The organism is Algoriphagus aquimarinus (genome assembly GCF_007997215.1).
GTDB lineage: Bacteria > Bacteroidota > Bacteroidia > Cytophagales > Cyclobacteriaceae > Algoriphagus > Algoriphagus aquimarinus_A.
Genome location: NZ_VORW01000028.1, coordinates 1 through 41,172, shown reverse-complemented (window position 1 = coordinate 41,172; position 41,172 = coordinate 1). Strand labels below are relative to the sequence as shown.

General features: G+C 39.3%; 32 protein-coding genes. 10 read left to right on the top strand and 22 right to left on the bottom strand.

The genetic code is table 11. The features are described 5' to 3' along the window. Together ESV85_RS20945 and ESV85_RS20940 are read left to right on the top strand one after the other, a co-directional pair. The coding region (locus ESV85_RS20945; RefSeq protein WP_146921114.1) for a DUF1553 domain-containing protein at positions 1 to 1,193 on the top strand (1,193 nt) is incomplete at its 5' end. A 184-nt stretch (positions 1,194 to 1,377) separates the two neighbouring features. Continuing rightward, on the top strand, positions 1,378 to 2,808 hold the full coding sequence (locus ESV85_RS20940; RefSeq protein WP_146921112.1) for a DUF1501 domain-containing protein: 1,431 nt from the start codon (positions 1,378 to 1,380) through the stop codon (positions 2,806 to 2,808). Positions 2,809 to 4,165: 1,357 nt separating this feature from the next. Here ESV85_RS20940 and ESV85_RS20935 read toward each other — a convergent pair. The 21 genes from ESV85_RS20935 to ESV85_RS20835 all read right to left on the bottom strand — a co-directional run bounded on the left by ESV85_RS20935 (position 4,166) and on the right by ESV85_RS20835 (position 31,891). Then, complete coding sequence (locus tag ESV85_RS20935) at positions 4,166 to 6,190, bottom strand: OmpA family protein (protein WP_146921110.1); 2,025 nt, start codon at positions 6,188 to 6,190, stop codon at positions 4,166 to 4,168. Between the two features lie 9 nt (positions 6,191 to 6,199). After that, on the bottom strand, positions 6,200 to 9,202 hold the full coding sequence (locus tag ESV85_RS20930; RefSeq protein ID WP_146921108.1) for an Ig-like domain-containing protein: 3,003 nt from the start codon (positions 9,200 to 9,202) through the stop codon (positions 6,200 to 6,202). A 1,234-nt stretch (positions 9,203 to 10,436) separates the two neighbouring features. Beyond that, the gene (locus ESV85_RS20925; RefSeq protein ID WP_146921105.1) at positions 10,437 to 11,978 is read right to left on the bottom strand and encodes a Fic family protein; all 1,542 of its coding nucleotides are present in this window, start codon (positions 11,976 to 11,978) and stop codon (positions 10,437 to 10,439) included. 397 nt (positions 11,979 to 12,375) lie between these two features. Next, entirely contained in the window at positions 12,376 to 13,350 is a 975-nt protein-coding gene (gene rhuM / locus ESV85_RS20920) for a RhuM family protein (protein ID WP_146921103.1), read from the bottom strand. Positions 13,351 to 13,420: 70 nt separating this feature from the next. Next, entirely contained in the window at positions 13,421 to 13,627 is a 207-nt protein-coding gene (locus ESV85_RS20915; protein WP_146921101.1) for a helix-turn-helix transcriptional regulator, read from the bottom strand. Between the two features lie 413 nt (positions 13,628 to 14,040). After that, positions 14,041 to 14,754: a hypothetical protein gene (locus tag ESV85_RS20910; RefSeq protein ID WP_146921099.1), complete on the bottom strand. Its 714-nt coding sequence runs from the start codon at positions 14,752 to 14,754 to the stop codon at positions 14,041 to 14,043. 5 nt (positions 14,755 to 14,759) lie between these two features. Continuing rightward, positions 14,760 to 15,329 carry a hypothetical protein gene (locus ESV85_RS20905; RefSeq protein WP_146921097.1) on the bottom strand — a complete coding sequence of 190 codons (570 nt, stop codon included), beginning with the start codon at positions 15,327 to 15,329 and terminating at the stop codon, positions 14,760 to 14,762. Positions 15,330 to 15,345: 16 nt separating this feature from the next. After that, positions 15,346 to 17,856 (bottom strand): DUF4268 domain-containing protein, encoded by a 2,511-nt coding sequence (locus tag ESV85_RS20900; RefSeq protein ID WP_146921095.1) that lies wholly within the window; start codon positions 17,854 to 17,856, stop codon positions 15,346 to 15,348. Positions 17,857 to 17,959: 103 nt separating this feature from the next. After that, positions 17,960 to 18,295 (bottom strand): DUF6883 domain-containing protein, encoded by a 336-nt coding sequence (locus tag ESV85_RS20895; RefSeq protein WP_146921093.1) that lies wholly within the window; start codon positions 18,293 to 18,295, stop codon positions 17,960 to 17,962. 1 nt (position 18,296) lies between these two features. Continuing rightward, positions 18,297 to 21,038, bottom strand: a complete 2,742-nt coding sequence (locus tag ESV85_RS20890) for a GIY-YIG nuclease family protein (RefSeq protein WP_146921091.1) — start codon at positions 21,036 to 21,038, stop codon at positions 18,297 to 18,299. A gap of 8 nt (positions 21,039 to 21,046) precedes the next feature. After that, positions 21,047 to 21,421, bottom strand: coding sequence for a hypothetical protein (locus ESV85_RS20885; protein ID WP_146921089.1), 375 nt, complete (start codon positions 21,419 to 21,421; stop codon positions 21,047 to 21,049). Between the two features lie 20 nt (positions 21,422 to 21,441). Beyond that, on the bottom strand, positions 21,442 to 22,956 hold the full coding sequence (locus tag ESV85_RS20880) for an Eco57I restriction-modification methylase domain-containing protein (RefSeq protein ID WP_146921087.1): 1,515 nt from the start codon (positions 22,954 to 22,956) through the stop codon (positions 21,442 to 21,444). A 1-nt stretch (position 22,957) separates the two neighbouring features. Next, positions 22,958 to 23,587, bottom strand: a complete 630-nt coding sequence (locus ESV85_RS20875; protein ID WP_146921085.1) for an SAM-dependent DNA methyltransferase — start codon at positions 23,585 to 23,587, stop codon at positions 22,958 to 22,960. Between the two features lie 230 nt (positions 23,588 to 23,817). After that, positions 23,818 to 25,200 (bottom strand): tRNA uridine-5-carboxymethylaminomethyl(34) synthesis GTPase MnmE, encoded by a 1,383-nt coding sequence (gene mnmE / locus ESV85_RS20870; protein ID WP_146921083.1) that lies wholly within the window; start codon positions 25,198 to 25,200, stop codon positions 23,818 to 23,820. Continuing rightward, complete coding sequence (locus ESV85_RS20865) at positions 25,197 to 25,649, bottom strand: thioredoxin family protein (protein ID WP_146921081.1); 453 nt, start codon at positions 25,647 to 25,649, stop codon at positions 25,197 to 25,199. Before ESV85_RS20865 ends, mnmE begins: the two co-directional genes overlap by 4 nt. A 267-nt stretch (positions 25,650 to 25,916) precedes the next feature. Beyond that, positions 25,917 to 26,813 (bottom strand): metal ABC transporter permease, encoded by an 897-nt coding sequence (locus ESV85_RS20860; protein WP_146921079.1) that lies wholly within the window; start codon positions 26,811 to 26,813, stop codon positions 25,917 to 25,919. Beyond that, positions 26,803 to 28,095 (bottom strand): iron chelate uptake ABC transporter family permease subunit, encoded by a 1,293-nt coding sequence (locus ESV85_RS20855; RefSeq protein WP_146921078.1) that lies wholly within the window; start codon positions 28,093 to 28,095, stop codon positions 26,803 to 26,805. The genes ESV85_RS20860 and ESV85_RS20855 overlap by 11 nt, the downstream gene beginning before the upstream one ends. 1 nt (position 28,096) lies before the next feature. Further along, positions 28,097 to 28,885, bottom strand: a complete 789-nt coding sequence (locus tag ESV85_RS20850) for a metal ABC transporter ATP-binding protein (RefSeq protein WP_146921077.1) — start codon at positions 28,883 to 28,885, stop codon at positions 28,097 to 28,099. Then, positions 28,882 to 29,796, bottom strand: a complete 915-nt coding sequence (locus ESV85_RS20845; RefSeq protein WP_146921075.1) for a metal ABC transporter solute-binding protein, Zn/Mn family — start codon at positions 29,794 to 29,796, stop codon at positions 28,882 to 28,884. Before ESV85_RS20845 ends, ESV85_RS20850 begins: the two co-directional genes overlap by 4 nt. Then, positions 29,793 to 30,455, bottom strand: a complete 663-nt coding sequence (locus tag ESV85_RS20840) for a metal-dependent transcriptional regulator (RefSeq protein ID WP_146921073.1) — start codon at positions 30,453 to 30,455, stop codon at positions 29,793 to 29,795. The genes ESV85_RS20845 and ESV85_RS20840 overlap by 4 nt, the downstream gene beginning before the upstream one ends. A gap of 314 nt (positions 30,456 to 30,769) precedes the next feature. Continuing rightward, a complete protein-coding gene (locus tag ESV85_RS20835) occupies positions 30,770 to 31,891 on the bottom strand; it encodes a glycosyltransferase (RefSeq protein WP_146921071.1) in 1,122 nt (373 codons plus the stop codon). Positions 31,892 to 31,911: 20 nt separating this feature from the next. On the opposite strand from ESV85_RS20835, the gene ESV85_RS20830 reads away from it, so the two are divergent. Together ESV85_RS20830 and ESV85_RS20825 are read left to right on the top strand one after the other, a co-directional pair. Beyond that, positions 31,912 to 32,727 (top strand): 2,3,4,5-tetrahydropyridine-2,6-dicarboxylate N-succinyltransferase, encoded by an 816-nt coding sequence (locus ESV85_RS20830; protein WP_146921069.1) that lies wholly within the window; start codon positions 31,912 to 31,914, stop codon positions 32,725 to 32,727. 10 nt (positions 32,728 to 32,737) lie between these two features. Then, positions 32,738 to 33,340 carry a tetratricopeptide repeat protein gene (locus ESV85_RS20825; protein WP_146921068.1) on the top strand — a complete coding sequence of 201 codons (603 nt, stop codon included), beginning with the start codon at positions 32,738 to 32,740 and terminating at the stop codon, positions 33,338 to 33,340. A 264-nt stretch (positions 33,341 to 33,604) separates the two neighbouring features. On the opposite strand, the gene ESV85_RS20820 is transcribed toward ESV85_RS20825, so the two are convergent. After that, positions 33,605 to 34,198: a molecular chaperone DnaJ gene (locus tag ESV85_RS20820; RefSeq protein ID WP_223276076.1), complete on the bottom strand. Its 594-nt coding sequence runs from the start codon at positions 34,196 to 34,198 to the stop codon at positions 33,605 to 33,607. Positions 34,199 to 34,535: 337 nt separating this feature from the next. On the opposite strand from ESV85_RS20820, the gene ESV85_RS20815 reads away from it, so the two are divergent. The 6 genes from ESV85_RS20815 to ESV85_RS20790 all read left to right on the top strand — a co-directional run bounded on the left by ESV85_RS20815 (position 34,536) and on the right by ESV85_RS20790 (position 40,849). Further along, positions 34,536 to 34,943 carry a DUF4332 domain-containing protein gene (locus ESV85_RS20815; protein WP_146921067.1) on the top strand — a complete coding sequence of 136 codons (408 nt, stop codon included), beginning with the start codon at positions 34,536 to 34,538 and terminating at the stop codon, positions 34,941 to 34,943. 90 nt (positions 34,944 to 35,033) lie between these two features. After that, positions 35,034 to 36,572, top strand: coding sequence for a helicase HerA-like domain-containing protein (locus ESV85_RS20810; RefSeq protein WP_146921066.1), 1,539 nt, complete (start codon positions 35,034 to 35,036; stop codon positions 36,570 to 36,572). A 37-nt stretch (positions 36,573 to 36,609) separates the two neighbouring features. After that, entirely contained in the window at positions 36,610 to 37,815 is a 1,206-nt protein-coding gene (locus tag ESV85_RS20805) for an NAD(P)/FAD-dependent oxidoreductase (protein WP_146921064.1), read from the top strand. A gap of 5 nt (positions 37,816 to 37,820) precedes the next feature. Beyond that, positions 37,821 to 38,171 (top strand): hypothetical protein, encoded by a 351-nt coding sequence (locus ESV85_RS20800; protein WP_146921062.1) that lies wholly within the window; start codon positions 37,821 to 37,823, stop codon positions 38,169 to 38,171. Between the two features lie 146 nt (positions 38,172 to 38,317). Beyond that, a complete protein-coding gene (locus tag ESV85_RS20795; protein WP_146921060.1) occupies positions 38,318 to 39,283 on the top strand; it encodes a YheT family hydrolase in 966 nt (321 codons plus the stop codon). A gap of 48 nt (positions 39,284 to 39,331) precedes the next feature. Further along, complete coding sequence (locus ESV85_RS20790) at positions 39,332 to 40,849, top strand: FMN-binding glutamate synthase family protein (protein ID WP_146921058.1); 1,518 nt, start codon at positions 39,332 to 39,334, stop codon at positions 40,847 to 40,849. Positions 40,850 to 41,172: the final 323 nt, after the last annotated feature.

Sequence of the window (41,172 nt, the reverse complement as noted above, 5' to 3'; positions counted from 1 at the left end):
TCACGGGAGGTCGATACAATATTAGCGACTGGCTGTACACTTCTCTTCGAGACAATAAGGCATACGATCAGTTCGTGAAGGAATTGCTCAATCCAACTGAAAAGTCCAAGGGTTTCATCGAGGGAATCAAATGGCGAGGAACAGTTAATGCCAGTCAGCGGACAGAAATGCAAGCTGCGCAAAATGTGGGACAGGTGATTTTGGGTTTGAACCTGAAATGCGCTTCCTGCCACGATAGTTTTATCTCCGATTGGAAACTGGAAGAGTCTTATGCTTTCGCAAATATTTTCGCAGACTCCACCCTTGAAGTGAGTCGCTGCGAAGTGCCAACAGGCAAAATGGCTAAGACGGCAATCCTTTGGGAGGAATTGGGAGATATTGACAGCGCTGCTAACAAAGCTGAAAAGCTAAGACAACTCGCAGATCGATTGGTACAGCCGGCGAATGGCAGAATGTACCGCACAATTGTGAATCGGGTATGGAAGCAGCTAATGGGTCGCGGAATCGTGGAGCCAGTCGATGAAATGGACAATGCCCCTTGGAGTCAGGATTTGCTCGATTGGCTAGCCTCAGATTTTGTGGAAAATGGCTATGACCTGAAGGAGTTGATTTACCAGATTGCAAGTTCCAAGATCTACCAATCACAATCCATAGGTTACGAAACCTACGATGCTGTGATGGCAGATGATTACAAATTCAACGGGATGGTGCGGAGAAGAATGACAGCTGAGCAGTTTTCGGATGCGGTAAGCGAGATCGTTTATCCGCTTTTCCCTGAAGATGCGATCAAGTACAATCCTTTTGAATTGCAGAAACCAGAGCATGTCACTCCGACATTTGCGCGAGCATCTCTTGTCGCTAATAATCCTTTTCTCACTGCTTTGGGAAGACCAAATCGTGAGATTGTGTCGACAAGCAGAGAAGCTCAGGGAAGTTTGTTGCAGGCTCTCGAACTCACAAATGGAGAGAGATTAAATACTGCTTTGCAGAAAGGAGCGGAAAAATGGAAGACCCAACTCAGTGATCCTATTCAGATCACGGAGGAATTATACCTAAAAGCACTTAACCGAAAGCCAAACGAAAAAGAACTGGCGATCGCAAAGACTGCTCTAGGCGCAAAACCAGATGCTGCTAAAATCCAGGATCTATTCTGGGCGGTGATCTTGTTGCCTGAGTTTCAGATGGTGGAGTGAGGGTTGGATGTCTGGTGTCGGATGACCGGTGAAGCGCCAATAATTTCCCGCAGATCAGCGCAGACAACTATCGCTGATTTTCGCTGATCTTGTGTTGTAGTAAATAAATTTATGATAGTAAATCTGCGTTTATCTGCGGTTCTTTTCAGCGATAATCTGCGGGAAAAAGATAGTTAACCAAACCATGAAAACACCACTTAACCGACGAGACTTTATTAAAAAAACCTCTGCTGCTGCCATGGCAACCATGGGGATGGGCGCGCCTTTGGCAGGACTGTTATCTTCCTGCGGAACGGATAAAATTCCGGCAACGGCAGATTCGGTTATCTTACTTTTCATGGCAGGAGGAATGGCTCATACCGAAACCTTTGATCCAAAGAAATACACTCCATTTCGAAAAGGAATGGAATCCAAGGAAGTACTCAGCACCTTCCCTTCCATCCCTACGGCTTTAGATGGCATCAACTTTTCCGAAGGTCTGGAATCCATAGCCAAAATCATGGACAAGGGAACACTTATCCGCTCCTACGTGGCGGCAGATCTGGGACACATTCTTCATACACGTCACCAATACCATTTTCATACCTGCTACGAACCGCCACAATCCGTCGTCGTTCCGCATTTAGGTTCTTGGATATCTAAGGAACTTGGCCCTCTAAATCCAGTGATTCCTTCCTTCATCAATATAGGACAGCGATTCTCTGTAGGAGAAGGCGAGGAACTGAAGGCTTTTCACAGCGCTGGTTTTCTAGGATCTGAGCATGGGCCATTTTTGATTCCGGATCCTTCGTCTGGCTTGGAGAGCGTCCGCCCTCCTATAGGCATGTCCACGAGTAGGTTTGAGTCGAGAAATCAGCTCTATGAAAACCTGCTTTCTGCGGGTGCGATGGGCGAGTACGGTTCGGACTATCAAAAAGAATCTCTTAAACGATCCATGGAGCAGGCTTACATTCTGCTGAATTCTCCTGAAGCAAAAGCCTTTGATCTGAGCTTGGAACCTAAGGAAAGCTATGACAAGTACAATAATGGCAAGTTTGGGCTAGGTTGTCTTCTGGCAAAAAGACTCGTGGATCAAGGCGCTCGATACATCACAGTCACTTCCGAATACGAGCCATTTATGGGTTGGGATACACATGACAATGGGCATACCCGTCTGAAGGACATGAAGAAAATGATCGACTCTCCAATCGCCCAATTGATCTCTGATCTGGATGAAAGTGGAAAACTGGACAGAACGCTAGTCATCGTAGCCTCTGAGTTTAGCAGAGATATGCTGACAGAAGGAAGACCAGGGCTGAAAGTCTTGGATCAGGTGGAAGTGCCAGATATCATTGAAGACATGAAAAACTACGGAATGCACAGACATTTCACCGACGGCTGCTCCATGCTGATGTTTGGAGGGGGAATTAAGAATGGCCATGTCTATGGCAAAACAGCTGATGAGCGACCTTGCAAAAGCATAGAAAACCCCATCAAAATAGACAGCATTCACCAGACGGTTTATCATGCCTTAGGTATAGCTCCAGAGACCAACTACGAAATAGAACAGCGACCATTCTTTACTACACCTGATGGTCATGGGAAGGTAGAGTTTGATTTATTGCAAAAGTCATAAACTCTGATTCAGGATAAACTGCTAAACCATAGTGCTTATATTTTTTGATCGATATTTTATGATGTGATGCTTTTTATAACCCGACTTTGAATTAGGATAGTTAAAACTAAGAATAGCATAGTAGAAAGGGAAATACCCAGTCAATTGGCTGGGTTTTTTTACTTTAAAAATCAATATAGTAGATGTATTTTCATTTTAAATGCAGACAGTTTTTAACTGTTGTTCGAGCTTCCTTATACTTCTAGCTTTGAGAAAAATAAACGATTACTTTTAATAAGTAGCAGTTGGAAATGGGTAGTTTATTTTGTCAGTTAGTGTATAAAGGAATAATTTACTTTTATTATAGGTTTACTGCCATTTGAGTAGCATACAACTCATTTGTTCTTAGTTAAAATCAGAGTAATTATAGCTGAAGGGTCTTCTCGTGAATTAGGTTGGAAAGTGGAAGTAAGAAGAAGTACAGCTAAAAATAGTGAGATATGTATAGGATGATAAAGGTGAAGTGTGTAAAAACCGAATCAAATAAAATTGTGAAAGCTATTGATTACAGGAATAAGGCTTGTTAATTTTTTGGAGTTGTAACTGGTGTTTTGTTAATAAAGTTAATTGATAGTCAATTCAGGTGGTTTTGAAATTGTATTCCTCACAAAGTTAGCCCACTGGGCTCTGGGCGACCAGAAGCTTCCGGCATAAAGCCGCTTGCTTTGCTTTTTCTTCCTTTTCCTTCAGGTCTTTGTCAGTCAAGAATTGATGAATCTTCATAATTCATTGTTCCACAAAAACGAAAAACATTAGGAAGACTCAGGAAAGAAAAATTGATTTGTTTGAAGTAGACAAGATCAAATCGAGCTATAGTGCAAAAGTAAAGAACTCCCTTAGATCTTGAGTTGAAAGCTCAAGACAGGTGTATGAACTATTTACCCAAGTTTGGGATCAGGACAGAATTGAGTTTGTTGAGGATTTCAAAGTCATGCTGCTTTCCAGAGCAAATAGAGTCTTAGACTAATACCTTCAGCAGTATTCGGGGATGATAACTACCCGTACCCACCGCCATCCTACTGGGCATAGATACCTCTAAGCTCTATCGGTCAATACCATAACTTACAGTGCGGTAGGGTAGGTAGGTAATTAGGAGTTCTTACAGAGAGTGGGAAGAACTATTAGTTTGTTTAGATTGTAGTTTTTAAATACTTTTTTATCAGGGGTTTTTGAATACCTCTGTTTCCTCCTATGAGATAAAAACATAAAGGCTAGCCGGGTTACCCGGCTAGCCTTTATTTTGCTCTATTTACCAATCAACTTATGAGACTTTCACTTTTTAAATAAAAGTGATGCGATCATAAATGATTAGCAATCCTTACTTAGCCGGGATCACATCAATGATGACAGTCCGGTTATAAGCACGCTCTTCAGGAAATTTGTTTTTAAAAGGAGATACTTTTTCATCCTCTCCAAATTCATTGACCACAAATTTGACGTCAGTTATTCCTGCCTTCAACAAGCTTTGTTCAAGGATACTTTTAACATTGTTGGCCCTTGCCTGGGATAATCCCAGATTGTATGCTTCTTCTCCAATGCTATCGGTGTGACCGTAAATAATCACTGTACCACCATTAGGGATTTTCGCAGCAACTACATCTGTCAGGTATTTCTCATAAGTAGCAATTGCTTTAGCGTCATTAAATTCATAGATCACACTATATCTATTTCCTTCTTGATTTGTTGGAGGAGTCCAATGAACGACTTTTACAGGAGTCTCTTTTCGTACTGTTAGGCCATTTTTAGCTTGACCTACCATGGTTACGGTATATTCTCCTTCTGCTTTACTTCCTAAAATCTCTTCTCCTGACAAACTTACTTTGTCTGTAGTAAAAGGTCCGAAATGCTGTACTTTTCCTTGTGCATCTTTGACTTCCAAAGCCCATGAGTTAAAGGCATCTTCCGCTCCATCAACATCGAAAGTCACATAACTTTCCTCTTGTTCTGCCAGAGAAACTGGTTTTAAAGGAGCATCCAAACCACCTTTGAACTCCATCAATAACTCCGGTGAACTGCTCTCAATAGATACTCGTCGGTCATCAGCAAGTAGAAGATCAAGCTCGCGTGTTGCGCCTGCTTTTTTGGAAGGGATTTTGGGTTGAGTCAACCCTGCAGTAGCAATCCTAGATCCATCTATTCCCCAGTTGTTGACCAAATATGTTTTGACTGATTCTGCCATTTTTTCGCCTTCCTGAGAACCCTTCTCTGAAGAACCGGCTAATTTGATGGTTGTAGCAGGATGTTTCTCCATACGGTCGCCTAGGATATTGAGTACATTGTAATATACCATCAGCTGTCGGTTGGCCCTGCCGGAAGGTTCTTTTGGTGCAAAGACTTCCAATTGATCTGCTTTGAAATCTTTCACCTGATTTTTTTCAAGCGTCACATAACGATTTGGAATAGTAGATGAACCTGCATCAAAGTACACATAGTTACGGATCGGGAAAGTCTCTATGATGCTTGTTGCTCCCGGATTGTTTTTCGGAGAGTTAACAGCAAACTCAACGGCCGGTTCCACAAGTGGGGGAGCCGGTACCTGAGCTACCACTGGAATTTTACGGCCTTTGCCGAATTTCAAGGCTGCACCAACACGTAGGGTAGTCAAAGTCCATGTTTCCGAAGAGCGTGGATTCTGTCCAAAATAAGGCTGTATAGCTATGAAAGGAGAAAGTATCGTTTGTACTTTTCTGTTTTGGGATGAAAGCTGAATATCGTGTCCTGCTCCGATCTGCATTGAAACCAAGCTTTGACGAGTATTGCTGAATTCACCATTTACCGCAGGAGTTGGAGCCTGATCGGGGAAATTTGGGTTGATCCCCAATTGGTAGGTAAAGCCTTTCGTTTGGTTAAATGCAAAACGTGGACCTGCATACAGGTAAAAGTTGTTCTTAAAAGGAGCAAATCTTAGGCTTGGCTCAACAGTCAGGTAACTTAAATCTGTGGACAAATCCGCTGGGCAATTACAAGGTGTTGTGATCTGGTCAAAAGTACTTTTCCGACTATCATATCCTGCCTGAAGCATCATTCCCCATCTTGATTCAGGGCGGTGGTATTCTATTACAGGACCAAGGAATAACCCTACGCCATTACCATGATTGAAACCAGCAGGAACAGTTAAACTTGAATTTAACTGTTGGGTTAATCCTTGATTAAAATTAAAGTTTGCTCCAGCCGCTACTCCAAACCTCCAAGAAGGTCTTGTGAACTGATCCTGCTGTGCTTGAAGCGTGAATTGAGTTCCTGCTCCAAATATCAAAGCTCCGAAAAACAGGGCTTTAACAGAGAATGTATTAGGGGACCACGCATTGCGCGATCCCTTATTATTATATGTTGTTGATTTCATTTTTTTGAATTAAGGTTTCTCGATGATGTTAGTATTTGTCATAACCACTGCTCCATTGATGACCAACATTCTGCCTACAATTGTAGCATTGGAATTCATGGTGATAGAAGTTAAGGCCAATACATTCCCTTTGAATTTGGTGTTGTCTCCAATGGTCGCAGAACTTCCGACTTGCCAGAAAATGTTTTTGGCTTGAGCTCCTCCACTTAAGATAACACTTCCACCTGCTCCACCTACAGTGGTAAAACCTGAAGCAATTTGGAAGATCCAGACAGCGTTAGGATCACCCTGAGCATCCAATGTCAGATCACCTGACTGGATCAAAAGTGTAGAATTGGATTTGTAAATTCCCGGGGCAAGTGTTTTACCACCTTGATCACCTGCTACTGTAGCAGGAGCAGGAGAAGTTGCTCCTTCGGCAAACAAATAGGCTTCTGTCAGATCTTTTTTCGCTTGGACCAGCATTGCTGCTACACCGGCAGGAGAGAGGTCATCAGAAGCATAGATTGCTCCGTTGATAATCTTGGCCGGAGGAAATCCAGTCACAGAGGAACGAGCACCAGGCGTAATTCCTACATCCAAGTTTCGGATCTCACTGAATCCAGCATTATTGCTGATTCCTGTGGCAGCGAAAATTCCAAATCTTCCGGCAGTTTTAAGATCTACAAAGGATGCAGACTGCTGAGTCAGCGTTTTGAACGTCCAGACATAATCCTCAGCCAAACCTGTACCTGCCAGATTCTGTGCACCTGTAGTGATGGTTGCAGTGTAGGTAAGATTTGGAGAAAGCGGGTTGCTTGGACTGAACGAAGCTGTAGTTCCACTATAAGTTACAGATCCATTGATGGTGTTTGCTCCTTGTTTAAGCGTGAAGGTTGTACCAGAAATCGTGGCAGGATTCATCAGCTCACTGAAAGTCGCTTTAACCACTTTGTTAAGTTCGATGTTTGTCGCGTTGTTTTGCGGGTCGGTAGATAGCACTCTCGGAGCCACAACAGCAGCTGTAGTAAATGTCCATTGGTAATTACTCGCCAAGGCTGTGCCGGCAGGATTCTTTGCACCTGTGGTAATGGTAGCTGTGTAAACCAGACTAGGAGTTAGCGGACTGTTCGGCGTAAAGGAAGCCGTGGTGCCCGAATAGGTTACCGCTCCGGCAACTGCTGTATTCCCTTGTTTCAAGGTAAAAGTTGCTTCCGTCACTGTACTAGAATTCATTGCCTCACTGAAAGTAGCTTTGACCACTTTGTTAAGTGCTACGTTTGTTGCGTTGTTCACAGGGTCTGTAGAAGTTACGGTTGGCGCAACAGCTACGTTAGATGCGGCTGTGGTAAAATTCCAGACATAATTGCTTGCCAATGCTGTACCTGCCAGATTCTTTGCACCTGTAGTGATGGTTGCAGTGTAGGTAAGATTTGGAGAAAGCGGGTTGCTTGGACTGAACGAAGCTGTAGTTCCACTATAAGTTACAGATCCATTGATGGTGTTTGCTCCTTGTTTAAGCGTGAAGGTTGTACCTGAAATCGTGGCAGGATTCATCAGCTCACTGAAAGTCGCTTTAACCACTTTGTTAAGTCCGATGTTTGTCGCGTTGTTTACAGGATCTGTGGAAGTTACTGTAGGGGCAACAGCTACGTTAGATGCGGCTGTAGTGAATGCCCATTGGTAATTACTTGCCAAGGCTGTGCCTGCAGAATTTTTTGCGCCTGTGGTAATAGTAGCCGTGTAAACCAGACTTGGAGATAGCGGACTGTTCGGCGTAAAGGAAGCAGTGGTGCCTGAATAAGTTATTGTTCCGGCAACTGCTGTATTCCCTTGTTTCAGGGTAAAAGTAGCTCCCGTCACTGTACTAGAATTCATTGCCTCACTGAAAGTCGCTTTAACCACTTTGTTAAGTGCTACGTTTGTCGCGTTGTTCAAAGGGTCTGTAGAAGTTACTGTAGGAGCAACAGCCACATTTGATGCAGAAGTGGTAAAATTCCACACAAAGTCGTTGGTTATTGAGATACCCAACGGGTTTTTTGCTGTTTTTGAAATTGTTGCTGTATAAGTGGTATTTGATAATAACTGAGTAAGAGGTTTGAATACCGCTGTTAAATCAGAATAACTTACTGTACCGGCCACTGCAACTGTTCCGGTTTTCAATGTAAAGGAAGAAGCGTTTATCGAGGCTCCATCCATCATTTCACTGAAGATTGCACTGATTACCTTATTTCCAGCCACGTTTTTCTCCAGATCTTTAGGATCTACAGACACTACTGTTGGAGCATCACCTGTGTTAAAGGTCCATGTATATTCCTCTGCAAGAGGAATTCCATCTGTATTCGTAGCTTCAACACTGATTGTACCTGTATAAGTGGTTGCAGGCAATAGATCGATTGAAGGTGTGAATGTTGCTGTGCTGTCCATGTAGCTTACGACTCCTGCTATTGTAGTTGTGCCGGCTTTGATGGTAAAAGAAGAGGCCTTGATGGTCTCAGGATCCATCGAGGTACTGAATTTCGCAGTAATAGCCTTATTAAGCGCATTTCCGGTTGACAAATCCTCGGGATCTGTGGCGATCACTGCGGGTGATTCACCGGTGGTAAAGGTCCATATATAAGGGGTTTGCAAGACATTTCCTGTTAAATCCGTCACAATTGGCTCTACTTTACCGGTATAGGTTGTGTTTGGGGCAAGTGGAGCATCCGGGAGAAAACTCATGGTGTTGGTTGCTGCGTCATAAGACAATGCACCGGCAACAATATTTTCAGTTTCTCCGGATGAATTGATTACCCTTAAACTAAAGGAAGCATCCGTGATGCTTGTAGGATTCATGGTATCATTGAAGGTCACTGCAATGGTCTTATTCAACTGTACCCCAATAGCTTCATCGCTGGGATTTGTAGATTCCACTTCGGGACATATCCCAAGAAGTTGATCGAATTCATCTTGACAACTTCCTAAGAATACGGTAATCGAAAAGGCCACCAAAATGGTTCGCCATAATCTTTTTTTTGTGGTTTCTGTTTTCATAAAACATTAGTTTAATTTGTAATAATATTGATGGGTAATCATTTTATATACATTAAGACAACTCCAATAGGAAAATCATATGAAATGACTTAAAGGTTATATTCGCATTGGTATTGATAGTTTGTATAGATATATTTTATAAGCTTAGCAATAATTTATTATGCTAAACATATTCTGTAATTATAAAAGTATAAAATTTAGATTCAGTTCTGAATATTACCTTTTTCCAATCCTTTTTTGGAGCTGCTGCTTGAAGCAAATCTTTTTAATAAAGCTGCTTATAGTTAAAATTATATCGATACCCTAGCTGAAAAATAAAGTATATAAGTCACACATATTCAGAATTGCAAGTGACCTGCGGTGAAACTATATCTATTTCGTTCATCTTATTCCAATATTTATACCCAATAAAAAAATATGGATTATGATCGATGAGGGCATTATATTTGATTATTCTTCAAAAAATAAGAAGTAGTTGGGACATAATATGCCGATTAATTGGGGTAATAGTTACCGATTAATGAAATCACCTTATAATGCTCAATACATATAATCTAGCATAGCGATTTTAACTACATAGTATAAGAAATTTCCTGTGCAAGTCAGTAATGAAACAGTTCTGTAAATTATTAATATCTCTTTAGTCGATAAGTTTTTAAACTTTTTGATAGACCTGTTATTGATTTTGTTTCCTATGTCCGCAATTGTTTCATGGGAGATTTCATTTAGGTCAGTTTTTTTAGGTAGGAATGCCCTTATTAGTCCAATTCTGTTTTCCACCATTCCTTTATTTTGAGAAGTATAGGGTAAAGTGAAGTAGGTTTTGATTCCAACCTCTTGGGCAATTTTATGGTGTAGTGGAAAGGCCTGATAAAAAAGCAGCTATCAAAAAAATAAGGAAAAATAAAAATTTTACAAGTTTTGCTACTTACCTTAATAGAGTAAATATTGATATCCCGATCATCATACTAAGTAAGAAAGCAAAAACAGCCTAAAACAATAAAAAGAAGGGTTTAGCGCATCATCGGAAATGTAATTACTTCCCGATGCAGAAAGTGCAGCTATTTGTTAGTCAGTATGTTAAGGTTATTTCGGTACAAATTCGGTACAAAAATCTGTTATTATCGAATTTTGTAGGCTTATTTCAATAAAAAATTTAACTTTTAAAGGGTGGCTAATTTTCAAAGTTGACACCCAAATCTGGCTTATCTTGGTTATTGATTTACTTGAAGTTTCAATTCCCAAATATCAAACTATATTCTTTCTCAATCTCTAAGACCTCAGTAGAGGAGAGGTCTTTAAACTCTTTAGTTTTTGCCCTACTTGAAAGTTTTCCGTTGTTCTGCTCCAAAAACCTTAATAAGAGCGCAACCATATCGTCGGGCATTTCGAAAGTCTCGTCGATAAAATTTTTAAACTCCTCAAATTTTGTCAGATAGTCAACCTCCTCAGGCAAGATGTTTTCGATGGTATCTTTCACACATTTATATAGAAACTCCACCTGTCTTGTTGCGTCAAAGTAACGGTAATAGTCTATGGTTTCATTAAGTACTTCTAGATTATGATCTTTGGCTTCTTTCCACTCGATCAAATCCAATAGTGGAATAGAGTAGGATTCCAACACTGATCGATAATCTGATATGCTATCAAGAATAGCTGCAGAAATTGGAAAAATAAGACCTTGCTTAGAAAATTGTTTCTTTGCCAATACATGATGGATCAAGTATCGGTGGATACGACCATTTCCATCGACAAATGGGTGAATAAATACAAATCCAAAGGCGATAACTGCAGCTGCCATAATAGGGTCGGTATCATCCAATAGTAAAAGGCGGTTTGATTCCATGAGTCCAGTCATCAAAGATTCAATGTCTTGATGCTTTGCAGAAATGTGATCGGGTAGTGGAGAGAATGTATCCTTATCTCGTTCTCCCACAAATCCACCTTTTTTACGGTAGCCCATCTCAATAAACCGTGTATTCTCAATAACTAGTTGCTGTAATCGGCAAAGCTCTTCATGACTAAGGTCTTTTACTCCCGCCTGACCAATCGCCTGACTCCATCGTGCTGCCCTTTTACTTTTAGGGCTTTCACCCTCAATCGTGAAAGATGCCTTGGAATCCTTTAACAAAAGAAAGGCAGCAGCTCTTTGTAAGATACTTTTCCGGATTCCTTTTAAATACTGATCGTTTAATTTGACAAAATCCTGAGATGCATACTCATTAATTTTTGTGGTTTTACGCACCAAAGGACAAAAGTTGATTGTACCAGGCAGGTTATTGACAATACGATGTCTGGGTGACTTTTCTCCTTTTGACAAAGTGAATTGTAGCTTATCATCAAGAAGGGTCACATAGTTTTTAATGGTTAAGTCACGTATAGGGAGCTTTTTTTCCATTAACCATTCATATAGAAACCAAATTCTGCGGGAATATTGTCCGGTTACCTCTATGGAAAGTAGCTCGAGAATTTCTCTTTCACTTAGTTTTTCAAATAGTTTTTTGAGTACCAACAAATTGATTCCTTCATATTTTAAAGCAAATACGAGATGGTGGTAGCAGCTTTCCTCTGGTTGGTATCGGGGAGTGAAAACCATCCAGGCTTCAGTTTGATAAGTTTTATGTTTTATGTTTATCAGTGCGATCACTTCAGGAATCGGAGTCTCCAATCCATAGTGTTCAATGATAGCTGGATAGCCGACGATATATCCACTTTCAGGTAGATTGCGGCCATGAAATGTGGGTGTATTAATTGAAAAGGAGGTATTATGATTCATTCTGAAAAACAGGTTATTCAAAAATACTAGAAAAACAGGTTATTCACATGAAAAACGGGTAAAAAGATATACTTTTTATGAAAAACAGGTAGATTTTATTGTTGTAAAATTTTTTATGAACCAGATTCAGGTTATAACTGTCTACAAGTTTGTTTGAGCCAGTCTTTTGGCCTCTTCTAAAATCTCAGCCATGGATTTGTTGATAGTCCGCTTTCCTCACCTTTAATAAGCTCAGTTCGAACCAATTCTTTACCTGCATTTCTTTCACCTTTCCAAAATAGGTTGCTCTTACGCTTTCATAGATGTTTGGCCCATTCACCAGAAACTGTTATATGCCCTTTATTCTTATGTGCCATAATTTTGGGTTTTAAGATCCTTTTCTCTATTTCTTTCGCAATCAAGTGCGGTTTCTATTCAGTACACTAATCACCAATTTTTTTACCGTATCCATTTCTTCCGGCTTGCTAGACGCTATAAATAGGGTCAAACTGGCAAGGGCATCATTGCTGATGATCGAGATTCCCTCGCTATTATGAAGTAAATCATTCGATTGCAAAAAGAGAAGGAAGCAAGCTGCAGCAATTCGTTTGTTACCATCTACAAAACCATGATTCTTCACGATCAAGTATAAAAGGGTAGCTGCTTTTTCTTCCAGGGTAGGATAGAAGTCCTCTTCACCAAAGCCTTTGCTGATTTGTGCAACTGCACTTTCAAAGCTTCCATCTTTTTCTTTACCAAATACACCAGACTCAAATTCTGATCTCATTGATCTTATTACCTCTTGATATTCAGTTAATTCAGGATAATTAGCTTTTCTCTTGCTTAATCCCTTTTCATCTAAGTTTTCATGATCATAATCATCAAGCAACTCTAGCCCTTTTGCAAACTGGTTTAACCAATCCAAATTCTGATCTTGTGCTTTCTGCTCAATGGCACGGCTTAAAATCCGAATGCCATCTTTAAGGGTTTGGACTTCCTGTTGCTTCTGAGCGAGCCTATTTTCATTGATTGCATAGCCTTGTATAAGGTAGTCCTTTAAGCGTTTGGTTGCCCATTGACGGAATTGAATACCACGTTTGGAATTAACTCTGTAACCAACTGAAATAATTGCATCTAGGTTATAGAATTTCACATTCCGCTTAACATTTCGTTTGCCCTCCTGTTGAACTACCGAGGATTCCTCGGTAGTTGAAGTTTCATCCAACTCTTCATCCTTGTAAATATTCTTTAAGTGGAGACTAATAGTGTCTGTATCTTTATCGAAAAGAGCCCCCATTTGCTTTTGATTTAGCCACACCGTTTCCTGCTCAAACTTTACCTCAATCTGAGTCTGGCCGTCGCTTCCTTGATATATTTCGATTTGGTTATCCATTTTTAAACACTAGAATTTTCAACTAAACGTTGTGTCGGAATCCCGACTCACCATCTTCTTTTATATTTAATCAACTTACTATCTTTTCACTAATAGGTGTCAACACATGACCAAACATACTCAGTACCTGGTTTATCTTTGATAAGTTTAGATTTTCTTTGCCTTGCTCGATCTTTCTGATCACAGTAAGTGCAACTCCGGCTTTGTCCGCAAATTCTTCTTGGGTTAAGCCCAATTGTTTTCGTCTGGCTTTTACAAATTCAGCTATGTGATTCATTTTGTACGGATTTACCTATAAAAGTATATGTATATCCGCTTTTCTGCCAGTAAAGCGATTAAAGCATTACAGAATTTGGTAAACATTAGCATTTAGGCCACTTCGGTCACCGGTCACCGGTCTTCCGTCCTATAAAGCAAAGAAACTATGGCTACTGGCATCATTGCGGATAATCAGATAAAAGTATTAGAATTAGTTGGATTATATGCTTTTGAATATAAAATGTGTGATTATGTAGAATTTATATGCTTTTAGATATAGTTTTATGGGTAAATAAACATCCATTGTAGCTGGAAACGATTTTGCCTAAGATTGTGTCAGAATAGAATTGTGAGGAATAGAAAGTTGATCTATAACTCATTTAATTTCTATTATTGAGCTATAGAAATATGTTTAATTACTCATGAGATAGATTAATTGAGTGCCTTCGACTCTTGGTCAAAAAAGAAATCTTTATCAACATTCTTTCGATACTTTCCCAAAGCTGCTCGGTGAAGAACTGGCTTGTTAAGATCCTGCATAGGTAAAATGTATAATTCTGCTGGACTAGATGGCTTACCACCAATTCCTAATACAATGAAAACTGGATAGTTCTCTTGCTTCGCAAATATCTTGTAACGGTTCAATTGATCTTCTTCGGTGAATTGGATAAAATCACCTTTGGGTTCAGATCTCCATTTACATTCCACAGCAAAAGGGTAGGAGTTGGCTCCCAGTTTTAGAGATAGCTGAATATCTGGCTGCGTAGTGGTATCCGCATATCTACCTTCTACATATTTATCGCCAGCCCAATTGCGAATTTGAAAGTACTTCTTGTCAAACTTCTGTACCACAAATTTTTCAAAATCCAGCCCGGCTTTTTGATTGACATCAATCAGTTCCGATTCACTTTCTTCCTCAGATTCTTCCAATTCTTTTCGGATCTGTGCTATAGTGGCATCTGCATTCTTCCCTTCGCTCTGAGCCACCTCTCGGATTAGTTGCTCTTCCTTAGGTGTCAAAATCCCGTCTGCCTTGACAGCCTGAATGATCTGATTTAAAGATTCTGCTTTTGGAGTTCTTAGGAGCAAAGCAATTCCCGCTATTAAAAGAATTCCGCCGAGGATAATAAGTGAGATTGGGAGCATGCGGGTCATTCTTTTACATAAAATTTTTGTCCGTGGAAGGAACTTGGAACTCTTGTTGGCATTTCAATTTTAAACTTGTTTATAGCACTCTCACACGCTTCGTAAAAACCATTTAAATAAACAGTATACCTGCCTTTTCCTCGTATAGATTTGGATTCTATGAAAGGTGCTTTTTTTCCTGGATGTAAAAGTATTTCTCCTCCAATTAATGAATTATGAGATAACTTATTCCGGATAGCCGAAAAAATTTGTTCAAAATCAACTTCTGATAAGTTCAAATTGAATAAATGGCTGTTAAGTATGTAAAAATGTGATTTAACTTTATCAGGTTTAATTGTTATTCTTTTACCATCACAAGGAACTTCAAAGTTATCATAGTAGCTACCAATAGTGTCAACAATTGAGAAAAGAAGAAGTGTTGCAGGAAACCCTAAAGTTCCTCCAATTGCATGCGGATTTGGCCAAATTGAACTGTTGGTTTTTCTATAATCAAGACATTGTCTAGCACTAAATAAAATTTCATCTAAAGACTCAAGCAGCATTTCAGAAGGAGAGGAGTGACGGCCTTGATTCATAGTTTTTGTATAGTTTCTATTTCAAATCTTTCACGAACGGATCAAATGCCTTCTGAAATTTTGGCAGCATTTCAACAAAATATTCATTCCTCTTTTCCCATTCATTTTCTAGAGAAAAATCAAGTCCATTCAACTCAACTTTTATCATACTCATTTTATTATCTGGTAATTCCCTCCATTCAAGAGGTTGCCCAAAAGCTTCCTCAATAAAACTTTTTTTCGAATGAAGTCTTTTGAAGTACGACTTATTCATTTCTTTGCTAGAAGTAATTATACCAAGCTCTATTCTTGCACAAGATTTGGTGATTGATAATGTATACTGAATACCTGAAATTCCTGCACCTGAACTAATCCAGTGATCTTTAGTCGCGCTTATATTTTGGAAGAGATTAATTTTTTGCAGTAATGGCAAAAGTTGTTGCCAATATTTTTTTCTAAACATATACCTAGATGGTTCTCCGCTGTTTACAGGCCCCGTTTGGTATTTAATGATCAGCTCTTCTTCCATTTCAAAGAGAGAAAGCAATTTTTTCAGAACGCTGAATTTCGAATTACTATCAATATTGGATTCGAAAAACCAACCATTATCTAATTCCTTTGCGTCTCTAAAGTCAGTTTGATTTCGGGTTATTTTCAAAATATCCTGACCACTTACCATTACTTCTGAGTTTTTCTTGAAAAGGCTTCTCAACACATAGAAATACATCTGTGCAATGGCATCCTCTTCAACTTTATTGTTTTCAAAAATGAAGTATTCCAACTTCTTAAATGTTGGTTTTTCAGCGTCAAATATATTTTGCTCCTCATCGCTTTGATCTTCAAAGACTATAACTTCAGGCAGTTTCCAGATTTTCAGAAATCGTTCGTAGATGATTTCAAATCTTTGCTCCAAATGTGGAACCGTCCATTCCTCAAGCTTCTGAAGATAGGAGTTGAGCCATAGTCTGCTGTGAAAATAGCCTTGCTCGTTTCCATCCACATTCATGGTTTTCTTCTCCTGGAAAGTCTTATTGCTAAGCGCTCCATTGTTTCCGGAAAGCGTAAGATTGGCAATGGTGTTCAAATACTTGTCTTTGAATTCAGCAAATTGCTCCCTTGTGAGTTGTGCTTTCCAATCATCAGTGGGAGTTCTCGGGAAAATATGCTCTATTGTTATTGCTTCATTTGAAGTATCGACATATTCCTTGTTGTTGTAATTCTCCAATAGCTCAAAGAAATAGGATCTGTTTTTTGGTTGAATATTGTAAAGATCCTTGTCTTTCAAAGCCAATCTGACATCATCATTGGTTGGGAATTTTGAACTACCACCTTTGCGCATCAGGGCTTTCTCTATGGATTCCACATAGTCTTCTGTATCGATTTCTGAATACAAAGTCATAAAGACTTTATTGACACCACTTGTAGGAAGACCTACAATGAATCTTCTCCATGAAAAGCTTTGGATTAATTTAAGAATTGAAACAAGCTCTGGAATTTCGATCAATCCATTTTCCAAATCTTCAAACACCTGCAGCAAAAAAGGGTAGGCAACGTTAATTTCGAGCCTATTGATATATTCAAGCTCTTTTCGAACTTGTTTATCTGCAACTGTGGAAGGATTGACAAGCTTCTTGTAATGAACAGAAAGTGATTTGATGTCCTCTAGTTCTTGGTGAAATCCATCCTGATTTTTGTCACGGAACAGAATTTTGAATTCTTGGTAAACCTTATTCTTATTAGGAATCTTCTTATTCTTTAAGGTCAAATAATCCCTGATATAGTCCGAAACCAAGGAAGTCTTCTTAACCAAGTCCTTGGCGTTTTCTTCGATAGGATTCCAGATGGATTCAAAGATTCGATCTTGCTCAATAGGAGGTAAGTCCATTAAAATGAAGTTTCTTATCAAATCGGACTGAGAGAGATCTAAGCCTGTAGAATTCAAACTTTCAAATATCCGCTGTGGATCATCCTTCCCCCGTTCCAAGGAAACTTCCACAAAAATCAAGCGATTCAAGCCGTCTAGAATAGTTCTGAAATTTTCGGCTGAAATCTCTCCTCGGAAAAAATTATAATTCTCTATTACATTGGAGTACTCGCTGTAGGACTTTTCATTTCCATGCATGATTGCCTTGAAGGCTGCAGCATTGTGATCCGTCTGTTTTAGCTTCAGCTTACTAGTTTCCTTTTGCACATATTGATTGGTCAGGAACATATCATACACCATATTGGCATCATTGGCTATTCCGTTTTCCTTTGCAAATCGGTAAAGAGCTACATATAGAATATTGATAGTAGTCAACCGCTGCTGACCATCTATAATTACCAATTCCTTTACTTCATTACTGGAGCTATACACTCCATCATGAATAAAAACAATACTTCCAATAAAATGGGAAGCTCTATTCTCTTCAGCAACTTGAATTATATCTTTCAGTAATTCCCGACATTCAGAAATAGTCCAATCGTAATTCCTCTGATAAATAGGGATTACAAATTGTACTTTCGGTGCTTGTAAAAAATTGATTATTTGGAGTTCTGTTGCTTTCATAAACTATGATTAAATAAAAATATTTATTTCAAAAAAACATTAAGTATCTCGTCTCAAATGATTCTATGGTGTAAAAAAAAACGACATCAACAATGTCTGTTGATCATTTATTTGGGTATGCAGTAACAAGTCTAGGTTCTTCTTTCCCACTCTCTACTATCCAAACTGTTACTATACATGGGTTTCTCTGATCTGGTGTTATAATTTCGCACTTCAACTCATACTTAATTCCAAATTCTGACTCTATCGTTTGGTCTATATCTCTGTCAACAGAATGCTGAATAAGTGAATCTTTGAATGCGCCAATGTCTTCAATGTTAAAACCGAAAAGCTTGAAAAAGGCTGCTTTATGCTTTCCTATTTCATGTAAGTCATTTAATAAATAGTCAGTTATTTTGTTTTCTGCAACGAATGACTGAATGTTGTTAGGTATCTTCATTCTATCGCTTTTCTTCAATTTGACTACTTGATACTGTTTTAACTATACTTGAATCGTTTACCATAAATTCAACTTCATATGCGTCTTTATTTTCATACACGTGAACGACTGTTCCAATTGAACCTTTTGGTACTTTAGAAATTTTAGTGTTTGCGACCACAAGAGTATATTCATTTAACAATTTTGAAATATTTTCAAAACTCTCTTCGTAATCTTTTCGACTCAATACTGTATCAAACAATCCAATACCTTCTCCTTCATGCTTATTAATACCAATGTATTCTAGACTAGCATCTTCATAACGTTTAAATTTATAAACAGCATCATTCATCAATTCAGAATTAAAAACTCCAAGACTTACCAATAATTCAAAGTCTTTTACTGAGAGTGCAGTTACTTTTTTAAATAGTCCAGGTTCTAATTGTGTGATTACATCTTTTAGGCTATGCTCTCTATAGTCAGTCAGATACATAAACACAGGTACACGCGTTGCAAACTTGATTAGCTTATCTTGTATTTGCTTTCTTAGGCTTTTGTATTCTTTTTCTTCTGCAGTAAGTTCTTGCTTCTGTTTTTTAGACAGTTCCTTATCGTTTACTTCCTTTTTGGCTTTTTTAACAGCTTCAGATTTATTGATTATGGTTTCGATGTCTTGATTCAAATTTCGAAAGCCTTCAATGTTCATTAAAGCTTTCATTGCATCTTCGTTTGCCATCAATCGGGCAAGGGTGTTGTTGTCCACATTCACAAGCAAGGCACTTTCCCAACGTCTTGCTAAAAGAGTTGCGGTGGTGCCACTCATTGCCATATCCAAAATCCCTGCGGCATCAACTTGTTTCATTGAGCTGCCATCATAAGCCAATACAGGCAAGAAGTTGATAAACTCAGCAACTTTTGCTTCGGGGTTCGATTCGTTTACATTTAGTCGGCAACTGTAATCTGCAATTTGTCTTAATGCACGGTCAGGAGCAAAGTCAAAAACATAACATTCTTCTTTTAGAATTTCTTCTTTGTTGGGGGATTTGCTATCGGGGTTTTTGATTACCCAAGGCGTTTGCACACGGAAGGCTGCTTGAAAATAAGTTTCAGGACTGGAAGAATTCCGCAACATAAAAATTCCCGTCCAAGGTTTAACCGAAACACCTGTTGTGAGTTTACCACACGAAAGTGTAATTGTTTTTGATTCCAATGGATTATCAGTCATTGCATCTAAAACTGGCGGTAAAGCGTCTATGCCTATACCCGCTTGAGTTCCTGCGGCAACTACTACTCTATAGTCATTGTAAAAAGTATTTTGTCTCTTCTCTAATAAACTTGCCATTGCATTACATGCAGCAACGGTTGGCAAAAACCAAAAAGTGTGATTCAATACTTTTAGCAAGGGAGCGTGAGAAAATGGTAAAGGAGGTTTCTTCACACCCATTTTCAAATTATCAACGGTTGTTTCATTGAACGAACCGCGAATCAAGTCCAACCATTTTTGTACTTCATCCTCGTATTTGAAGCTGGCTTTTCTTCCTTCGCCTTCTGCTTTGAAGAATATGTTTAAATCAAAACCATCAAATTCGCCTTGCATGGCGATTTGGCGAATGGAATCGGGTAGCTGATACGTAAGCATCACCATTCTTGGCAATGCAGCATAAGGATTTTTTAATGGGTCACGAGATGGATCGAGGGACCAATTCTCTTTGGCTCTTTGTTCGTCTGAATACGTCCAGTTGAAAATTTGTTCTTCGATAAATTCGCCTGAACTAATTGCCCGAAACGGAGTGCCGGACAAATACAAATAATGATTGGTGCTGATGGGGATAATCTCTTCTAAATGTTCAACTTTATCTTCTTCGGCAAATCCATCCTTTTCTATTTTTTTGTAATCTTCAATTTCCTTCTCTGCTTCTAAGTCTTTACCAAATAAGTCTTTGGCATTTTCTCGCCAAGCTCCGTAATGATATTCATCAAAAAGGATACAATCCCAAACAGTAGCGTGTACCCATTCATTTTTGGCTTTTATGCCACCTGTATTTTTATTCGTTCCTAAATAATCTTGAAATGAGCCAAAACAAACTAATGGCTTTTTATAGTCGATATTTTTCTCTTCAAATTCACCTTCGTGCTTAGAATAAAACTGCCAACCTTCAAAATCTACATGTGTTAATAAATCTTCTTTCCAGGCATCTTCAACGGCTGGTTTAAAAGTTAGAACCAAAACCTTTTTCCATCCTAACTTCTTCGCCAATTGATAACTGGCAAATGTTTTTCCGAAACGCATTTTGGCGTTCCATAAAAAATGGGGCGCTCTGTCTTTGTTTTCTTTCTTGAAACTCTTAAAATAAGCGATTGACTTATTTACGGCTGCTTCTTGTTCGGGTCGCATACCGAAATTAAGTACACGATTTTCTTCTGTTTTCTCGCCTGTTTTTATTTGGTGAATGGCTCTCCGCAAATCATTTAAGGTGCATTTATACCATTCTCCACTTGCGTTTACTACTTTCCATTCTCTTAACAATCGGTGAACATCGTGGTCAGTAAAAGAACTGCCGTCACGCTTCATTGACGATTCCTCAAATACAATTTTGTATTGAATCGCAGCCGTACCTAACTGTTCTTTTATGCGTGTTTGGGCATTGCGGTCAGTGTAGCCGATTTTGAGCAAACCCTTGTGGGTATCCACCCCAACCAATTCATAAGCATAAATTGTTGGATTCGTTGAAGGTCGGGGTGGGAAGAATTCTTTATTTGCCATCTATTTTCTTAAAGTAGTAATCCTGAATCAAAATCAGCAGTAAATTGTTGTGGCACTGTTGCTCTGATACTTGAAATGTCTTGCTCCTCACCTAGAACAAAACTGTGGTCATTTCTAATATTTAAAATAAACTCGTTGCAGTTCACTCTTGAATTAATTTTACCAACACCTGCTGTATGTAATAGATTTGCTCTAAGCGTGACAGGTGGTGTTCCAAAGAACAATATTCTTCCCTCTTTCGCCCATGCTCCTTGAAGGTCATTGTCTTCCCAAACAAGGATAGTCGAACCATTACTTTTTGAAAGGAACCCAAGAAGCTCATAATATTCTGACTCTGAATTAAATGAGATTTGTTGCTTTCTTCCGAAATTTGCTTGATACATAATTTTTGATTATTTGATGTTTATAAATCACTATTATTTGAGTTCATAGGTCGTATTAATTGAGAAATGAAATTGATTTCATTTGCATTTAATTCATATTTCGAAAAGAGTTTTTCATCATCCCAACTTTCTTCCATTGAAAGATTTGGAACAAAAATGAATTTGCCTTTAGTGATATTTTGAGTTAGTAAAATGGTGGAGACTAAGAATCTGCAAAATTTGGTTCTTAGAAAATCTGCCATATTGTTAGCTTCTTTTTCACTATTATAATTCCCAACCACTAAGTACGATTCAGTACAAACTGTTTTTGGTGGCATAACTTCAATTCGTGAAAATATCCTTCTTTTACCTTCTTTATCAGGTTGACCACCGTGGTCATTTGAAGCTTTAGATAACATTACCTTCCATTTTTGAATCAAATCTTTACCGCTGGTAATTTTGTTAGAAGAAATCTTACCATTTCCTGCGCTAGTAATCAAATTAAGGTCACCATTCTTATCTGGTCTAACACTTGAAACTAAACCAAAAGGCATCCTGCTTGAGACTACAACATCTAAAAAAGAACTACTTTTTTGTTTGACCTTGTGAATAATGTCAATTGCTAAATTATCTCTAACAAATGTGTCAAATTCGTCAAGGAAACGACTTGATTTATTTATAACTTTTTTACGTTTAGTTTCTATCTCACAAATTCCTTTATTATCCCTATCCCATAAGAAGTAACAAACACCGCCAGCAATATCTACCCCTGGAAAACAATCTCTAGAATCAGCAAAATCAACAAGTTTTCTAATGCTTTTATCTTTTAGCATTTCGTTTCTAAATTCATCTAATCCTTTCCCACCAGAATACCATCTGGCCGGAATAATCATTGAAAGGTATCTTGGTTTTAATTTTTTTGCTTGGTCAATAAATAGGTTATAAATCGGCTTTGCACTTGAACCTGTGCCACCACCATCATTTAATTGATATGGCGGATTTCCTACGATTACGTCAAATTTCATATTGAATATGTTGTAAGGTTTGTCTGTGTGAATAAAATTGTAGGCGTAAGTTTCCAAGGTGTCTTCTCGGTCGTACACTTCTTGGCTTGCTCCACAAAAGGTACACTTTCCACTTTGCCAAGTGTGTTTCATTCGTTTGTAGCGAATGTTGCCTTGCTCATCATCAAAGGTTTCGCAAATGGAGTATTTGCCATTGGCAGTTTTGGAGCAATAAACACTTCTTCGTGAAAGCAAAGCAGTTAAATCTGTAATGGCAATGCCATACAATTGTTGGCTAAGAATATGGTTGATGCGTTCCTGTTTCTTAGGAATTTGAGTTTCTAAGCCTGTCATCAGTCGTTTAGCGATTTCACGAAGGAATACGCCACTTTTGCTTACAGGGTCTAAAAACTTTGCTTTGGGGTCACTCCACAATTCGGCAGGGAGCAAGTCTAAAATATCGTTCACCAAATTGGGAGGCGTAAAAACCTCATCGTTGCTTAGGTTGGCTAAACAAGAGAGTACATCAGGATTGTATTGGGTTTGTATCATGCTAGCCTAATTTCAAATAATGAATAGGAGGAAACTCTTTTACAGGTTCATCAATATCCGCAGCTCCACCTATATCATTGAAAAGAGAAGTCTGAAGAGACTTCTCAACCAAAAATTGAAATATATAATCTCTGCGTTTAATTTTTTCACCTAATACAATGCTCCATTCAGAGAATACGATAGGTTTTTTGTTTACTGGATTAGTAAAATCTAATGCGTCTCCCCAAAGAATATTTCGGTCTAAAATAAACTTAATCGATTGGAGGAAATCCTTTTTCATGTTTATTCCAAATGCAGTGTTGTAAGATTTATAAATGAGAGAAAATAACCTATCACGACATTCTATTGCATTGTCTTCTAAAATGTCTACACCATAAATTGAGGATATCGCAAGAATTCCATTTCGCTCCCATTCAATTTGACTCTTTGGATATCGAGTATTAACCACATCAAGTTTTCTCCGAAGTACTTCAGCTAAAAAATTCCCATTCCCGCAGGCAGGCTCTAGAAAACGAGAATCTATTCGTTCAGTTTCGTGTTTTACCAAGTCAAGCATGGCGTTTACCTCACGTTCATTTGTAAATACCTCACCATGGTCTGAAACTCTTTTTTTGGATTTTACTTGTGACATATTCTATAGTCTGGCATTTTTTTTAATAAGCTAAATTGATTAAAAAATTAATTAATACGGAAACGTAGCACTTCTCCTTTACGCTGACTTGCAATTAAACTAGCTCTACTTTTCCCAAATCAAGTTATTTATGCATTTGTGCATCACAAGATGCATTTTTTTTACCTAAAAAGACAATAGTAATAGAGGGAATGGTAGGAAAAATCAGACACTTTATGACACAGGAATGTTTACTTCCCGATACAAAAATTCCTAAAAATGTTCTCCAGAAGATCATCTGTGGTGATCTCACCTGTGATCTCGCCAAGGAAATGTAGGGAGCGGCGGATGTCCATGGCCACAAAGTCGTTGGTCACTTGGTTGTCCAAACCGGAAAGAATATCCAGCAAGGACTCGCGGGTTTTCACCAAGGAATCGTAGTGACGAACGTTGGTCACCACAGTATTTCCAGTTCTGAATTTATCAAGATTGACCAGTACAAGGATTCTGGCTTTGAGTTCTTCGAGGTTATCTTTCTGTCCTGCAGAGATAAAAATTGTGTCAGGATGCTTCTCTTTTAATTCATTAACAAGTAGTGAATTAGCTTTATCTATCTTATTGGCAACTTTAAGAAAAGGTACACCTTGGTTTTCCAGTTTATTGACATCTCGATTGATCTCTACCAAGTCTGTATCACCCAAATCAAAAAGATACAAAATCAAGGAAGCTGTCTTCATTTTCTCCTGAGTTCGACTGACTCCGATGGCTTCGATCACATCGGTTGTTTCGCGTAAACCAGCTGTATCTATGAAGCGGAAGATTACTCCTCCTATATTTATTTCGTCCTCGATGAAGTCACGTGTAGTTCCGGCGATCTCCGAAACGATTGCTTTTTCCTCGTTGAGTAAGGCGTTGAGTAGGGTAGACTTGCCTGCATTTGGCTTACCTGCAATGACGGTTGGGACACCATTTTTGATCACATTCCCCAGGTCAAAACTCAATATCAATTCTTCCACCACACGAAGGAGACGCTCAACAAGCACTCGCAATTCTTCGCGGCTTGCAAACTCCACATCCTCCTCGCCGAAGTCCAGTTCCAGTTCTATCATGGAAGCAAAATGGATCAATCGACTTCTAAGTTCTTGAATTTCAGAACTGAATCCACCACGCATTTGACTCAGTGCAGCCTGATGGGAAGTTTCAGAATCGGCATGGATCAGATCAGCAACGGCTTCTGCTTGCGCTAGATCAAACTGCCCGTTCAGGAATGCACGCTGAGTGAATTCTCCTGGCTTTGCGGGACGTGCACCTTTGCGAATAAATAGCTTGAGAACCTGATTGATGATATAAGAAGAACCGTGAGTGGAAATTTCCACTACATTTTCCTTAGTGAAGGACTTAGGAGCGATGAATATGGAAACCAAAACTTCATCGATGATTTTATCGCCGTCTCGTATGGTTCCGAAGTGAATAGTATGAGATTCTTGTTTTTCAAGATTTTTACCAAAAAAAGCCTCATTGGTAAGGCTAATAGCCTCTTTTCCTGAAAGTCGAATCACAGCAATGGCTCCAACACCCTGAGGTGTCGCCAATGCTATAATAGTGTCATTTTGATCGGAAAGAGAAAAACTCATTTTGCGCCAATTCCTTTATCTATAATCTGACTTAAACCATCCAAAAATTCTACAGGTTGTCTATAACCCGGTAGTTGGGTGATATTCATTAAGGTAGGATCGATAATCACGAAATTAGGATAAGACTGTACACGCATAGCGACGGCCATTTTTGCCTCTGTGTATTCTTTACCTTTAAAATCAAACGTTCGGTTATTGTCCTCAGCATTCATCTTAACTGCGTAGAATTTCTCATTGATGTATTTGATGACAGCAGGATCGGTAAATGTTTCCTTATCCATCTTCTTGCACCAACCACACCAATCGGTATACACATCCACCAAAAGCATTTTTGGATTTGCTTCGGTAGCAGCAACTGCCTCCTCAAATTTCAGCCATTCTATTTTATCCTGTGCTTGCGCAAAACTGGCAGCAAATAGAAGAAGACCTATGAATACTAATTTTTTCATGTATTAAGTGTATGTTTTTGATGCCATCATGCTAAGTATCCTAAGAACCTAGTAAAGGCTGAAATATTCCTAATGAGTGTATTTCTTTAACATTCAGACTTTATGCTTATCTGCTCGCAAAAGTGCTAAAAGCAATTGAAGAAATAGTAAACTTTTAAATTGATGTGACTTCTGTTACCGGTCTTCCGTCTTCGGTCTTCGGTCTAGTTAATCAAAGAAAATACGGCAACTGGCATTATATCGGATAATTAGGTAAAATTTTAAGTTTCAATTCTCCAACGGCTTGATGGAAGTGGAAGTTCCGAATATCCAATTCGGTTTGATACTTTTCACGAATGCGCTGCCGAGGAAAACAATTCCCCCAACTGCAACCATCATTCCGGCAATCGAGCTATCCACCAAATATGCCATGTAGTATCCCGTTATAGCAATAAAAATACCTAAAGCGCAGGTAAGTTTGATAAGAGATGTTAATTTTTTGGTCCAGAGGAAAGCAGTGGCAGGAGGGACGACGAGTAAAGCCACCACCAAAATAGCTCCCACAGCTTCGAAACTACTTACCGTAGTATAAGATACCATGCTCATCAATGCAAGGTTGATCGCACCGGCTGGAAGTCCTATCACTAAGCCAAAGTTTTCATCGAAACTTGTTAGGTTTAACTCCTTATATAACAGGAATATAAACACACTGACTAAAACCAAATTCAATACTGCTAGGTAGGTAATTCTTGGCCCCATACTAAAGCCTGCATCAGTTATCCAAAGGTCAATAGGCAGGTAGGCTATCTCCCCATAAAGCACACATTCTTGATCTAAATCTACTTTGTATGCAAGCATGTTTATAAGGATAATTCCTATAGCAAAAAGGAGAGTAAATGTGATCCCAATCGATGCATCCAGCTGCACTTTAGCTTTATTTTTCAGCCAATCAATAATGAGGGTAGCCAAAATCCCTAAAATACCAGCTCCTATAATTACTTCCAATCCGCGCTGACTACCTGAAACAAAGAAACCAATAACAATTCCTGGTAAGACTGCATGCGAGATGGCGTCGCCTGTCATAGACATTTTGCGAAGCATCATAAATACACCTAATAGCCCGCAAGAAATTGAAATCAAGGAGGCGGTGAAAATGATTAGAAATGCATTTTGGTCAAAGCTCATCGTTGTCGCGGGGGATAGCCTCTTGGTGAGGATCGAGTTTAGGATAATTTAATCTATTCTCTAGTAAAGCTTCAAGCTCAGGAGTAAGGATGTGTTCCAGTTTTTCGGCTGAATCATGCACGTGATCTGGAGCAATATTCATGTACTCATTCAGGTAGAGTTCCCAAAGTCTATGGAGTCTTACAATTCGTTTTGCTTCTGATTTACCTTTTGAGGTAAAGTCAATAAGCCCTTGATTTAGAGTCAATAAATCGGTTTTAAGTAATTCATCAATAGTATGCTTGGTTTGTCTCTTTCTGTAAGGAAAGGACTCATAGATTTCTTCTATAGGGAAGGAATTCTTTCCACTTTCCAATCCATGATAAATCAATTTCAGCAAGTGGTCTTGATGCGTTTTTTTCAAATAATACTTTCTAGCGATGAAGCGTGAAAGCACTCCTTTTTTTGGAGCAAAAAGAAAAGAAGCAAAGGCAAACAGTGAAAGGAATACAACCACCCATGGGCCTGTGGGCATCTGTGGAATCACGAATGAAACGTATGTTCCAAGGATCCCAGAAACAGCAGAAAATGCTCCGGCGATCAATAGGAGTTTACCGAGCTTGTCAGTCCAGAACCTAGCGGCAGCTCCAGGAGCAATCAGCAAAGCTGCCATCAGGACAACTCCTATAGCTTGTATTCCTATCACCACAGCCAATATCATCAGTACATTAAATACCAAGCGAATTGCTCCCATGGGATAGCCAATCGACTTTCCAAAGTCAGCATTGAATACCAGCATGGAGAATTCCTTTCGGAATGCCGTGAGCGTGATGATGATCAATATCGCCAGACCTCCATAGATATAAAGGTCTTCTTCTAAGATAGCTATGGCATTTCCGAAGATAAATTGGTTGAGGCCAGCCATCTCTGGATTTCCTGATTTCTGGATTACCGTCAAGAGGACTACACCAAAGCCAAAGAAGATAGATAGGATAGAGGCAATGATAGCATCATCGCTCAGTCTCGTATTGCTCTTCAACCAGGAGGTAAGAAATGTAGCCAGCGCCCCAGATAGAAATGCTCCTGTCACTATATAAATCGGATTTTTTTCTCCAGCGAGCATAAAGCCTAAGCAAATGCCGGGAAGTACTGCATGTGAGATCGCATCTCCGAGCAAAGCCTTTTTGTCGAGAAAACTGTAGGTCCCCACGTAGGCGGAACCTATGCCCAAGAGGGTAATCCCAATTACCACAAAGGCAATGGAAGAATCCTGAAATGTGAAGAAGTAGAGGAAGTCACTCATATCAGCTCTTCAATGGATTAAAGTCCTTTTGTCTAATAATATCAGTCACTTTGGTAAGTAGGTTCAGTTTTCCTCCGTAAGTTTTCCTTAGAAGTTCTTCCGTGACTACTTGTGCTTTTGGGCCGGATGCTACCAAGTGTAGGTTTAGCATGATGATCCAGTCAAAGTAATTCATTGCAGAGTGTATGTCATGATGCACTACAATTACTGTCTTGCCTGCTGCAGTCATTTCTTGCAATAGCTGAAAGATTGCCGTTTCGGTGGCCATGTCCACTCCAGCAAATGGCTCATCCATTAAATATAAGTCAGCTTCCTGTGCCAAAGCTCGAGCAATGAAAACCCGCTGCTGTTGTCCACCGGAAAGCTCAGAAATCTGTCGATCTACAAAAGCCTGCATGCCTACTTTCTCCAGACAATCCATTGCTATTTTCTTTTCCTTTTTTCCTGGCCTTCTGAAAAGACCTAGTTTTCCATAGGTGCCCATCATGACCACATCGAGGACGGAGGCAGGAAAATTCCAATCCACTGATTCACGCTGTGGGACATAACTGATCCGACTTCTTACTTCATTTAACTCTCGGTCAAAAAGTTTGACATATCCTCCAGTTATTGGAATCAAACCCATGACAGCTTTAATCAAAGTGGACTTTCCTGCACCATTTGGCCCAAGTATTCCGATCAGCTTTCCGGCAGGAAGGCTCAAATCCACATTCCATAAAACTGGACTTTGATCGTAACTGACAGTCAGATCGTGTATTTCTAAAACTGGGGAATCTACGTTTATGATCATTGTGTTAGGCTTTCAAAAATTACTTGAACATTGGTTCTTACCATTCCTATATACGTGCCGGCAGGAGAGTCTGGAGCACCAAGACTATCTGTGTAAAGTGGACCAGCTAATTCGATTTCATGGTTTTGATTGGCGCAGCCAGCTACTACTGCTTCGATGGCTTTGGGGGAAATAGTCTGTTCTGCAAAAACTGCATGAATATTTCGCTCGACGATGAAACTCACCAATCCTGTCAAATCCCGAAGTCCTGGTTCGCTCAACGTGGATAATCCTTGCAAGCCTAGTACTTCCAAATTATAAGCTTTTCCAAAATAGGAGAAGGCATCATGAGCAGTAATCAATGCTTGATTTGCTTTGCGAAGCTCAGCTACTTTGGTGATGTTGTCTTGATGAACTAGTGATAATTGGGCAAGATAGGATTCAGTGTTTGTGCTTACTGCTGACTTCCATTCAGGTTGCCATTTTATGATTTCATCGGAAGCATGCGCAAGAGCTAGGGACCAAAGCGAGACGTCAAACCAGATATGAGGATCTACGGAGTGAGCCTCGGGTCCGGAGCTCAGTAATAGTTCGTGAGGAATATTTTCAGATACATTAATCAAGTTTTGACTGAATGCCAGTTTCTCAAAAATCTCTGTCATTTTTCCTTCCAAGAAAAGTCCATGGTAGATAACCAAGTCTGCATTTTGGAGCAAGTCCAAATCCCGTACGGATGCCTTATATAAATGTGGATCCACACCGGCTGGCATAAGAGAAACCACGTCTGCATTATCGCCTACGATGTTCCTGATTCCATCTGCAAGAATGCTGGTCGTTGCGACTATTTTCGGCTTTAATCTCTCTTTCTTATTCTCAAATTTACAGGCGAAAGAAAGCAATAGTAGAGGCAGTATTACCAGGAATTTCCTCATGACTGAATTGCCAAAATATTCGCCGCGACATCCTTAGACATAAAGAGTGTTTTCTTCTGATCGACGAGAATTTCCATCGATCCGTCAAACTCTACTTTGTCCAAAACTTTGATTCTTGCTCCTATGTAGGCGCCTACTTTATCTAGGTATTTGAGGAAGGCTGCCGAGCTGTCTTTTACTGCTACTATTTGACCCGATTGATCTATGTCCATCTCGTTCAAAGCAAGTCTTGGTCGAGCCCTCACATCTCCATATTCATCAGGAATTGGATCACCGTGTGGATCAAATTTTGGGAAGTTCAGATACGAATCCAATCGCTGAATAAGTAGGGGAGATTGGATGTGCTCTAGCTCCTCGGCTACCTCATGAACTTCGTCCCAAGCGAACTGTAATTTTTCTACCAAAAACACTTCCCAGAGTCTGTGTTTTCGGATTGTTTGTAATGCTCTTTTTTTGCCTTCTTCCGTGATGTTGACACCGTAATACTTTCTGTATTCAATCACCTCTTTATCACCAAGCTTTCTGAGCATGTCCGAGACAGAAGCTGCTTTGGTTTTTATTTCTGCTGCCACATCATTGGTGGATACACTTTTAGTGCCCCCGTTTGAAAGGTGATAGATCGCTTTTAGGTAATTCTCCTCAGCTGTAGTTAAGGTCATGGTATTCCAATTTATACTAAGGCAAATATAAATATTAATTTAGATATAGCTAAAAATATATTCAATAGTGACTAAATCACCTGTGGATAACCCGTTTTCAAATGTTATTAGCATTTTAGTCTTACCTAAAAATAAGATTAGGCTTGGGTTAAAATGTATTCAAATATCTGATAAATAGATATTTGATAATTGTGTTTCCCTGACTTTGATAAGCTATATGTAGAAAACCCCCAGTTTCCATTTTGTCAAAATGGGTGTTAAAATTAAGGCATAGGTGGATAACTGTGGATAGTAATCCACATGCTGTTTAAAACTTACAGTGAGGAAATTGCTGTGATGAAATCTCTGTGTTGAGATTTCCACAGTATAGAGCTGCCAGGACTTTGAGTGAAATATTCCTGATTGAGTGCGGCATTGAATTGCTGGGGCGCCTGCTGCAAGTCAAAAAAGTCTATTGGAAAACCTCCTGAGAATGGCGCTAAAAAGTCTAACCAGTTTGGGTTGCCGCCTATCAATACAGGGATACCAAGTGCGGCTGCTTCAAAAAGTTTAGTGGGCATTTTGTCTTTAATAGACGCTCGATTTTGATAGGGTAAAATCGCAAAATCTACTCCCGAGTATGCTGCTATAATCTCTTCATGAGGGACGGGAGAATTGGATGATTTAAGCTGAATTTGGGTGATGTTTTCAGAGGCTTTTTGGAGCTCAATTTCATAGCTTGGCACTGTACAATGTCCAATAATTTTGAGCGTAGAATCAGGGAATTTCTGTAAGATTTCCTTGAACCACCTGATTGCTTCAACAGTCCCAAAAGCAGGAGTGAGGGTTCCCGAAATCAGAAAATCATATCCTTCTTTTTCTGGGATTTTGAAAGGTGAAACGGCCTTAATTTCTCCGGCAAATTTATTCTCCAAAATCAAAAAAGGAGTTTTCTCAGGCATCTCTTTAGCGTAGCATTTCTCAGCTAGCAAGAATAAATCTATTCCTTTTCCCTTTTCCATTCGGGTTATTAGGCTGCTTAATCTTGCCTTTTTTTCTATGCTTAAGGTAGGGTTTAGGTCTAAATTTTTGACATAGTTTTCCTGTACATCATAAACCAATTTGTAGCCCAAAATCCCTTTAAAAAATGAAGCGATTGGAAGGTATTCATAGGTGCAACAGATCAGGATTTTCGGACGAACTTTCAGTAGAATTCTCAAGAATCTGATTTGTGAGGAGATTCTTTCCCAGGTTGAGTGAACCTTTGAAAAAGAAGAATAAAAGATTTCATCTTCGCAATTTTCTATAGGTAATTGTGAAAATCCCATAAAACTTAAGCGATATAGACCTGTTTCTCGCAATGAAAGGCCAAGCTTTCCATAAGCTCTTGTATCTTTGACGGGCTTTAGACTTGATGCGATCAAGACTGGAATTCGAGAATCAAATTTTCCACTCATAAACGAAACTAACCAAAATAATGGAACTGAAAACAATCATTGAGCAGGCTTGGGACAACCGAGAACTATTAAAAGAAGAAACTACTCAACAAGCCATCAGAGCTGTAATCGCAGATCTTGATGCGGGTATTATCCGTGTTGCTGAGCCTACTGATGACGGTAATTGGAAAGTAAATGATTGGGTGAAGAAGGCCGTAATTCTTTATTTCCCTATCCAGAAAATGGAAACTATCGAAGTGGGACCATTTGAATTTCATGATAAAATGGCGCTTAAAACCAACTATGCAGAGAAAGGTGTACGCGTAGTACCTCACGCAGTGGCTCGCTACGGAGCATATCTAGCTAGTGGAGTAGTGATGATGCCAAGTTATGTTAATATAGGTGCTTATGTGGACGGTGGCACGATGGTTGACACTTGGGCTACTGTCGGTTCCTGTGCGCAGATCGGCAAAAATGTTCATTTAAGTGGTGGAGTAGGTATCGGCGGAGTATTGGAGCCTATACAAGCTGCCCCAGTAATTATCGAAGAAGGTGCATTTATAGGTTCTCGTGCTATCATAGTAGAAGGAGTGAGAATAGGTAAAGAAGCCGTGATAGGTGCTGGAGTTACCCTGACAGCAAGTTCTAAAATAATTGATGTCACTGGATCTGAGCCTATAGAATACAAGGGTTATGTACCTGCGCGTTCTGTAGTTATTCCTGGATCTATTGCCAAAATATTCCCAGCAGGCACTTTCCAGGTTCCTTGCGCTTTGATCATAGGTCAAAGAAAAGCATCTACCGATCTCAAAACCTCTTTAAATGATGCGCTTAGAGATAACAGTGTAGCAGTTTAAATCAACTATAATGAAAACGAGTACGCGAGCGATTCTAGCTCTATTTATTTCAGCAGCCCTTTGGTCTTGTTCAGAAAAGAAAACAAGTTCCGGAGATGCCTATTTCAATAAAGGAGAATATGCGAAAGCAGCCCTTGAGTATTCTGAAGATTTGAAATTTAATCCCAATGATGTTCGAATGCTTTATAATAGAGGCCGAGCAAATGAGGAGCAAGGAAATTACGAAGAAGCAAAGGCGGACTTTGAAAATGCGCTAGAAGTAGAGCCAAATAATTTCCAGGTATTACTCAGTTTGGCAAACGTTCATTATAATCAAAAGAACTATACCAATGCCTTACTGTATTCTGATCAAGCAGCTGAAATCCCTGGTGCGCCTGCTATGGCCTCTTTCATGAAGGCTAGAGCGCTACATCAATTGGGTAAGCCTGATGAAGCGTTGAAAGCTTATGGAAATGCAATTGCAGTGGATAAGGAATTCGGTCAAGCCTACTACAACAGAGGTTTGTTGAAGGTGGCAATGAAAAGAGTCGGGTCTTCATGTGAGGACTTTCAACTCGCAAAAGCCTTAGAATATCCTGGGGCAGAAGAGGCTTACGCCAAATATTGTAAATAAATTAAAACCGGCCTCGGCCGGTTTTTTTTATGTTTTTTTTTAAAATAGGAAGATCTATTGAGTGGTAGCAGTAATCAAAGTGTTACGTTATCCAGCTTCTCGAGAAGCTGGATATATACTGGTCAGCTAAGTCTCAAAAACTGCCACTGAAATCTGATCACTACAATTATCTTTCGATAACTGCGACTGACCGCTGGACTCTGATCACTGAGACTGACAACTAATAACCAACAACAATTAACCAACAACAACCAACCTTACTTTTCAATGCTCATGAGCTTCTTCTACGTGATTGCAGACATCTTCTGAGCTTAATTTCCCGGTACCACCACAGGTTCTACAAGAGCTTACCTCTTTCAAACTTCCTTCGCATACAGGGCAAGTGAGCCTTCCATTGCCTGAGCATCTTTCGCACTCGAAGTACTCTACGATTTTAAATATATTCATCTTAGTGATCATCCCAGATCCATTACATCTACTGCAGCCAACCACACCTTTTCCTTTGCAGTAGTGACATTCCTGCTCGATTTGTCTGTTTCCATCACATGTAAAACAAGTTTGGTATCGATAGCCTCTGCGGTCGCAAAGCTGGCATTCTTGAATTTCCTTCAATGGGGTCTCTAGGCGCTGTTGTAGTTCTTGAGCTCCTTTGTAATGCCCACCAGTAAATCCTGTTAACTCTAAATACTTATTTAGAAAATTAGCTGAGTTGTCATATTGCTTAAGTTGAAAGAGTGTCTCCGCGAATAAATAAGGCATTTCTTCAGGAAGCGGCTGACCAGAATCGATCAGGTTTCTGAATATAGAATTTGCCGTTTCATAGTCATTTCTCTCAATAGCCGCTTTTGCTCCTTTCATCCAATGGTCTGTTTGACCTAGATTTGGACCGATTTGCGCAAACGTTATTTGGCCAAAAGCCAATGTGAAAATAAAACTTAGAAGTAGAAGGGAGGGGTGAAATTTAAAGCTCACAGGGATATTTTTTTTCTAGAGTAGCAATAAAGGTAGAAGTTTCTTTTTCGTAAAGTTAATGTTTCCAAAAGGGCAAATATCTTCATAATCTGCTAAATGGATTTTAGAAGTTAAAAATTGTCTTTATTTTAGGATTAAATTCTATTGAATGCTTAATTATTTATCCTTTAAGCTGAACCACTGAATTTTCAGTCATATTACTTTAATCCTAAAAATTAAAAAGATGGGAAAACCAATCACAATGATCGAGAGCATCGGTCCTGTTATGAAAGAGAAACTTAGCGCTGCTGGAGTAACTTCTGTAGAAAGTCTGCTAGAAAAAGGTGCATCCAAGGCTGGTAGAAAGGCTATTGCTGATGCCTCAGGCTTAGATGAAAGTAAGATCCTAGTATGGGTGAATATGGCTGATCTTTTTAGAATTAATGGGGTTGCTAGTCAATTTGCAGAACTTCTTAAAGCTGCGGGAGTAGATACAGTAAAGGAATTGAGAAACAGAAATGCAGAAAATTTACATGCTGCTTTGGTGAAAACTCAGGAAGAAAAAGGACTAACTAGAGTAGTACCTGCTGCTTCAAAGGTTGCCGACTTCGTAGAGCAGGCCAAGTCTCTTGAGCCTTTAGTTACGTATTAATCATTTTACAATTACCTTTTTTATTGAGAAACCTTTTTGCTCTAGGCATCAAGGTTTTTTTTGTAGTTTGGTTTCATAATCATTTTGACCATGAGCAAGACAGAAGAATTTATCACCCATTTGGCCGAAGGTCAAAAATATAAAAAAGACTCAATAGTCTTAGGAACTGGTGTTTTGGATGGAGTACCAGTCCCAGGTGCCCAAATCAAAATTGCCCTAAAAACAATGAACCGGCATGGTCTGATTGCTGGAGCAACAGGAACCGGCAAGACGAAAACCCTTCAAGTGATTGCAGAACAACTGGCCTTGAAAGGAGTGCCTTCTGTTTTAATGGATCTGAAAGGAGATCTATCAGGGCTTGCACAGCCAGGTACTGCTAATGATTTCATTAAGAATCGCTCTGAAGTCATTGGTGTAGACTATGTACCGATGGGTTTGCCGATAGAATTGATGTCTATTTCTGACGAAAAAGGAGTGCGATTGAAAGCTACTGTATCTGAATTTGGTCCAGTTTTGATAGGACAGATACTTGAGCTAAATGATACTCAGCAAGGTGTGATTTCACTTATTTTCCGCTACTGTGATTTAAATCATCTTCCACTAGTGGATCTGAAAGACCTTAAACGAGTTCTTCAATTCATTACCAATGAAGGTAAAGAAGCTATCCAAAAGGAATATGGTCAGGTATCTTCAGCTTCGGTGAATACGATCATGCGAAAAATCATAGAACTGGAACAGCAAGGTGCAGAGCGCTTTTTTGGCGAAAAATCCTTCGAAGTAGAAGATTTTTTGAGAACGAAAGATGGGAAAGGTATCATCTCCGTGATTAGACTGACTGATATTCAAAGTCGACCTAAGTTGTTTTCCACATTCATGCTCAGTCTACTATCTGAAATTTATGAGTCATTCCCTGAGCAAGGAGACGCAGACCAGCCTAAGCTATGTTTGTTTATTGATGAAGCTCATCTGGTGTTTTCCAACGCTTCCAATGATCTTCTTGATAAAATTGAAGCAATTGTCAAACTGATCAGATCAAAAGGGGTTGGTGTTTATTTTTGTACCCAAACTCCAACGGATGTACCTGATAGTATTTTGGGGCAACTGGGTTTGAAAGTGCAGCATGCCTTGAGGGCTTTCACTGCTAAGGACCGTAAGGCAATCACAAAAACAGCAGAAAATTATCCTGATTCAATTTATTATGAGACTTCCGAAGTGTTGACTTCGATGGGAATCGGAGAAGCGCTAATCACAGCTTTGAACGAAAAAGGTATTCCTACACCACTTGCGCATACACTTGTGAGAGCACCGATTACAAGAATGGATATTTTGAGTCCTTCAGAAATAGATGCTGTTGTCCAGAATTCTGCTTTAGTTTACAAATACAATCAGGACATAGACCGAGAAAGTGCTTTTGAGCTATTAGAAAAGAAAATGGCGGATCTTGAGGAGATTCAGAAAAAAGCTGAATTGCCAGGGCCAAAAGCATCAACGACAACTAGCAGAACAACTAGTAATGATGATTCTCTTTTTGCAGAATTGAGTAAGAACACCATGGTAAGACAGTTGGGAAGAACGATTTTCAGAGAATTAACCAGAGGGATATTGGGTTCATTCACTAAAAAAAGATGATCCTATTAAATAATTGAAATACAATAGTTTATATAAGGTGAAGATTGTAATAATAGGAGGGGGAGCAGCTGGTTTTTTCGCAGCTATTCACGCAAGTGCGCCAGGAATAGATGTAACTATTTTCGAAAAATCCCCAAAGCTTTTATCTAAAGTAAAAGTCTCTGGAGGTGGGCGGTGTAATGTCACACATCGGCCTATGGAAATCTCAAAATTGGTCAAAAACTACCCCAGAGGCGAGAAGTTTTTAAAACGTGTTTTTCCCAAATTCAAATCTGAGGACACTATCAATTGGTTTGAAAGTAGAGGAGTGGCTTTGAAGATTGAAGCTGACGGTAGGATGTTTCCTGTTTCTGATTCGTCTCAATCTATAATCGATGTATTACTTAAAGAAGCTCAAAAACTCAATATCACTATTCGTAAGTCCTGTGGAGTGAAGTCCATTACTCCTGTTGAAAGCCAATATAGGCTGGAGACAGATGATGGGGTTTTCCTTGTTGACAAGCTAATAATAGCCACAGGAGGACATCCTAAATTGGATAATTATTCCTTTCTCAAAGGTTTAAAGCATAGTATTTTAGATCCAATCCCCTCGCTTTTTACTTTCAATACTCCCAAGGAATCACTTCGTGAACTCATGGGGCTGTCGGTAGTAGATGGAATAGTCAAAATAGAAGGGACGAAAATGACTTATAGAGGTCCTGTGTTAGTGACGCATTGGGGGGTAAGTGGGCCTGCAGTTTTGAAATTATCTGCATTTGGTGCACAATGGCTAAAGGATAAAAACTACGTTGCTACGGCATTGATTAATTGGAATGGAGCGTATGGAGAGGAAGAATTTAGTGCGCAAATCAAAAGCTATCTACTGGCTCATCCTAATCGTAAAGTAGAGAGTCATTCGCTTTTTGAAATCCCAGCTAGGCTTTGGGAGCACTTTTGTGCACGTTCGGGAGTAGAAAATGCACAATTATATGGCACACTGTCGAAAAAGCAAATCAATAAGTTGGTACAGAATCTTTTTTGCTATACTTTGAAAGTTGAAGGGAAGACTACCTTCAAAGAAGAATTTGTAACTGCCGGAGGAATTGCCTTGAATGAGGTAAATCCGGAGACCTTGGAAAGTAATTATCACCCAAACCTTTACTTTGCCGGGGAAGTTTTAAATATAGATGGGATCACTGGTGGCTTTAATTTCCAAGCTGCCTGGTCTACTGGTTTTCTTGCAGGTACAGCCTCACTGAAATAACGCATATGGAACAACTTTATCCAGAACTAGATCAGCTCATTTGCGAAATGGCTGATGGTGACAAAGATTTTGAAAAAGATCTTACTTTGGCGATTTATAATGGGCTACTAGAACTCAGAGAAAAATATGCTGAAGGTTCATCTGAAAAAGATGATTTAAAAATTCAGCAAATCCGGCATAAATTAAAACCAACTCTCAGCATATTTGAATTATCACACATCACAGATGAATTGCAAGTAGGCAAGGAAATTATTGAAGGTGAAGGGTTTGAGGGAGTTCTATTTAAATCGCATTACCATAGGTTGCAAGAAAAACTGGAAGCTGCCATTCAGCGTGTCCATAAATTGACGCTATAAAAAAAGGAGCTGACACCCGCCGCTCCACTTTTGAAATCGTTACCCTATGAAGTATTATGTTTTACGCTACAAAAGTAGGCCAAACAGATTTCATGTATTTTAAGGGATCATGAATTTCATGTAAAGCTTTCTATTTTTGAAGCCACATGAGTATTATCAAATCTACCTACACAGGACCTCCGGCATATTTGTTCAATGGACATCTGGAAACTATCATTCCCAGTATATTCAGAAAAGTCTCCGATGTAAGCTATAAGAGAGAGAAAATTGACACGCCTGATGGCGATTTTTTGAATTTGGATTGGTCAAATGTCGGCAGCTCCAAATTGCTTATTATTTCTCATGGATTAGAAGGCGATTCTGAACGACATTATGTCAAAGGAATGGTGAAACTATTCAATTCCAGCAAAGTAGATGTATTGGTTTGGAACAATCGTTCATGTGGTGGAGAGATTAATTTGAGACCAATTCTATACCATCATGGAGCTAGTTACGATGTGGATACGGTAATTTCTCATGTTCTTAAATCTCATTCTTACCAAGATATTTTCTTAACAGGTATAAGTATGGGCGGAGCACAGACTCTCAAATACCTTGGAGAAAAGGGAATTGATTTGCCTGTTGAAATAAAACGAGCTGCGGTCTATTCCACGCCTTGTAATTTACTCTCAAGTGCCGCTACGCTGAAATATCGAAGTAATACTTTTTATAAGAATAAGTTTCTAGGCAAACTCAAAAATAAAATGCGTGAGAAAGCAGTCCAATACCCTGACTTGATAGATTTGGAACAATTGGAAAGAGTCACTGATTTTGATGCGTTTGATACACTTTTCACTGCTAAACTGCATGGATTCAAGGACGCTGCGGATTTTTACAAATCAGTAAGTGCGGATAATTGGATGCCTACTATCGCAATCCCTACTTTAGTAATTAATGCATTAAATGACCCGCTCCTAGGAGGTGAATGCTATCCTGTGAAGCTTGCGGAAATCAAGAAAGAACTCACTCTAGAAATGCCAAAAAGAGGCGGACACACAGGCTTTGTGATCAGTAAGAATGAATTTACTTGGGCGGAATATAGAGTTCAAGAATTCCTCTTAGAACGGCTTTAGGCCTAAGGGTTTTAGTATATTGTAAGCTAATTCAACAAAAAAGTTACTATGAGAAAAGCGTTTTTCATCAGCCTTGTACTGCTAGCATTGCTGACATTTTTTCTAATCTGGTATTTCCAATTTGTCCAATTTAAGTTTGGATATTTTATACTGGGGATTATTGTAATTCTTTTCGCTGTAGGGCTTTATGATGTTAATCAAAAGACTCATGCCATTCTGAGAAACTTTCCTGTAGTTGGTCATTTCCGCTATTTGCTGGAGAAAATCAGTCCTGAAATTCAGCAATATTTCATCGAAACGAATACAGATGGAAGGCCATTCAGTAGAAATATCCGATCCTTAGTTTATAGAAGAGCAAAGAATGTAAATGATACTCACCCATTTGGTACACAGCGAGATATCAATGGAGAAGATTACATTGGTTTAAGACATTCTATTTATGCCGTTCATACAAATGATGAAGATCCTCGAGTAACGATCGGCAACGATTCATGTAAACAACCTTACTCTTCATCGATCTTTAATATTTCAGCAATGAGTTTTGGTTCTCTCAGTTCCAATGCAGTGAAAGCGATGAATCTGGGAGCCAAAAAAGGCGGATTTTCTCATAATACTGGAGAGGGCGGAATATCTACACATCATAGGGAAGGGGGAGATTTAGTTTGGCAAATAGGTACTGGGTATTTTGGATGCCGTGATGATCATGGTAATTTTAGTGAGGAGAAATTCACTGAGAAAGCAAATTGGCCTGAGGTCAAAATGATCGAAATTAAGATTTCTCAAGGAGCTAAACCAGGTCATGGCGGAGTACTTCCAGGCGTGAAAAATACTGCCGAAATAGCTGAGATACGAGGGGTTTTGAAAGGAACTACGATTCTTTCACCACCTGCCCACAGCGCTTTTACTAATGCTTCAGAATTAATTGATTTCGTTGCCAAACTTCGAGACTTGTCTGGCGGTAAACCTGTAGGATTCAAGCTTTGTGTGGGTAGAACTGAGGAATTTACGGCTATCTGTAAAGTGATGGTTTCCAAGAATATATTCCCTGATTTTATTACTGTAGATGGGGCCGAAGGTGGGACAGGAGCTGCACCTTTAGAATTCTCCGACAGTGTGGGCTTACCGCTTGAACCTGCACTTATTTATGTTAGGATGACCTTAGAAAAGTTTCAGATACGTAGCCAGATAAAAATCATCGCTTCGGGTAAAGCTATAAGTGCCTTTGCAATTTTGAAAAACATTGCTCTTGGAGCTGACATATGTAATTCAGCAAGGGGTTTTATGTTCAGTGTGGGTTGTATTCAGGCACTTCGTTGCAATACCAATGAGTGTCCAACTGGCGTAGCTACACAAAGGGCTAGCTTAGTAGGAGGTTTGGTGATTACAGATAAATCTGAGCGAGTTTATAATTTCCACAAAAATACGGTTCACGCAGTCCAAGAACTGCTTGGAGCTTCTGGCCATACCCATACATCCGAACTCAGTGCCAGTGATCTGGTGAAAGGAGATGAAATGATCAAACTGGCTAATAGATATCTGCCTGATTCTGTGAATACTCAGGTGTAGGTTTACTTCGAGGAAATCCCGCCAAGGCGCAAAGGCGCAGTTTATTTATTCAGGAGTCACCGTTCCGGTTTGGCTTTAGTTCAACTGGTTCAAGTCTTATGACTTGGACCCATTATAATGCAGTCTTCAGACTGCTTATTTCATGACTATTTTTTTGAGCAGTCTGAAGACTGCAATTTGCACGGCACAAGTCATGAGACTCATATCTTTGGAATGAATCAAAAAAACAGAATAATGGTGTAGCCAGACTTCGAGACTAAGTACGGCAATGTCGATACTGTGCGCAAGGAATCACACCTTTATTCTTTCCTCTTCAAATCTGA

What these genes read in the sequence shown, in the direction of transcription:
- ESV85_RS20910 (WP_146921099.1), bottom strand. Translation starts at nt 14,754, where the DNA reads ATGCTCCCAATCTCACTTATTATCCTCGGCGGAATTCTTTTAATAGCG.
- ESV85_RS20915 (WP_146921101.1), bottom strand. Translation starts at nt 13,627, where the DNA reads ATGAATCACATAGCTGAATTTGTAAAAGCCAGACGAAAACAATTGGGC.
- ESV85_RS20845 (WP_146921075.1), bottom strand. Translation starts at nt 29,796, where the DNA reads ATGAGGAAATTCCTGGTAATACTGCCTCTACTATTGCTTTCTTTCGCC.
- ESV85_RS20940 (WP_146921112.1), top strand. Translation starts at nt 1,378, where the DNA reads ATGAAAACACCACTTAACCGACGAGACTTTATTAAAAAAACCTCTGCT.
- ESV85_RS20895 (WP_146921093.1), bottom strand. Translation starts at nt 18,295, where the DNA reads ATGAAGATACCTAACAACATTCAGTCATTCGTTGCAGAAAACAAAATA.
- ESV85_RS20925 (WP_146921105.1), bottom strand. Translation starts at nt 11,978, where the DNA reads ATGAATCATAATACCTCCTTTTCAATTAATACACCCACATTTCATGGC.
- ESV85_RS20840 (WP_146921073.1), bottom strand. Translation starts at nt 30,455, where the DNA reads ATGACCTTAACTACAGCTGAGGAGAATTACCTAAAAGCGATCTATCAC.
- ESV85_RS20860 (WP_146921079.1), bottom strand. Translation starts at nt 26,813, where the DNA reads ATGAGCTTTGACCAAAATGCATTTCTAATCATTTTCACCGCCTCCTTG.
- ESV85_RS20890 (WP_146921091.1), bottom strand. Translation starts at nt 21,038, where the DNA reads ATGGCAAATAAAGAATTCTTCCCACCCCGACCTTCAACGAATCCAACA.
- ESV85_RS20810 (WP_146921066.1), top strand. Translation starts at nt 35,034, where the DNA reads ATGAGCAAGACAGAAGAATTTATCACCCATTTGGCCGAAGGTCAAAAA.
- ESV85_RS20850 (WP_146921077.1), bottom strand. Translation starts at nt 28,885, where the DNA reads ATGATCATAAACGTAGATTCCCCAGTTTTAGAAATACACGATCTGACT.
- ESV85_RS20935 (WP_146921110.1), bottom strand. Translation starts at nt 6,190, where the DNA reads ATGAAATCAACAACATATAATAATAAGGGATCGCGCAATGCGTGGTCC.
- ESV85_RS20880 (WP_146921087.1), bottom strand. Translation starts at nt 22,956, where the DNA reads ATGATACAAACCCAATACAATCCTGATGTACTCTCTTGTTTAGCCAAC.
- ESV85_RS20800 (WP_146921062.1), top strand. Translation starts at nt 37,821, where the DNA reads ATGGAACAACTTTATCCAGAACTAGATCAGCTCATTTGCGAAATGGCT.
- ESV85_RS20795 (WP_146921060.1), top strand. Translation starts at nt 38,318, where the DNA reads ATGAGTATTATCAAATCTACCTACACAGGACCTCCGGCATATTTGTTC.
- mnmE (WP_146921083.1), bottom strand. Translation starts at nt 25,200, where the DNA reads ATGAGTTTTTCTCTTTCCGATCAAAATGACACTATTATAGCATTGGCG.
- ESV85_RS20905 (WP_146921097.1), bottom strand. Translation starts at nt 15,329, where the DNA reads ATGAATCAAGGCCGTCACTCCTCTCCTTCTGAAATGCTGCTTGAGTCT.
- ESV85_RS20820 (WP_223276076.1), bottom strand. Translation starts at nt 34,198, where the DNA reads ATGAAAGGAGCAAAAGCGGCTATTGAGAGAAATGACTATGAAACGGCA.
- ESV85_RS20885 (WP_146921089.1), bottom strand. Translation starts at nt 21,421, where the DNA reads ATGTATCAAGCAAATTTCGGAAGAAAGCAACAAATCTCATTTAATTCA.
- ESV85_RS20865 (WP_146921081.1), bottom strand. Translation starts at nt 25,649, where the DNA reads ATGAAAAAATTAGTATTCATAGGTCTTCTTCTATTTGCTGCCAGTTTT.
- ESV85_RS20790 (WP_146921058.1), top strand. Translation starts at nt 39,332, where the DNA reads ATGAGAAAAGCGTTTTTCATCAGCCTTGTACTGCTAGCATTGCTGACA.
- ESV85_RS20815 (WP_146921067.1), top strand. Translation starts at nt 34,536, where the DNA reads ATGGGAAAACCAATCACAATGATCGAGAGCATCGGTCCTGTTATGAAA.
- rhuM (WP_146921103.1), bottom strand. Translation starts at nt 13,350, where the DNA reads ATGGATAACCAAATCGAAATATATCAAGGAAGCGACGGCCAGACTCAG.
- ESV85_RS20835 (WP_146921071.1), bottom strand. Translation starts at nt 31,891, where the DNA reads ATGAGTGGAAAATTTGATTCTCGAATTCCAGTCTTGATCGCATCAAGT.
- ESV85_RS20930 (WP_146921108.1), bottom strand. Translation starts at nt 9,202, where the DNA reads ATGAAAACAGAAACCACAAAAAAAAGATTATGGCGAACCATTTTGGTG.
- ESV85_RS20900 (WP_146921095.1), bottom strand. Translation starts at nt 17,856, where the DNA reads ATGAAAGCAACAGAACTCCAAATAATCAATTTTTTACAAGCACCGAAA.
- ESV85_RS20875 (WP_146921085.1), bottom strand. Translation starts at nt 23,587, where the DNA reads ATGTCACAAGTAAAATCCAAAAAAAGAGTTTCAGACCATGGTGAGGTA.
- ESV85_RS20825 (WP_146921068.1), top strand. Translation starts at nt 32,738, where the DNA reads ATGAAAACGAGTACGCGAGCGATTCTAGCTCTATTTATTTCAGCAGCC.
- ESV85_RS20830 (WP_146921069.1), top strand. Translation starts at nt 31,912, where the DNA reads ATGGAACTGAAAACAATCATTGAGCAGGCTTGGGACAACCGAGAACTA.
- ESV85_RS20855 (WP_146921078.1), bottom strand. Translation starts at nt 28,095, where the DNA reads ATGAGTGACTTCCTCTACTTCTTCACATTTCAGGATTCTTCCATTGCC.